This is a genomic window from Streptomyces sp. NPDC058650 (genome assembly GCF_042717315.1).
GTDB lineage: Bacteria > Actinomycetota > Actinomycetes > Streptomycetales > Streptomycetaceae > Streptomyces.
On the sequence record NZ_JBHXRL010000006.1, the window covers coordinates 281,701 to 339,173 of the forward strand.

The window sequence follows — 57,473 nt, forward strand, 5'->3', positions numbered from 1 at the left end:
GTACGGCCGCCAGGCGTCGGCGAAGGTGGCCCTGGACGGCGAGCCCGAGGCGATCGAGCGGCTGCGGGAGGCGAAGCAGCTGGGGATCTAGTTCCGGGCTGGCTCCGGGCTGGTTCCGGGCTGGTTCCGGGCTGGTTCGGGGCTACTTCGGTGGCGCTTCCGGGCTGCCGCGGTGGCGCTTCCGGGCTACTTCGGCAGTTCCGCGCGGCGGAGCGCCTTCACCGAGAGGCCGTAGATCCCGCCGAGGGCGCAGACGGCGGCGCTGGCGGTGAAGACCGGGGCGGGGCCCCATGTCCCGACGGCCGCGCCGGTGAGCGGGAAGCTCAGCGGGGCGATGCCGAGGCTGAAGAAGGTGGACACCGAGGTGACCCGGCCCAGGTAGGCGGGGTCGCACTCGGTCTGGGTGAGTGCTCCGCACAGGGCGCCGCTGAGGCCGGCGAGCAGGCCGACCGCGACGGACACCGCGACGGCCACCGGCAGCTGCGGTACGTACGCGAGGGCGGCGATCGACACCGCGCCGAGGGCGATGGTCCAGGAGAGGACGAACCCGGCGCGCGGGACGCGGCCCCGGACCGTCAGGAGCAGGGACGCGGCCCCCGCGCCCGTACCGAAGCCGGCGAGGATCCAGCCGATGCCGGCGGCGCCCCAGCCGCGCAGGTCGGAGAGGAGCGCGAGACCGACGTTGAGGGGGCCGACGAAGCCGAGGTCGCTGAGGGCGACGACGATCATCAGCGGGCCGAGGACGCGGTGGCGGCGGAGGTAGCGCAGTCCGTCGGCCAGGTCGTGCAGGGCGGTGGTCTGCTCGCGGGCCTCCTCGTCGGTCGGCAGCGGCCTGAGGCGGAGCGTCAGGAGCAGGGGCAGCGAGAAGGCGAAGAGCAGCCCGGCGGCGCCGAACGCGGCGGCCGACCCGCCGAGGGCGACCGCGAGTCCGCCGAGCGGGGCGCCGACGAGGACGGAGATCCGGTAGGCGAGGCCCCGCATCCCCTGGACCCTGCCGAGCTGTCCGGAGGCGGCGATCCGGGGCGGCAGGGCGCCGACGGCGGGCATGAACAGGGCGTCCACGGCTCCGAAGACGAGCGCGACGGCGGCGAGGACCCAGAGGCCGGGGGTCGCGAGGGCCAGTGTCGCGGCGACGCCGAGGACGACGACACAGCGGACGGCGTCGGAGGATATGACCACGCGCCAGGGCCCGAAGCGGTCGGCGACCACTCCCCCGCCGAGCATGAGCAGGGCGCGCATCACGGCGCTGAGGGCGAGGACGATCCCGGCCTGCGCGGGGGTGCCGCTCTGTACGGCGGCCCAGGAGAGGGCCAGGTGGTAGACCATGTCGCCGGTGGCGGACGCGGTGTACGCGCCGAGCCAGCGCAGGACGTTGGGGTCGCGGTAGGCGGGGCGCTCGACGGGGGCGAGCTGGGTGGCCGTCACGAGTGGTAGGGGAACGCGTGGAGGTGGACGGCGACGTTCTCGCGGCCCTCGGTCTCGCCGGCCGCCTCGGCGGCGCGGGCCTTCTGGTCGTACTTCTCCAAGACGGCTTCGAGCTCCTCGCTGAGGGAGGTGAGCTCGGCGGCGGTGAGCCGGGGCAGCCACTCGGAGCTGATGGAGGCGGAGCGCCATGCGTCGGACCAGGTCAGACGCTCGTCGAGGAAGCGCCGGTGGAGTTCGGTGCGCTGTTCGTTGATGGTGCGGCCGATGGCGTCGCTCGCGGCGGCCAGCTCGGGCGTGCCCCGGACGTCCTCGTCGCGGATGGAGACGCCGTACGAGCTGGGCTGCCACCAGCGCTCGCGGCCGTCCGCCGACCGGGTCTCGGCCTCCTCGATGAGGCCGTGGTCGGCGAGCTTGCGCAGGTGGTAGCTGACGAGCGAGACGGCCTCGTCGACCTGGTCGGCGAGCTGGGAGGCGGTGGCGGTGCGGGCCACGAAGAGGGCGCGGTAGAGGCGCATCCGCAGCGGGTGCGAGATGGCCTTGAGGGTGCCGAGGTCGGTGATCCGACGGTTCTCCTGCGAGGTCATGACACCGACCCTAGATGCGCAAGAAAACTTGCACAACAGAAATTGCACAAATAATCCTGCGCATCTGGGGGAGAAGAAGGGCCCCAAGGGGCCCTTCTTGACGACCGCTCAGCGGACCGGGTGGCCCGCCTCCCGCAGCGCGTCCTTGACCTGCGAGATCCGCAGGTCGCCGAAGTGGAAGACGGAGGCGGCGAGCACCGCGTCCGCGCCCGCCGCGACGGCCGGCGGGAAGTCGGAGAGCTTGCCGGCGCCGCCGGAGGCGATCACCGGGACCGTGACGTGCTTGCGCACGGCCGCGATCATCTCGGTGTCGTAGCCGTCCTTGGTGCCGTCCGCGTCCATCGAGTTGAGCAGGATCTCGCCCGCGCCCAGCTCCGCGGCCCGGTGCGCCCACTCGACGGCGTCGATGCCGGTGCCCCGGCGTCCGCCGTGGGTGGTGACCTCGAAGGAGCCCGAATCGGTGCGGCGCGCGTCCACGGAGAGGACGAGCACCTGGCGGCCGAAGCGCTCCGCGATCTCCTGGATCAGCTCGGGGCGCTCGATGGCGGCGGTGTTGACGCCCACCTTGTCGGCCCCGGCCCGCAGCAGCTTGTCGACGTCCTGGGCCGCGCGGACCCCGCCGCCCACGGTGAGCGGGATGAAGACCTGCTCGGCGGTGCGGCGCACCACGTCGTAGGTGGTCTCCCGGTTCCCGGAGGAGGCGGTGATGTCGAGGAAGGTCAGCTCGTCGGCGCCCTCGGCGTCGTACAGCTTGGCCATCTCGACGGGGTCGCCCGCGTCGCGCAGGTTCTGGAAGTTGACGCCCTTGACGACCCGGCCGTTGTCCACGTCCAGGCAGGGGATCACGCGTACGGCGAGGCTCATTCCGCGCTGCCCTTCTGTCCCTCTGGGCGGACCGCCTCGACCTCGACCTCGACGACCAGGCTCGGGTCGACGAAGCCGGAGACGATGATCATCGACGCGGCCGGACGGACGGTGCCGAAGAGCTCCTTGTGGGCGCGGCCGACCTCGTCCACGTCCCGGGCGTGCGTGATGTACATCCGGGTCCGTACGACGTGCTCCGCACCCAGGTCCAGCTGCTTCAGCGCGTCGAGGGCCACGTTGAAGGAGTTGACCGTCTGCTCGTAGGGGCCTCCCCCGGCGATCTGACCGCCGACCACCGACGTGCAGCCGGAGACCAGGACCAGGCCGTTCGGCAGCTCCACCGCGCGGGAGTAGCCGAACTGCTCCTCCCAGGGGGCACCGGTCACCACCTTGCGCACGGAATCGGTCATACGGAAGCCACCGCCTCCAGCGCCTCTTCCAGGGTGAACGCCTTGGCGTAGAGCGCCTTGCCGACGATCGCGCCCTCGACGCCCAGCGGGACGAGGCCGGACAGGGCCCGCAGGTCGTCCAGGGAGGAGACGCCGCCGGAGGCGACGACGGGCTTGTCGGTGGCCGCGCAGACGTTCCTCAGGAGCTCCAGGTTGGGGCCCTGGAGCGTGCCGTCCTTGGCGATGTCGGTGACGACGTAGCGGGCGCAGCCCTCGGCGTCGAGGCGGGCCATCGTCTCGTACAGGTCGCCGCCGTCACGGGTCCAGCCGCGGCCGCGCAGGGTCGTGCCGCGCACGTCGAGGCCGACGGCGATCTTGTCGCCGAACTCGGCGATGACCTTGGCGACCCACTCGGGGGTCTCCAGGGCCGCGGTGCCGAGGTTGACGCGGGTGCAGCCGGTGGCGAGCGCCGCCGCGAGCGAGGCGTCGTCGCGGATGCCGCCGGAGAGCTCCACCTTGATGTCCATGGCCTGCGCGACCTCGGCGATCAGCGCGCGGTTGTCGCCGGTGCCGAAGGCGGCGTCGAGGTCGACCAGGTGCAGCCACTCGGCGCCCGCGCTCTGCCAGGCGAGGGCCGCCTCCAGCGGGGAGCCGTAGGAGGTCTCGCTGCCGGACTCGCCGTGCACGAGACGGACCGCCTGGCCGTCGCGGACGTCGACGGCGGGGAGGAGTTCGAGCAGGTTCCTGGAAGACACAGTCACAGGGTTCCGATCCAGTTGGTGAGGAGCTGGGCTCCGGCGTCGCCGGACTTCTCGGGGTGGAACTGGGTCGCCCAGAGGGCGCCGTTCTCGACGGCCGCGACGAACGGCTCGCCGTGGGTGGCCCAGGTGACCTTGGGGGCGCGCATGTTGGGGTTGCCGACCTCGAGGCTCCACTCGCGCACCGCGTAGGAGTGCACGAAGTAGAACCGGGCGTCGGCGTCGAGGCCCGCGAACTGCTCGCTGCCCTCGGGCGCGTCCACCGTGTTCCAGCCCATGTGCGGTACGACGGGGGCGTTCAACGGCTCGACCGTACCGGGCCACTCGTCGAGGCCCTCGCTCTCCACGCCGTGCTCGATGCCGCGGGCGAAGAGGATCTGCATGCCGACGCAGATGCCCATGACGGGGCGGCCGCCGGAGAGCCTGCGGCCGACGATCCAGTCGCCGCGGGCCTCCTTGAGGCCGTCCATGCAGGCGGAGAAGGCGCCGACGCCGGGGACGAGGAGTCCGTCGGCGTTCATCGCCTTGTCGTAGTCGCGGGTGATCTCGACGTCGGCGCCGACCCGGGCGAGCGCGCGCTCGGCGGAGCGGACGTTGCCGAAGCCGTAGTCGAAGACGACGACCTTCTTGGGGCTGCCGGTCACGCTCATGACCACACGTCCAGCCGCAGCACGCCGGCGGAGATGCACATCGCGGCGCCGAGGGCGACGAGCACGACGAGGCCCTTGGGCATCTGCTGCTTCACGAAGGAGTAGATGCCGCCGAGCAGGAAGAGCCCGATGACGATGAGGATGGTGGAGAGGCCGTTCACGGTTAGAGCGCGCCCTTCGTGGAGGGGAGGATTCCGGCGGCGCGCGGGTCGCGCTCCGAGGCGTAGCGCAGGGCGCGGGCGAAGGCCTTGAACTGGCACTCCACGATGTGGTGGGCGTTGCGCCCGTACGGGACGTGGATGTGCAGCGCGATCTGGGCCTGCGCGACGAACGACTCGAAGATGTGCCGGGTCATCGTCGTGTCGTACGACCCGATCATCGGCGCCATGTTCTCGGGCTCGGTGTGCACGAGGTACGGACGGCCGGAGAGGTCGACGGTCACCTGGGCGAGCGACTCGTCCAGCGGGACGGTGCAGTTGCCGAAGCGGTAGATGCCGACCTTGTCGCCGAGGGCCTGCTTGAAGGCGGCGCCGAGGGCGAGGGCGGTGTCCTCGATGGTGTGGTGCGAGTCGATGTGCAGATCGCCGTCGGTCTTGACGGTGAGGTCGAACAGACCGTGCCGGCCGAGCTGGTCGAGCATGTGGTCGTAGAAGCCGACCCCGGTCGACACGTCGACCTTCCCGGTGCCGTCGAGGTCGATCTCGACGACGACGGAGGTCTCCTTGGTGGTGCGCTCAACGCGGCCTACGCGGCTCATCGCTTCTGCTCCTTCATCAGTTCACGGACCGCGTCGAGGAACGCGTCGTTCTCTTCGGGGGTGCCCGCGGTGACCCGCAGCCAGCCCGGTACGCCGTTGTCCCGGACCAGGACGCCCCGGTCGAGGATCCGCTGCCAGGCCGCGTGCGAGTCGGCGAACGTGCCGAACTGCACGAAGTTGGCGTCGGACTCGGTGACCTCGTAGCCGAGGGCACGCAGTTCGGTGACGAGCCGGTCGCGCTCCACCTTGAGCTGCTCGACGTACCCGAGAAGGGTGTCGGTGTGCTCCAGGGCGGCGAGCGCGGTGGCCTGGGTGACGGCGGAGAGGTGGTACGGCAGGCGGACCAGCTGGACGGCGTCGACCACCGCCGGGTGCGCGGCGAGGTAGCCGAGGCGCAGCCCGGCGGCGCCGAAGGCCTTGGACATGGTCCGGGAGACCACCAGGTTCGGCCGGCCCTCGATGAGGGGCAGCAGCGAGTCGCGGTGGCTGAACTCCACGTACGCCTCGTCGACGACCACCATGGAGGGCTTGGCCGCCTGCGCCGCCTCGTACAGGGCGAGGACGGTCTCGGCGTCGACGGCGGTACCGGTGGGGTTGTTGGGCGAGGTGATGAAGACGACGTCCGGGCGGTGCTCGGCGATCGCCTTCTCCGCCGCGACCAGGTCGATCGTGAAGTCGTCGGCGCGCGGGCCCGAGATCCAGCCGGTGCCGGTGCCGCGGGCGATCAGGGCGTGCATCGAGTACGAGGGCTCGAAGCCGATCGCGGTACGGCCCGGGCCGCCGAAGGTCTGCAGCAACTGCTGGAGGACCTCGTTGGAGCCGTTGGCCGCCCAGACGTTCTCGACGGAGACCGGGTGCTTCCCGGTGCGGGAGAGGTAGCGGGCGAGCTCGGTGCGCAGCTCGATCGCGTCCCGGTCGGGGTAGCGGTTGAGGCTCCGGGCGGCGTCGGCGACGCGCTCCGCGATCCGGGCGACGAGCACCTCGGGCAGCGGGTAGGGGTTCTCGTTGGTGTTCAGCTGGACGGGGACGTCGAGCTGGGGCGCGCCGTACGGGGACTTGCCGCGCAGCTCGTCCCGGACGGGCAGCTCGTCCCAGGGGGATCGGTCGGGGTCGCGGATCTCGGTCACTGCTGGGGCACCTTCCACCCGAACCGGGCCTTGATCGCGGCGCCGTGGGCCGGGAGGTCCTCGGCCTCGGCGAGGGTCACCACGTGGTGGGCGACCTCGGCGAGCGCGTCCCGCGTGTAGTCCACGATGTGCACGCCGCGCAGGAAGGACTGCACGGAGAGGCCCGAGGAGTGGCAGGCGCAGCCGCCGGTGGGCAGGACGTGGTTGGAGCCGGCGCAGTAGTCGCCGAGCGAGACCGGGGCCCAGGCGCCGACGAAGATCGCGCCCGCGTTGCGGACCCGGTCGGCGACGGCGGCGGCGTCGGCGGTCTGGATCTCCAGGTGCTCGGCGCCGTACGCGTCGACGACCTTGAGGCCGTCGGCGAGGTCGCGGACGAGGACGATCGCGGACTGGCGGCCGGCCAGGGCCGGGGCGATCCGGTCGTCGACGTGCTTGGAGGCGGCGACCTGGGTCTTCAGCTCGGCCTCGGTGGCGGCGGCCAGCTCCTCCGAGTCGGTGACGAGGACGGAGGCGGCCATCGGGTCGTGCTCGGCCTGGCTGATGAGGTCGGCGGCGACGTGCACGGGGTCGGCGGTGGAGTCCGCGAGGATCGCGATCTCCGTCGGGCCGGCCTCGGCGTCGATGCCGATACGGCCCTTGAGGAGGCGCTTGGCGGCGGCCACGTAGATGTTGCCGGGGCCGGTCACCAGGTTGACGGGGGCGCAGCCGGGCTCGTCTGCGCTGCCTTCGGTGCCGTACGCGAACATGGCGATGGCCTGGGCGCCGCCGGCGGCGTACACCTCGTCGACGCCGAGCAGGGCGCAGGCGGCGAGGATCGTCGGGTGCGGCAGTCCGCCGAACTCCTTCTGCGGGGGCGAGGCGACGGCCAGGCCCTCGACGCCGGCCTCCTGGGCCGGGACGACGTTCATCACGACGGAGGACGGGTAGACGGCGCGGCCGCCCGGCACGTACAGGCCGACGCGCTCGACCGGGATCCACTTCTCGGTGACCGTGCCGCCGGGGACGACCTGGGTGGTGTGCGTGGTGCGGCGCTGCTCGCGGTGGACGAGGCGGGTGCGCCGGATGGACTCCTCGAGGGCGGCCCGGACGGCCGGGTCGAGCTCTTCGAGGGCGCGGCTGATCGCCTCGGCGGGCACGCGGAGGCTCGGGACCCGCACGTGGTCGAATTTCTCGCCATAGTCGATCACTGCCGCCGCGCCATGATGCCGGACGTCCTCGCAGATCGGCCGCACCGTTTCCAGGGCGGCTTCCACGTCGAACTCGGCACGGGGCAGCAGGTCGCGCAGGGCGGCACCCTCGGGGAGGGCTTCGTCGCGCAGATCGATTCGAGAGATCACGGGTCAATTCTCGCAGACGGCACCACGGCTCCGGACGCCTGTATCACTGGCTGATACACGCGCTGATACCCGCCACAGTGGCGTCTTGTCGCCACACCTGACCGTTAGCGTTCAGCCCGTCACACAGCGGGAAGAACGGCTGTGCGAATCCATCAACGGCATGGACGGATTCACGGGGAAAGCGAGGGGGCGGCGTGACCGAGCCGCACGAGGACGGGATGCCCGACGGGCTGACGGGCCCGGAGCGGGCCGTGTGGCGGGCGTTCCGGATCGGCAGGACCTGCGATCTGACGGACGGGATCGCCGAGCGGGACGACCCGTTCGGGGCGCGGGAGTGGGGCCCGGAGCGGAGCGTCCGCGCCGACGTGGTGGCCCTGCTGCTGCTCGACGGGCCGCAGGCCCGGTCGGGACGGGTGGCCGCGCTGAAGCTGCGCGGGGTGCGGATCACCGGCGTGCTGAATCTGGCGGGCGGGACGATAGGGCCGTACGTGGAGCTGCACGGCTGCCGCTTCGACGGCGAGGTCGTGCTCCCCGAGGCCCAGTTCGGCACCTTGCGGATGGTCGCCTGCGCCATCCCGCGGCTGGAGGCGGCGCGGCTGCACACGACGGGCGATCTGCATCTCCCGCGCTGCCGGGTGGGGCGCGGCATCCGGCTCACGGACGCGCAGATCGGCACGGACCTGCTCATCAACCAGATCCAGGTGTGGCCGGACCGGCGCGGGCGGGCCATCACCGCCGACGGGATGGTGGTGGCCCAGGACCTCCAGGCCGAGCTGATCGAGACGCACGGCGAGCTGAGCCTGCGCGGGGCGAAGGTCGGCGTCTCGCTCAGCCTGCGGGGCAGCGTGCTGCGCGGGGCGCAGCAGCGCCGGGCGCTCAACGCCCCGCAGCTCACGGTGGAGCGCTCGCTCTACCTGAACGCGGCGTGGGTGTACGAGGACCCGGAGACCTCGGGGAACGCGGAGACGTCAGGGAACTCCGGGAACTACGGGAACACGGGCCAGTCGATGGCCACCCCGCCGTACGGCGTGACGCCCGCCCACGGCGCCCGGCGCAAGCCCGTGGAGTGCCACGGCGGCGTCCGGCTCGACGACGGCCGGTTCGGCGACGCGGTGGACCTGAACCACGCCCGCTTCCTGCTGAACGGCTCGCGCCGTGAGGAGGTGTCGCTGCGCCGGATCGTCACCCCGGAGCTGCGGTTCAACGGGGAGCGCCCGGAGGAGGGGCGCGTGGTGCTCAACGGCGCCAGGATCGTCACGCTGATCGACCTCTCCACCAGCTGGCCGGGGCCCGGCGGTCTGGCGATGGGCGGGTTCGTCTACGAGAACCTCGTGCCGTACGGACACTTCCCGCTGGCCCGGCGCCTGGAGTGGGTGGCGGCGGCCACCCCGGAGTACGCCCCCGAGCCGTACGAACGCCTGGCGACGGTCCTGCGCAACAGCGGGGAGGACGCGGACGCGCGCGAGGTGCTGCTCGCCAAGCAGCGGCGCCGGCGGGAGACGCTGCCCCTGGCGGGGAAGCTGTGGGGGTTCGTCCAGGACTGGACGGTGGCGTACGGCTACCGGCCCGGCCGGGCGGCGCTGTGGATGGCGATCCTGTGGGCGGCGGGCACGGTGGCCTTCTCGCGGTACCCCCCGATACCGCTCAAGAAGGACGAGGCTCCGGAGTGGAACGGGACGCTGTACGCGCTGGACCTGCTGCTGCCCGTGATCAACCTCGGGCAGGAAGGCTACTGGCGTCTGGAGGGCGTCTGGCAGTGGGCGGCGGCGGCGCTGATACTGCTCGGCTGGATCCTGGCGACGACGGTGGCGGCGGGCGCGACGCGTCTCCTGCGCCGCGGCTGACCGGGCGGGCCGGGTGGGCCGGGCGGGCCGGGCGGGCCGCGGGCCGCGGGCCGCGACGAGACGGGGCGGCGGGACGCGCGAGGAGGCGGGCCGCGGGACGCGAGGAGGCGGCGATGTGAGGGGGCCCGGTGAGGTGGGGGTGAAAGGGCTGGGCAGATGGGCGCGAAACAGCACGACCCGGTGGGAAAATACGTCGCACCATGTCCTTCCTCCGCGCCCTGATCGGCGCCGTCCGTTCGGCCCGGCACACCCCGCGGCTCGCCGCCGTGCTCGTGCCGGACGACGACGTGCTGCTCGACGCCCCGGACGCACGGCTCGCCCCCGCCCTGGTCGCCGCCGCCCTGGCCGACCCGGAACCCGCGGCGAAGCTGCTCGCCACCACCCGGGACGCCGCCGAGTGGGAGGACCGCGACCGGTACGTCACCCGGCTCGCCACCTTCGCGTACAACAGGGGCGACTGGCTGGCCCACTGGCTCTCCGCCGCACCCCGCGACCCCGACGCCCTCCTCGTCTCGGCCCAGCTCGCCGTCCGCCGGGCCTGGGAGTCCCCCGCCCGGGCCGAACGGCTGCGCGAGCTCGACCCGCTGATCCGCACGATCACCGAGGAGGCGCCCGACGATCCGGTGCCGTGGCGGCTGGCCCTGGACCACGCGCGCGGGGTGCATGCCGGGCACGCCGTCTTCGAGACATTGTGGGAGCAGGCCGTGCGCCGCTCCCCACACCACTACGGCAGCCATGTCGCGGCGCTCAAGTACCTCTCCGCGCAGTGGTACGGCTCACATCGGGCCGCCTTCGACTTCGCCGAGCAGGCCGCCGACGACGCCGCGCCGGATTCGCTCGTGCGGGCACTCCCGGTCCGCGCGGCCTACGACCGGCTCCGGGCGCTGCCCAGGCCGGACCGTTCCGCGGCCGCGACGCGGCTCGACCGGGCGGCCGACCGGGCCCTCGTGCTGTCGGCCGCCTTCCCGGCGGGCGACCCGTGGCCCGCCGAGGTCCGCAATCTGCTCGCGTACGTGCTGGTGGAGCGGGCGCGGTGGGACGAGGCACTGGACGAGTTCCGCCGGATCGGCCCCCACGCGACCTCCTTCCCGTGGGGTGCGCCACGGGGCGCCGTACAGGAGGATCCGCTGCGCCGGTTCCTGGCCGTCCGGGACGCCGTACGGGCCGAGTCGGCCGGCCGGACGCCCCTGTGGAGGCCCGGAGACGGACGGGCCGGACGGGGCGGGCGCGGCGGCCATTAGGCTTGGCCGCTGTGACCACCGCTCGCCTGCCTCTCTTCCCGCTCAACGCGGTGCTGTTCCCTGGCCTCGTGCTGCCGCTGAACGTCTTCGAGGAGCGTTATCGCGCCATGATGCGGGAGTTGCTCACGATCGACGACACGGAGCCGCGCCGCTTCGCCGTCGTCGCCATCCGGGACGGGCGCGAGGTCGCGCCGACCGCTCCCGGGATGCCGGACCCGACGGCGCTGCCGGAGAAGGGCCCCGCGGCCGGCTTCGGCGCGGACCCCATCCAGGCCTTCCACCGGGTCGGCTGTATCGCCGACGCGGCGAGCATCCGCGAGCGCACCAACGGCAGCTTCGAGGTCATGGCGACCGGGACGACCCGGGTGAAGCTCCTCTCGGTCGACGCGAGCGGGCCGTTCCTGGTCGCCGAGGTCGAGGAGATCCCGGAAGAACGGGGCGAGGACGCGGGCACCCTCTCCGAGGGGGTGCTGCGGGCCTTCCGGAACTACCAGAAGCGGCTGGCGGGGGCGCGGGAGCGGTCGCTGACGACGAGCGAGCTGCCGGACGACCCGTCGGTGGTGTCGTATCTGGTCGCGGCGGCGGCGGTGCTCGACACCCCGTCGAAGCAGCGGCTGCTCCAGGCCCCGGACACGGCGACGCGGCTGCGCGAGGAGCTGGCGTTGCTGCGCGCGGAGACGGCGGTGCTGCGGCATCTGCCCTCGCTGCCGGCGGTCGACCTGACGCAGGGTCCGACGAACCCGAACTGAGCCGACCTCGGTCACGATCCCAGGAAGAGCGCGTGGCGAAGAAGCAGAAGAAGAACAGCGGGGGCACCCCGGCGACGGTCGCGCTGACCACGGCCGGGACCCCGTTCACCCTGCACGCGTACGAGCACGACCCGGCCTCCCCCTCGTACGGCGAGGAGGCGGCGGAGGCACTCGGCGTCTCCCCCGACCGGGTCTTCAAGACGCTGGTGGCGGACGTCGACGGCGAGCTGACGGTCGCGGTGGTCCCGGTCGCGGGGCAGCTGGACCTGAAGGCGCTGGCCTCGGCGGTCGGCGGGAAGCGCGCGGCGATGGCGGACCCGGCGGCGGCGGAGCGCACGACGGGGTACGTCCGGGGCGGCATCTCGCCCCTGGGCCAACGCAAGCGCCTGCGTACGGTCCTCGACGCCTCGGCCTCGGACCACGCGACGATCTGCATCTCGGCGGGCCGCCGCGGCCTGGAGGTCGAGCTCTCCCCCGCGGACCTGGCCGCCCTCACCTCGGCGGTCGTGGCGCCGATCGGCCGCGGCTGACCCGGGGGCGGCTCCGGCCGCGCCCGGGGCTCAGAGCGACTTCTGCTCGCGCTGCGGCTGCGGCGCCGGCTGCAACGGCCCCCAGTACTCCGGTTCCGGGTCGCGGGGGCCGAACAGGGCCGTGAGCGCCAGGTGGGCGATCATCGCGGCGAGCGGCCAGGCCAGCATCGCCGCGGCCGCCATGTCGAGTTCGAGGGGTGCCTCGAAGACGACGTTGGGACCGACCGACTTCGCGTGGGCGACCACGTCCCGCGCCGGGCCGAAGTACGTCCCCACGCCCCAGGCGAGCAGCGATCCGAGGACGCCGCCGAGCGCCAGGCCGAGCACCAGCGGCACCCCGCCCTCGCGGCGCAGCAGGAAGACGACGAGCGCGGCGACCGCCCCGAAGGCCAGGGCGAGGAGCACGAACGTCCCGTCCGCGCCGATCGCCGACTCGCCCTCGGAGTCGCGGAGGTAGACCCCCTTGCCGTCCGAGATCAGCAGGACGCGCGGCGCCAGCCACAGCCACAGCACTCCGAGCAGCGCACCCGCGACCGCCGAGACGGCGGTCACGACGACACCCCGCAGGACCTCGGCCGCCGTGATCGGGTCCCCGGCGGGGTCGAGCGGCGGAGGCGGCGGGGGCCAGTCGGGGTCGTGCGGAGGCTGGTGAGGCGGAGTCAGGGGTGCGGTCACCCCGCCATCGTGCCAGGTGTGTCTGTGGCCCGCCTCAGCGGACGGCCGCCCGCCGGTAGGCCCAGGTGGCGACCGCCAGGGACACCACGCCGACCGCCCCGCAGATGGCGAGGTCGAGGCCGACGGCCACCCAGTCCGGGTGCGGGTCGAAGGTACGGGCCAGGGCCTCCACGCCGTACGTCGACGGCAGCAGGTCCCGCGCCCAGCCGATCGGCTCCGGCAGCCGCTCGGCCGGGAGCACGCCGAGGAGCAGCGCCGCCGACATGCCGAGCTGGCCGAGCAGCGTGGCGAGCTCCTGCCGGGGAGCGAGGAGTCCGAGCGCGGCGCCGAGGCCGGCGAGGGCGGCCCCGGCGAGCGGGACGACGGCGCCGAGGATCCACAGCTGGCCGAGGGGCAGCCCGAAGAGCACGGACCCGGCGACGGCCGTGACGACGGTCCCGGGCACGGTGAAGGAGGCGTACGCGCCGGCCGCGCCGAGCACGACGGCCGCCGGCGGCACGGGCAGGGTGGCGTAGTGGTCGAGGCCGCCGCTCGCCCGCAGCTGCCCGAAGTACTGGGCGAGCAGGTTGAGCGCGACGAAGGCGACGACGAGGACGGTGGAACCGGCCACGACGGCCCGCGCCTCGGAGCCGCCGTCGACGACCCCGCGCATCAGGACCATGATCCCGATCGACTGGAAGGTGGCCACGAAGAGCAGCGGGATGCGGGCCACACGGGCGCGCGAGAGCTGCGCGCGGTAGACGGCGGCCATCGCGGGCAGCAGCCGGGCGCGCGGGGCGAGGGGCGCCGCTCCGTCCTCCGCGTCGTGCGACCGGACGGGGAGCGCGCCGGTCGGCAGGGCCTCGGTGGGCACGGTGCTCACGGCGTACAGCTCCTGACGGTCACGTACGGAACGAGGGGGCCCGGGGACACGAGGGGGCCCGGGGATACAAGGGGGCCCGGGGACACGAGGGGACCGCGGGGCCCCGGGGAAGGAGGAACGCGGCTCACGCCTTCACCAGTCCCTCGGTCGCGCCGCCCAGCGCCAGGTACACGTCCTCCAGGCTGGGCGTGGCCACGGTGAAGTCGTCGAGCGCGGCGAAGGCGGGTCCGCCGGTCACCGTGGCGACGGCCGCGCGGGCCGCGTCGGGGGCGAGCCGGAGGATCCAGCGCCGTCCCGTCTCCTGGGCGAGTTCGCGCAGGGCGGCGACCTCGGGCAGCTGGAGCGGCGGTGCCTCGCGCCACACCAGCTCGACGCGGACCTCGTCCGCGACGCGTTCCTTGAGTCCGGCCGGGGTGTCGCAGGCGATGACCCGGCCGCGGTCGAGGACGGCGACGCGGTCGAGGACGGTCTCGGCCTCGATGACGTTGTGGGTGACGAGCAGCACGGTGGTGCCGTGCTCGGCGCGCCGCCGGTCGACGGCGGCCCAGACGGCCCGCCGGGCGACGGGGTCCATGCCGGTGGTGGGTTCGTCGAGGACGAGGACGGACCGTCGGCCGACCAGTGCGGTGGCGAGGCAGGCGAGCCGCCGCTGGCCGCCGGAGAGCTTCTTGAGGGGCCGGCCGGCGAGCGCGGTGAGGCCGAGCTCCTCCAGGACGGCGTCGCGCTCGGCGCGCGCGTCGTGGGCGCCGAGCCCGCGCAGGCGTGCGGTGGTGTCGGCGGCGAGGGCGACGGTCAGCTCGTCGAGGGCGGTGGACTCCTGGCCGAGGTAGGCGAGGAGCCGGGCCGCCCGCTCGGGGTGGCGTACGAGGTCGTGGCCGAGGAGCTCGACGGAGCCGGAGTCGGGGCGCATGAGCCCGGTCAGCTGGCGGACCAGGGTGGACTTGCCCGCTCCGTTGGGTCCGAGCAGGCCGAAGATCTCGCCGCCGCGCACGTCGAGGCTGATCCCGTCGGTGGCGCGCACCTCGGGTGTCGCGGGCGCACCGCGCCTGCCGCGCGTGGCGGGGTACGTCTTGACCAGATCCCGCACCACGCACACCGTACTCACGGGGGAAGAGCCTACGGGGTCGCCGGGCCGGCTCCGGGCGCGGGGGCGTGTTCGGCGGCGGCACGGACGTCGATCTCGCGCCAGAAGCCGGCCCGGATGGCGTACCGGTCGTGCTCGTCGATCTGGTCGTCCTTGTGGGCGAGGAGACCGAACCGTGCGGCGTAGCGGAGGAGTTCGCCGTCGATGCGGTGCGGGATGCGCGGGTAGAGGGTGGAGAGCTTCTGGACGTGGCTCTGTTCGGGGAGCCGCTCCATCCAGCGGCGGGCGAACACCTGCCCGACCTCGAACGGATCGCCGCCGACGGTGGTGATGTCCTCCTCGCGGTCCGCCCAGCGCTGCTCGGCGCTGGTGAGCAGGGCGAGGGTGGGCAGGGACGCGGTCTCCGCCGGCTCGCCGAGGGAGGAGGTGGCCGGGCGGTCGATCCACCCCCGGTCGGAGGACCAGCGGAGCGCGCTCGCGCCCTGCGGCACCGGGGCGAGCGGCCCGCCCGAGCCGTTGGGGCCGCGCAGGCCCGCCAGGTCCTTGGGCGTGGGGACTCCTTTGCCCGCGGCGGCGCCGGGGCCACCGTGGGCGTGCCCGTTGGAAGCGGCGGGCGCCTCGGCGGAGTCCGGTCCCCTCCCGTTCCGCGCCGAGGCCGCCGCGGCCTCGGCGGCCCGTTCGGCGGAGGCCGCGAGGGCGGCCTCGGGCAGCGGGGCCGAGAGAATGGCGGCGATCTCGGGGCGTGGGGCGGGCGGGGGCGCGCAGATGCCGGTGAGGTCCCTGGCGCGGACGGCCCGGGTGATCCAGGTCCGGTCGAGGACCCGCCGCTCGTCGGCCTCGGCCACCAGGTCCTCGGACTGGTTGTAGTCGCCGTCGGCGGCCTGGACGGCCCACAGGTGGACGGCGACGCCGTGCTCCTTGGCGGACATGAGGCCGGGCAGCAGGTCGCCGTCGCCGGTGACGAGCACGATGTCGGAACAGGCCCTGTTGCGGGCGAGCTCGGTCAGCTCGGTGTGCATGGCCGCGTCGACGCCCTTCTGCGCCCAGCGCCCGTCGCTCCTGGTCAGGGCGCCGAGCCGGACGGTGACCCGGGGCATCACGCGCAGTCTGCGGTGCTCGGGCTGGGGCACTCGGTCGGGTGCGCCGTCGAACCAGTAGATCCGCAGGAGGGGCAGCGCGGTCTCGTCCTCGGCGCGTTCTCGCAGCTGTTGGATGAGCGCGGCGTGGTCGACGGCGATCCTGGAGCGGGCCGGTTCCCCGGCGAGGAGACTGGCGGCGGCGCCCAGCAGGTAGCCGGCGTCCACCAGGACGACGCAGCGGTCCACGTGTTCCACCCTCTTTCGGGAACCTCGGGGTCGGACTCGGGGGTCGGAAGGTGCTCCGTATCTTCTTCGTTCTCTTCGAGTCTGCCCGACGGCCGGGAGCTTGACGGTCGGAACTGGATCATCGGCGTGGCGGATATCACGTTCACCCGGCCGTTACGTTCCGTAATGATCCAAAATGCGGCCGATTCGCCCGTGTGTGAGTCTGACAGCGGCCCTGGCCCCTAGGTCCCTTTGAGGAGGCATCATCCCCATGGCCAAGAACCGCAAGCAGGACCGTATGCAGCAGAAGTCGTCGGCAGCGGAACGCGGCACCCAGCAGGCGCAGCAGTCCGCGATGGAGTCGCAGGCCGACCAGCGCGCCAGCCAGGTGACCCCGGGTGACATGGCCCGCAAGGGCCGCCAGAAGCGCTTCGGTCACAACTGACACGCAGGTACCGGAAGGGGCGCGCCCGTGACGACGGGCGCGCCCCTTCCGGTGTGATGGGCCGTACGGAGGCCGACCCTAGCCGGCCAGGCAGGACGGGCCGAGCAGCACCTTCAGGTCGCCGAAGAGGGCCGGGTCGGCCGTCACCCGGTGCCGGTCGAGGCGGAGCACGGTCGTGGTCCGGGGCCCCTGGAGCTTGATCCGCACCTCGGTGTTGCCCTTGTGGTGCTTGAGGATCTCGCCGAGCCTGCTGACCATCGGCGGGGTCACCTTCACCGTCGGGATGGTGAGGATCACCGGCGCGTTGGTCCCGGCGTTCGACAGGTCGGGGACCATCAGCTCCATGGCGACCAGCCGGGGCACGTCCTCGCGCTTGTCGAGCCGTCCCTTGACGAAGACGACCGTGTCCTCGACGAGCTGGGTGGAGACCAGCTGGTACGTGGCCGGGAAGAACATGCACTCGATGGAGCCGGCCAGGTCCTCGACGGTGGCGATCGCCCAGGCGTTGCCCTGCTTGGTCATCTTGCGCTGGAGGCCCGAGATGATGCCGCCGATGGTGACGACCGCGCCGTCGCTGTGCTCACCGCCGGTGAGCTGCGAGATCGCCGCGTCGGTCTTGTCGGACAGGACGTGCTCGATGCCGAAGAGCGGATGGTCGGAGACGTAGAGGCCGAGCATCTCGCGCTCCTGGGCGAGCAGGTACGACTTCTCCCACTCGACGTCGGAGAACTCGACGTCCAGACCGAAGCCGGGCTCGTCGCTCGTCTCCTCGCCCATGCCGCCGAAGAGGTCGAACTGTCCCTCGGCCTCCTTGCGCTTGACCGCCACCACGTTGTCGATCATCGGTTCGTGGTGGGCGACCATGCCCTTGCGGGTGTGGCCCATCTCGTCGAAGGCGCCGGCCTTGATCAGCGATTCGATGGTCCGCTTGTTGCAGACGACGGCCTCGACCTTGTCGAGGAAGTCGGGGAAGGTGCTGTACTTCCCCTTCGCCTTGCGCGACTTGATGATCGACTCGACGACGTTGGTGCCGACGTTCCGCACGGCGGAGAGGCCGAAGAGGATCACGTCGTCGCCCTGGGCGGCGAAGTTCGACTCGGACTCGTTCACGTTCGGCGGGAGCACCTTGATGCCCATGCGGCGGCACTCGTTGAGGTAGACGGCGGACTTGTCCTTGTCGTCCTTGACCGAGGTGAGCAGACCGGCCATGTACTCGGCGGGGTAGTTCGCCTTGAGGTAGGCGGTCCAGTAGGAGACGAGGCCGTACGCGGCGGAGTGCGCCTTGTTGAAGGCGTAGCCGGCGAAGGGGACCAGGACGTCCCAGAGGGCCTGGATCGCCTTGTCGCTGTAGCCGTTCTTCTTCGCGCCCTCCTGGAAGATGACGAAGTTCTTCGCCAGCTCCTCGGGCTTCTTCTTGCCCATCACGCGGCGCAGGATGTCGGCCTCGCCGAGCGAGTACCCGGCGATGATCTGGGCGGCCTTCTGTACCTGCTCCTGGTAGACGATCAGGCCGTAGGTGACCGCGAGCACCTCTTCGAGCGGCTTCTCCAGCTCGGGGTGGATCGGGGTGATCTCCTGCTGCTTGTTCTTGCGCAGGGCGTAGTTCGTGTGCGAGTTCATGCCCATCGGGCCCGGCCGGTACAAGGCCGAGACGGCGGAGATGTCTTCGAAGTTGTCGGGCTTCATCAGCCGCAGCAGCGAGCGCATGGGGCCGCCGTCGAACTGGAAGACACCGAGCGTGTCACCGCGGCAGAGCAGTTCGTACGTCTTGGGGTCGTCCAGCGGGAGGGCGAGCAGGTCGAGCTCGATGCCCTTGTTGGCCTTCACCATCTTGACGGCGTCGTCCATGATCGTGAGGTTCCTGAGGCCCAGGAAGTCCATCTTGATCAGGCCGAGCGACTCGCACTGGGGGTAGTCCCACTGCGTGATGGTCACGCCGTCCGTGTGCCGCACCCAGATCGGGGCGTGGTCGACGATCGGCTCGCTGGACATGATCACGCCGGCCGCGTGCACGCCCATCTGCCGGACCAGGCCCTCGACGCCCCGGGCGGTGTCGATGACCTTCTTGACGTCCGGCTCGTTCTCGTACATCGCGCGGATCTCGCCGGCCTCGCCGTACCGCGGGTGCGAGGGATCGGTGATGCCGTTGAGGTCGATGCCCTTGCCGAGGACGTCGGCGGGCATCGCCTTGGTGAGCCGGTCGCCCATGGCGTAGGGGTAGCCGAGGACGCGCGCGGAGTCCTTGATGGCGTTCTTCGCCTTGATCTTGCCGTACGTGCCGATCATGGCGACCTTGTCGGAGCCGTACTTCTCCGTCACGTACCGGATCACCTCGACGCGCCGACGCTCGTCGAAGTCGATGTCGACATCGGGCATGGAGACGCGCTCGGGGTTGAGGAAGCGCTCGAAGATCAGTCCGTGCGGGATCGGGTCGAGGTCGGTGATGCCCATGGCGTACGCGACGATCGAGCCGGCCGCGGAGCCTCGGCCGGGGCCCACGGCGATGCCCTGCTTCTTCGCCCACATGATGAAGTCGGCGACGACGAGGAAGTAGCCGGGGAAGCCCATCGAGATGATCGTGTCCATCTCGTACTCGACCTGCTTCATGCGGTCCTCGGGGATGCCCCCGGGGAAGCGGCGGTGCATGCCCCGCATGGTCTCCTCACGGAACCAGGTCGTGTCGGTGTACCCCTCCGGGATGTCGAACTTCGGCATGAGGTTCTTCTCGACGAACATGCCGTCGGTGCTGATCTGCTCGGCGACCAGGAGGGTGTTGCGGCAGCCCTCCTGCCAGGCGTCCGACGAGTCGATGGCGTACATCTCGTCCGTGGACTTGAGGTAGTAGCCGGTGCCGTCGAAGCGGAAGCGGTCCGGGTCGGAGAGGTTCTTGCCGGTCTGGATGCACAGCAGGGCGTCGTGCGCGGTCGACTCGTGCGCGTACGTGTAGTGCGAGTCGTTGGTGACGAGCGGCGGGATGCCGAGCTTCTTGCCGACCTCCAGGAGTCCGTCGCGGACCCGGCGCTCGATCTCGATGCCGTGGTCCATCAGCTCCAGGAAGTACCGGTCCTTGCCGAAGATGTCCTGGTACTCGGAGGCGGCCTTCAGGGCCTCGTCGAACTGACCGAGACGGAGCCGGGTCTGCAGCTCGCCGGAGGGGCAGCCGGTGGAGGCGATGAGCCCCTCCGACCACTTGGAGATGGTCTCCTTGTCCATCCGGGGCCACTTCTGCAGCCAGCCCTCGGCGTACGCGTCGGAGGAGAGCTTGAAGAGGTTGTGCAGTCCGGTGGCGTTGGCCGCCCAGATCGTCTTGTGGGTGTAACCGCCGGAACCGGAGACGTCGTCCCGCTTCTGGTGCGGCTGGCCCCACTGGATCTTGCGCTTGTTGCGCCGGGACTCGGGGGCGACGTAGGCCTCGATGCCGATGATCGGCGTCACCCCGGCCTTCTTCGCGGAGTGGAAGAAGTCGTACGCCCCGTGCAGGTTGCCGTGATCGGACATGGCGATATGGGTCATGCCCATCTCGTTGCACGCGTTGAACATGTCCTTGAGCCGCGCGGCACCGTCCAGCAGCGAGTACTGGGTATGGACGTGGAGGTGCGTGAAAGGCGGCTTGGTCACGGCGGGAGGCCTCCGAAAAACACTGAGCGACAGGCTGCGGACAGTCTGGGGGGACAGCGTGGAAGTCTACGTCTCCGCGCTGACAGACGTCGGGCACTCGAAGCCAGGGTCACCCGTTGAGAGACAGAGAACACCCTCCCCTCACGAGCTGGGGGGACCCCGATTTCTCATGACCAGTCCGGCTGTACGTCCGGTACCAGGAGGCACCTCGAATGTCGGTCCCCCAGCCCACCGTCGCGGAGCGCGGTGAGCACATCCTCGCCGTCTTCGAGACCGCCTTCGGCGAGCTCCTCGCCGCCGACCCCGCGGCCTTCCGCGTCAAGTTCCGGAAGATGGCCGGCTCCGCATTCGCCTTCTACCGGGGAACGGCCTGCCTCTTCTACGCGGACCTGGAGAAGGAGTCCCAGGGCGGCCCCTACCTGGACGACCGCACCGGCCGGGTCTGGATCCACGGCGATCTGCACGCCGAGAACTTCGGCACGTACATGGACGCCAACGGCCGGCTGGTCTTCAACGTCAACGACTTCGACGAGGCCTGTGTGGGGCCCTTCACCTGGGACCTGAAGCGGCTCGCCGCCTCGCTCGCCCTGGTCGGCTACGCGAAGGCGCTCAGTGACGAGCAGATCACCCAGGGGGTCAGGATCTGCGCCGCCGCCTACCGCGAGCGGATCCACGCCCTCGCGACCGGCGCCGGCGAGGGCGAGGTGCCGCCCTTCACCCTGGAGACCGCCGACGGCGCGCTGCTCGGCGCCCTGCGCGTCGCCCGGGCGCAGACCCGCTTCGGGCTGCTCGACTCGATGACGGAGATCCGCGACTTCGAGCGCCGCTTCGCGGCCGGCGGGGGCGCGATCGACCTGGACGCGGCCACCCGGTACAAGGTCCTGGCCGCCTTCGACGGCTACCTGGAGACCCTGCCGGAGGCCAGCCTGGTCCGCCCCGACTCGTACCGGGTCAAGGACGTCGTCGGCCGGCGCGGGATCGGCATCGGCTCGGCCGGCCTCCCCTCGTACAACATCCTCCTGGAGGGCCACAGCGACGCCCTGGAGAACGACGTCGTGATCTACATGAAGCAGGCGCAGACCCCGGCGGTCTCCCGCCACGTCACGGACCCGGCGGTACGGAAGTACTTCCGGCACGAGGGCCACCGCACCGTGATCTCGCAGCGGGCGCTCCAGGCGCACGCCGACCCCTGGCTCGGCTGGGCGGAGCTCGACGGCGCCGGGCAGCTGGTCGCCGAGGTCTCGCCGTACGCGGTGGACCTGGACTGGTCGGACATCGACGACCTCGACGAGATCGCGGCGACCGTCGCGGACCTGGGCCGGGCGACGGCGACCATGCACGCGGCGGCGGACGAGTCCAGCGGGCAGTCCCTGGTGCCGTTCTCGACGGAGCGGGCCATCGACGCGGCCATCGCCGCCGACGAGGAGGGCTTCGCCGATCTCCTCGTGGACTTCGCGCACGCGTACGGGGCCCGGGCGCGGGCCGACCACCAGATCTTCGTGGACCTCTTCCGCAACGGCCGGATCCCCGGGCTGTAGCCGGAAGAGGCCGGTGGGGCGGTTCACAGCCTTCCTTTAGGGACCTCTTACGGCACGGCATGGGACACTCCACGACGATGGACATGGCAGGGACGCAGCTGAGAGCGCTGCGGGCGGCGTTCTTCACGGCACTGGTCGTGACGCTGTCCGTGGCGTCCCACGTGCTGCTCTCCGGCGTGCCGCTGCCGCTGGGGACGGTCGTCCCGGTCGCGGCCGGCGTCTTCGCCGTCGCGTACGCGCTGGCCGGCCGTGAGCGCGGCTTCGGACCCATCGCCGGGCTCCTCGTCCCGCTGGAGCTGGCGGCCGACACCCTCTTCACCACCGGTCAGGCGGTCTGTTACGGCGCCGCCGGGGGCCCGGTCGCCGGTTCGCTGCGCGCGGTCGGCGTGGACGTCTTCTGCGGCGGCGCGGTGGGCGCGCCGCTGCCCGGCGTGGCCGCCCCCGAGAGCGGGACCGCGGCGGCCCTGCTCGACTCCCCCGACCCGGCGCTGCCGTGGCTGCTGCTCCTGGCGCACGTCGGCGTCGGGCTCGCGGCGGCGTGCTGGCTGCGCGGCGGGGAGCGGGCGCTCGCCCGGCTGCTCGGCTCGGTGTCGGCCTTCGCGTTCCGGCCGCTCCTGCTCATGGCGGCCTTCTTCGTCGGCGGCGGTACGGCTCCGCGCCGGGCCGCCCGGCCCACGGTTCGGCCCCGGTCCTCCCGTATCCGTCTCCTCGTGCACTCCGTAGGGCGGCGGGGGCCGCCGTTCCCGGGCTTCGCTCTCGTCTGAGCGACGTCGGCACGGCGGTTCCCCCTTGTCTTATTCACACCCCTCACGGAGATCACGATCATGAGTGCACGCAACAGCCAGTCCAACAAGGCCGCCGCCCGCGAGCGGCTGCGCGTCGAGCGCGAGCGCCAGGCGAAGAAGGACCGGGCGCGCCGGCAGCTCGTCGTCGGCGTCTCGGCCGTGGCCGTCCTGGCCGCCGCCGGCGGCATCGGCTACGCGGTCGTGCAGGCCAACAAGCCCACCCAGTGGGAGGCGGCGGCGGACGCGAAGACCGTGACGGCCCCGAAGAACACCTCGGGCACGAACGGCACGACGGTCGTCATCGGCAAGCCGTCCGCGAAGAAGACCCTGGAGCTGTACGAGGACTCGCGCTGCCCCGTCTGCGCGACCTTCGAGCAGGGCGTGGGCTCCAGGATCGAGAAGGACGTCGAGTCCGGCAAGTACAAGATCAAGTACGTCGGCGCCACCTTCATCGACGACGGCGTCCCGGGCGAGGGTTCGAAGAACGCCCTCTCGGCCCTGGGCGCGGCCCTGAACGTGAGCCCCGAGGCCTTCCTGACGTACAAGGCAGCGCTGTACTCGGAGAAGTTCCACCCGGAGGAGAACCAGGACAAGTTCGCCAAGGACTCGTACCTCCTGGAGGTCGCGGACACGGTCCCGGCCCTCAAGAGCAACGCCGAGTTCAAGAAGAACGTCGAGAACGGCACCTTCGACGCCTGGGCGATGAAGATGTCCAAGGCGTTCGACGCGAGCGGTGTGACGGGTACGCCGACGCTGAAGATGGACGGCAAGCCGGTCACGGCGGAGGGCTCCGACAGCCCGCCGATGACGGCCGATCAGTTCGCCACGGCGATCGACGCGGCCCTCAAGGGCTGACGTCCACGCCCCGGCTCACGAGCCGGCCCGACCCGGCCCCGGACCTCTGAGGTCCGGGGCCGGGTCGGTTGCGCGACACGACGCACGGGCGACAAGTCGACGAACTTCCGGAATTCGCCTGCCCAACGGGCCTACCCGTCAGTAATCTGACTGGCCGTGACCAGTCAGTTCATATCTCCTGCCCCCAGCCGTCGCACGGTCGTCAAGGCCGCCGCCGTCACCGCTGTCGCCGCGCCCGCCCTCCTGGGCGCCGCCTCCCCCGCCCTCGCGGGCTCCGGGGCCCCCGCTTTCCTCCACGGTGTCGCCTCCGGCGACCCGCTGCCCGACGGCGTCCTCCTCTGGACGCGCGTCACCCCTTCCGCCGAGGCCGTGCCCGGATCCGGGCTCGGCCCGGACGTCACGGTCGACTGGGAGCTCGCCGAGGACCGCGGCTTCACCCGGATCGCCGCCGCCGGTTCGACCACGGCGAGCGCGTCCGCCGACCACACCGTGAAGGCCGACGTGCGGGGCCTGCGCCCGGCGACCGCCTACTGGTTCCGCTTCACCGCGGGCGACGCCGTGTCGCCGGCCGCCCGCACCCGGACCGCGCCGGCCGTCGACGCCGCCGCCCCCGGGGTCCGCTTCGGCGTGGTCTCCTGCGCGAACTGGGAGTCCGGCCACTTCTCCGCGTACCGCCACCTCGCCGGCCGCGCCGACCTGGACGCCGTCCTCCATCTCGGCGACTACGTCTACGAGTACGCGAGCGGCGCCTACCCGGAGGCGAAGGACACCGTCCGCACGCACGAGCCGCGCCACGAGATCGTCTCGCTCGCCGACTACCGCACCCGGCACGGGCACTACAAGACGGACCCCGACCTCCAGGCGCTGCACGCCGCCCACCCGGTGATCGCCATCTGGGACGACCACGAGTTGGCCAACGACGCCTGGACGGGCGGGGCCGAGAACCACACCCCGGGCGCCGAGGGAGAGTGGGCGGCCCGGGTGGCCGCCGCCAAGCAGGCGTACTTCGAGTGGATGCCCGTCCGCGCCTCCACGGAGGGCACGGTCTTCCGGCGGCTGCGCTTCGGCAGGCTGGCCGATCTACACCTGCTCGACCTGCGCACCTTCCGCTCCGCCCCGGCGAAGACCGGCAGCGGCACGGTCGACGACCCGGAGCGGACGATCACCGGCCGCGCCCAACTGGACTGGCTGAAGGCCGGTCTCGCCGGCTCGGACGCGACCTGGCAACTCGTAGGCACCTCGGTGATGATGTCGCCGATCGCCTTCGGCGCCCTGCCCGCCCACCTCCTGGAGCCGCTCGCCGAGCTGATGGGCCTGCCGAAGGAGGGGCTCGCGGTCAACGTCGACCAGTGGGACGGGTTCACCGACGACCGCCGGGAACTGATCGCGCACCTGACCTCCCGGGCGATCCGGAACACGGTCTTCCTGACCGGCGACATCCACATGGCCTGGGCCAACGACGTACCGGTGAAGGCGGCGACGTACCCGCTGTCGGCCTCGGCCGCCACCGAGTTCGTCGTCACCTCGGTGACCTCGGACAACCTGGACGACATGCTGAACGTGGCCCCGGGGACGCTCTCGGTCGTGGCCGCCGGCGCCGTGAAGGCCGCCAACCGCCATGTGAAGTGGGTGGACATGGACCACCACGGCTACGGCGTGCTCGACGTGACCTCCGAGCGCTCGCAGATGGACTACTACACGGTCTCCGACAAGACGGACCCGGCCGCGACGACCGCCTGGGCGCGCTCGTACCGGACGAAGAACGGAACCCAACATGTCGAGCGGGTGTACCAGCCGGTTCGCTGACGAGGTCTTAACGGCGATTTTCAGCCATGATCTCTTCTGTTAACGGGAGATCACATCGCTACGGCGGGTGGCCAGTTTTGGAGATCGAATCCGGACACACCACCCGCCTCCGTCACCCCACTCGTTACGTCGACGTCTCAAACTCCGGAATCGGCGCAAGAATTTCTTCCCGATGGACCGAATTGCCCCATGAATGATTGGGCTTGATCACTCCTCAACAGTGGCTGACATGGACGCGTAATCTCCGGGCCGTGGCGAGGAAGTTCCTCCCCACGGCCCCCCACGAGGAGTCACCGTGCGTGCTCTTGCCCGTATATCCCCGCGTATGTCACGTCGCATTCTCGGTACGGCCGTCATGGCCGGAACCCTGGCCATTGCCCCGCTGTCCGCCCCCGTCGCCACCGGCGCGGCCACCGCCACCCTGGCCGGTGCCTCCGCCGAGGAATGCGTCGACGGCCACGACGACGCCGGCGTCTCCAGCGCCCGCAAGGCGCGCGGCGCCGACAGCCACGCCGCCGAGCCCAACGAGGTCACGGCCGCCAAGGCGAAGGCCATGGACGACGACCTGAAGAAGAAGCTGGCCGCTGCCGCCGCCGAGGGGCGCCTCAGCGCCTCCGCGGAGGCCGCCGCGGTGGTCAACATCCCCGTCTACTTCCACGTCATCCACAGCGGCACGACGGGCAAGCTCTCCGCCACCGCCATCAACAACCAGCTGAACGTCCTGAACGCGGCCTACGCCGGCCAGGGCACCGGCAACGTGAACACCAACTTCCAGTTCACGCTGGCCAGTACCGACTACACGGACAACGCGTCCTGGTACAACCTCGCCTCCGGCTCCACCGCCGAGAAGACGATGAAGCAGACCCTCCGCAAGGGCGGCGCCGGCGCGCTGAACTTCTACACCGCCAACCTGAGCGGCGGCCTCCTCGGCTGGGCGACCTTCCCGTCCTCGTACGCCTCGAACCCGTCCATGGACGGTGTCGTCGTCCTGGACTCCTCGCTGCCGGGCGGCTCCGCGGCCAACTACAACGAGGGCGACACCGCGACCCACGAGGTCGGCCACTGGATGGGCCTCTACCACACGTTCCAGGGCGGCTGCAACGGCGCCGGTGACTCCGTCGCCGACACCCCGGCCGAGAAGAGCCCGGCGTACGAGTGCCCGACCGGCCGTGACTCCTGCGCCTCCAAGGCCGGTGTGGACCCGATCCACAACTTCATGGACTACACGTACGACGCCTGCATGTACCAGTTCACTTCCGGCCAGGTGACCCGGATGAACCAGTTCTGGACCTCGTACCGCGCGGGCTGAACCACCCCGTAACGGACCGAGGGCGCGGCGGGAGCAGACTCCCGCCGCGCCCTCGGGCGTCCGTACCGATAACCCCTACAGGCTGTCCAGGAAGGACATCGCCACCGACCAGGTCCGCTCGGCCGCCTCCGCGTCCCAGTCGGGCAGCTCCGGGTCCGTGTAGACGTGCCCCGCGCCCCGGTAGCGGTAGATCTCCACGTCCGCCCCGGCCTTGCGCATCTGGAGGTACCAGGCGGACAGCCAGTCGTCCGTCTCGAAGGGGTCGGGCTCCGCCACGTGCAGCTGTACGGGGAGCTCGTCCACCGACACGTTGGGTGCCAGGTCCGAGGTGCCGTGGAGCAGCAGCAGCCCGCGCGCCTTCTCGTCGCCGAGGGCCAGGGTCTGCGCGACCGAGGCGCCGAAGGAGAAGCCCGCGTAGACCAGACCGCGCTCGGAGTACGGGGCGGCGGCCAGGATCGCGCGCTTCAGCAGCTCGTCCTTGCCGATCGCGTCCCGCTTCGCCATGCCCTCCTCCACCGACTCGGTGGTCCAGCCGTCGAAGAGGTCCGGCACCCACACCCGGTGCCCGGCGGCCCGCAGCCGCTCGGCCGCGTCCTCGACGGCCGGGCGCAGTCCGTGGACCGAGTGGAAAAGCATGATGTCCATGCGGGCCATCCTGCCACCCGCCACCGACAGTCACCGAAAGCCCCGACGCGGCCCGGACCGGCTCGGCGCCGCCGTCAGGGCCACGACCACGGCCATGGCCACGCCCACGCCCCACGCCCGCGCCCCACGGCCACCGCCACCCGCCACCCGCCACCGTCAGCGCATGCTGCGCACGTCCAGCTGCCGCAGCACCCGGTCCACCACCTCCGGGTCGGCCCCCGGCTCGCTGCGCGCCGCGAGGACCTCGTGCCGGGCGGCGGACATCAGCTCCCGCTGGATCCGCTGCACCGCCTTGAGCCGTTCCGTCCGCGCGGCGAAGGCGGCCCTCCGCTCCTCGTCGACCATGTCCGGGCTGATCCGGGCGCCGATGTCGTACGCGCCGCGCAGCAGTCGTTCCTGGACGTCCTCGGGCAGCTCCTCGACCTCCTCGATCTCCTTGAGCCTGCGCTTGGCGGCCTTCGCCGCGCGGACCGCGAGGTCGCGCTCCAGGACGCGCTCGGCGTCCGTGTCGGCCCGCACCCCCAGCCGCTTGACCAGCCACGGCAGGGTGAGCCCCTGGAAGACGAGGGTGGCGATGATCACACAGAAGGCGATGAAGATGATCTCGTCGCGGCCGGGGAAGGGCGAGCCGTCGTCGGTTTCGAGGGGGATGGCGAGGGCGAGGGCCACCGAGGCCACGCCGCGCATCCCCGACCACCACATGACGATGGTCTCCCGCCAGCTCGTCGGGATCTCCTCGTCGACGTCCCGGCCGGTGTGCATGCGCTTCGCCAGCCAGGTCGCGGGCAGCAGCCACAGCAGCCGGACCCCGACGACCACCCCGACCACGGCGGCGCCCCAGCCGAGCATCTCCCAGCCGCGCCCTTCGGCTACTCCGAAGACATGGATGAGCTCCAGGCCGATGAGGCCGAAGGCGACGCCGGTGACGAGGGTGTCGACGATCTGCCAGAAGGTCTGTCCGGCGAGCCGGCCCATGACGTCGTCGGCGTCGACGGCGTGCTCGGCGAGGAAGAGCGCGGTGACCAGGACGGCGAGGACGCCGGAGCCGTGCAGCTCCTCGGCGAGGACGTAGCTCACGAAGGGCACGAGGAGGGTCAGCCCGGTCTGGAGGGTGACGTCCCCGAGGAAGCCGATCAGCTTGTTCGTGAGCCACCCGAGACCCATGCCCACGACGACGGCGACCACGGCCGAGAGCACGAGCTCGCCGACCGCCTCGGGCCAGGAGAAGGAGCCGCTGACGACGGCGCCGATGGCCACGTGGTAGAGCACGATGGCGGTGACGTCGTTGAAGAGCCCCTCGCCCTCCAGGATCGAGACCAGTCGGCGGGGCAGGCCGAGCGAGCCGGCGACGGCGGTGGCCGCGACCGGGTCGGGCGGGGCGACGAGCGCGCCGAGCGCGAGGGCGGCGGCCAGCGGAAGGCCGGGCACGAGCGTGTCGGCGACGGCTCCGACGGCGGCCGTGGTCACGAAGACGAGGGCGACGGCGAGCAGGAAGATGGGCCGCTTGTTGGCCCAGAACTGCCGCCAGGACGTCCGCTGCACGGAGGCGTACAGCAGGGGCGGCAGCACCAGCGGGAGGATCAGCTCCGGCGGGACCTCGACGTTCGGTACGAACGGCAGGACGGCCAGCACGATCCCGAAGAGGGTCATCAGGACGGGCGCGGGCAGTCCGAGCCGCTCACCGAGGGGGACGGTGAGCAGGGCGCCGAGGAGCAGCAAGAACAACAGGGCCAATTGATCCACGGGCCCACCCTGCCATGAACGTCCGCTTTGCCCGCGATGGCCCCCTCAGGCGGCAGTCAGGAAATATGCCCAGCCGATCCCCCGCCGGGCCCCCGCTGATCCCCGCCGGACCCCCGCCTAGAGAACCCTGCGCATCGCCCGGTGCGGGATGCCCGCGTCCGGGAACTCCGGCCCGTACGCCTCGTAGCCGAGCCGCTCGTAGAAGCCCAGCGCGTGCGTCTGGGCGTGCAGGTCGACGGCGGCGAGGCCGCGCTCGCGCGCCGCGTCCTCGATGCCCCGCACGAGCGCCGCGCCGACCCCGAGCCCGCGGGCCGCCTTGGCGACCGCGAGCCGGCCGAGCGAGCCCACCGAGGCGTCGCCGCCGGTCTTGCCGAGGGCGTCCGCCCCGTGCAGGAGCCGTCCGGTGCCCAGCGGCAGCCCGTCCTCGCGCACGGCGAGGACGTGGACAGCGGTCTCGTCGTACGTGTCGTACTCCAGCTCCTGCGGAACGCCCTGCTCCTCGACGAACACCTCGCGGCGGACCGTGAAGCAGGCCTCCCGGTCGTCACCGACCGCCTCGCGGACGGTGTACGCGTCGGTCACTGGCTTTCCGAGGCGATCCGGTCGAGGGCCTTCTGGAGGTCCTCGGGGTAGGTGCTGGCGAACTCGACCCACGAGCCGTCGCCCGGGTGCTCGAAGCCGAGGCGGACGGCGTGCAGCCACTGCCGCGTGAGGCCGAGGCGCTTGGCGAGCGTCGGGTCGGCGCCGTAGGTGAGGTCGCCGACGCAGGGGTGGCGGTGGGCGGACATGTGCACCCGGATCTGGTGGGTGCGGCCCGTCTCCAGCTTGATGTCGAGCAGCGAGGCCGACCGGTACGCCTCGATGAGGTCGTAGTGGGTGACGGAGGGCTTGCCCTCGGCGGTGATCGCCCACTTGTAGTCGTGGTTCGGGTGCCGGCCGATCGGCGCGTCGATGGTGCCGCTCATCGGGTCGGGGTGGCCCTGGACGAGCGCGTGGTAGCGCTTGTCGACCACGCGCTCCTTGAACTGGCGCTTGAGCGAGGTGTACGCGTACTCGGACTTGGCGACCACCATCAGACCGGAGGTGCCGACGTCGAGGCGGTGCACGATGCCCTGGCGCTCGGCGGCGCCGGAGGTGGAGATGCGGTACCCGGCGGCGGCGAGGCCGCCGATGACCGTGGTGCCGGTCCAGCCGGGGCTGGGGTGCGCGGCGACGCCGACCGGCTTCATGATCACGACGATGTCGTCGTCGTCATGGACGATCTCCATGCCCTCGACGGGCTCGGCGACGATCTGGACGGGCGCGGGCGCGCCCGGCATCTCGACCTCGAGCCACGCGCCGCCGCTCACCCGCTCGGACTTGCCGACGACGGAGCCGTCGACCTGGACCTTCCCTGCGGCGGCCAGCTCGGCCGCCTTCGTACGGGAGAACCCGAACATACGGGCGATGGCGGCGTCGACGCGCTCGCCCTCCAGGCCATCGGGAACGGGCAGCGTGCGGATCTCGGGACTCGTACTCACCCGTCGAGTATGCCTTGCGCGGAAGGTGCTCCGCCCCGGCTCAGTCCTTGTGGACGGTGCCGTCGGGGTCGATGCCCCGGAATGACAGGAACACGATGAGGATGCCGCCGCAGACGATCGCCGAGTCGGCGAGGTTGAAGACGGCGAAGTGCGCGGGGGCGATGAAGTCCACGACCGCGCCCTCGAAGACGCCGGGCGAGCGGAAGATCCGGTCCGTGAGGTTGCCGAGCGCGCCGCCGAGCAGCAGACCGAGGGCGATGGCCCAGGGCAGGCTGTAGAGCTTCCGCGCCAGCCGGACGATCACGATGATCACGACGGCCGCGATGCAGGTGAAGACGATCGTGAAGGCCTCGCCCATGCCGAAGGCGGCGCCCGGGTTCCGGATGGCGTCGAGGCGGAGCAGATCGCCGATCAGCGGGATCGCCTCGCGGCCCTCCAGCTTGGCGACCACCAGCATCTTGCTGCCCAGGTCGAGCAGGTAGGCCACGACGGCCACCACGAGCAGCGCGACGATCCTGCGCCTGCCCTTCGGCCGCTCCCCGGGAGCGGCCGTGCCGTCGTCGGAGGCGGCCGACTCGTCGGCCCCTGCTGAATCCGGCGTACCGATGATGCGCTCCGCCTCTGCCACGTGAGTGAGTCCCTCGACCTCGATGCCTGACCGTGCCCCGAGGGTACGGCACAGGCGTACGAGACCGTCAGCCGCGCCGCTCCTGCCGCTGCTTGTCCTCGACGCAGAGCGTGGCCCGGGGGAAGGCCTGCATCCGCGCCTTGCCGATCGGCTTCCCGCACACCTCGCAGAGGCCGTACGTGCCCGCGTCGAGCCGCTCCAGGGCGTGCTCGCTCTGCTCCAGCATCTCCCGGGCGTTGGCGGCGAGCGCGAGCTCGTGTTCGCGGGTGATGTTCTTGGTGCCGGTGTCGGCCTGGTCGTCGCCCGCGCCGTCGCCCGAGTCCCGCATCAGGCCGGTGAGCTCCTCCTTCGAGTGGACGAGCTCGCTGCGCAACCGCAGGACCTCCGCCTGGAGCGAGCTGCGGGCCTCGTCGACCTCCTCCGGCGTCCAGGGGTCCTCGCCGGGGCGCACCGCGAGCTCGCCGGTACGGGCCGGGGGAACCGCGGCCTCGTCTTCCACGGTCGTCACGCCACCCGCGGTCTTCTTCGCTGCCACCGTCCTGGCTCCTGTCTGCTTCTTCGCGGCGGTCGCCTTCCTGGCGGCCGTCTTCCTCGCCGCGGCCTTCTTGGCCGGGGCGTGCGCGGCGGGGGTCTCCTCGGCGGCCTCCGCGGCCGGGGCCGCCGTCTTGTGGGCAGGGGCCGCCGCGTCCGCCTTCTTCGCCGTGGCCTTCTTGCCGACCGCCTTCTTGGCGGCCGGCTTGCCGGCGGCCGCCTTGCCCGCGGCCGTCGACTTCTTCCCGGCCACGTCCTTGCCGTCCAGGGCCGCCGCACCGGTGGAAACGGCGGTCGAGGACTTCTTCGCGGCGGTCTTCTTCGCCACCATGTCGCGGCCCCTTCACATTTTGTGATCTTGCTCGCGAATCGTGCTGGGACGATAAATCGGCCCAAGGCCCGCGGCAACGGGGGCACGCCGCCGTTCCCACCCGCCCCCGCTCCCCGCGGGGCGGGCCTGCCTCCGTTGTGCCCAGCTCCCCGCCGGGTTATCCGCCCCGCGACTCCCCCACATGGCCGTAACCGAACTCCGCCCCTCTTCGTATGGCCATTCGGGTGGCCGTCCGGGGCTCGGGAAATCGGGTCGGCCTCCCCCCGCCGCGGCCCGTACACTGGCCACAGCGAAAGGCTTGGATGGGGACGAGTAGCGTCGTACGCAGCCATGAGCGACCCGGGGACGGTGAGAGCCCGGGGGCGAGCCCGATGTGAAGCATCACCCCGGAGCCGTCGGAAGAAAGCCGCACGAGAGCGCGGTGACTAGACCCGGCGTCGCGACCCCAATGAGGGGGCTCAGGGCACGTGCCCGCCCGGAGCCAAGGAGGGTGGTACCGCGGGAGCAGCGCTCTCGTCCCTCCGACGGAACGACGACAGTCCGCCGGAGGAATCTCGATGACACCGCCGCAGTACCGCCAGGTGCCCGCCCAGGTCGACCTGCCCGCGCTGGAGCACGACGTGCTCGACTTCTGGCGCGACAGCAAGGTCTTCGCGAAGACCCTTGAGCAGTCCGAGGGACGCCCCGAGTGGGTGTTCTACGAGGGCCCGCCGACCGCGAACGGCATGCCCGGCGCGCACCACATCGAGGCCCGCGTCTTCAAGGACGTCTTCCCCCGCTTCCGGACCATGCGCGGCTACCACGTGGCCCGCAAGGCCGGCTGGGACTGCCACGGCCTGCCGGTCGAGCTCGCCGTCGAGAAGGAGCTCGGCTTCGCCGGCAAGAAGGACATCGAGGCGTACGGCATCGCCGAGTTCAACGCCAAGTGCCGCGAGTCGGTGACCCGCCACACCGATGCCTTCGCCGAGCTGACGACCCGCATGGGCTACTGGGTCGACCTGGACGACGCGTACCGGACCATGGACCCCTCGTACATCGAGTCGGTCTGGTGGTCGCTGAAGCAGATCTTCGACAAGGACCTGCTGGTCCAGGACCACCGGGTCGCCCCCTGGTGCCCGCGCTGCGGCACCGGCCTCTCCGACCACGAGCTGGCGCAGGGCTACGAGACGGTCGTCGACCCGTCCGTCTACGTCCGCTTCCCGCTGACCTCCGGCCCGCTGGCCGGCAAGGCGGCGCTCCTCGTCTGGACGACGACCCCCTGGACCCTGGTGTCGAACACGGCGGTCGCCGCGCACCCCGAGGTCACCTACGTGGTCGCGACCGACGGCGACGAGCGGGTCGTCGTCGCGCAGCCGCTGCTCGAGAAGGCGCTCGGCGAGGGCTGGGTCACCACGGGCGAGTCCTTCACAGGCACGGAGATGGAGCGCTGGACCTACCAGCGCCCGTTCGAGCTCGTCGAGTTCCCCGAGCCGGCGCACTACGTCGTCAACGCCGAGTACGTGACGACCGAGGACGGTACGGGTCTGGTCCACCAGTCCCCCGCCTTCGGTGAGGACGACCTCAAGGTCTGCAAGGCGTACGGCCTGCCGGTCGTGAACCCGGTCCGTCCCGACGGCACCTTCGAGGAGAACGTGCCGCTGGTCGGCGGCGTCTTCTTCAAGAAGGCCGACGAGGCGCTCACCGCCGACCTGGACGCGCGCGGTCTGCTCTTCCGCCACATCCCGTACGAGCACAGCTACCCGCACTGCTGGCGCTGCCACACGGCCCTGCTCTACTACGCGCAGCCGTCCTGGTACATCCGTACGACCGCGGTCAAGGACCGCATGCTCGAAGAGAACGAGAAGACGAACTGGTTCCCGGACTCGGTCAAGCACGGCCGCTTCGGCGACTGGCTCACCAACAACGTCGACTGGGCGCTCTCCCGGAACCGCTACTGGGGCACCCCGCTGCCGATCTGGCGCTGCGAGGACGACCACCTCACCTGTGTCGGCTCCCGCGCCGAGCTCGGCGAGCTGACGGGCACCGACCAGTCGGAGCTCGACCCGCACCGCCCGTACATCGACGCGGTCACCTTCCCCTGCCCGAGCTGCTCGAAGACGGCGACCCGTGTGCCGGAGGTCATCGACGCCTGGTACGACTCGGGCTCGATGCCGTTCGCGCAGTACGGCTACCCGTACGAGAACAAGGAACTGTTCGAGTCCCGCTACCCGGCGCAGTTCATCTCCGAGGCGATCGACCAGACGCGCGGCTGGTTCTACACGCTCATGGCCGTCGGCACCCTGGTCTTCGACAAGTCGTCCTACGAGAACGTGGTCTGCCTGGGCCACATCCTCGCCGAGGACGGCCGGAAGATGTCCAAGCACCTGGGCAACATCCTCCAGCCGATCCCGCTGATGGACCAGCACGGCGCCGACGCGGTCCGCTGGTTCATGGCGGCCGGCGGCTCGCCGTGGGCGGCCCGCCGCGTGGGCCACGGCACGATCCAGGAGGTCGTCCGCAAGACCCTCCTGACGTACTGGAACACGGTCGCCTTCCAGGCGCTGTACGCCCGTACGTCCGGCTGGGCGCCGAGCGCCGCGGACCCGGCCCCGGCCGACCGCTCCGTCCTCGACCGCTGGCTCCTCTCCGAGCTGAACGCACTCGTGGCCGAGGTCACCGAGGCGATGGAGTCGTACGACACCCAGCGCACCGGCAAGCTGATCTCGTCCTTCGTCGACGACCTCTCGAACTGGTACGTGCGCCGCTCGCGCCGCCGCTTCTGGCAGGGCGACGCGTCCGCGCTCCGCACCCTGCACGACGTGATCGAGACGGTCACGCGCCTGATGGCGCCGCTGACGCCGTTCATCACGGAGCGGGTCTGGCAGGACCTGGTGGTCCCGGTCACCCCGGACGCCCCGGAATCCGTCCACCTGGCCACCTGGCCGGCGGCGGACACCGACCTGATCGACAAGACCCTCTCCGAGCAGATGCTCCTGGTCCGCCGGCTGGTGGAGCTGGGCCGGGCGACGCGCGCGGAGTCGGGCGTGAAGACCCGTCAGCCGCTCTCGCGCGCGCTGGTGGCGGCGACGGGCTTCGCCGCCCTCTCCCCCGCCCTCCAGGCCCAGATCACGGAGGAGCTGAACGTCTCCTCCCTGGCCTCCCTCTCGGAGGTCGGCGGCTCGCTCGTCGACACGACGGCCAAGGCCAACTTCCGGGCCCTGGGCAAGCGTTTCGGCAAGGGCGTCCAGGACGTGGCGAAGGCGGTGGCCGCGGCCGACGCGGCGGCCCTCTCGCTGGCGCTCCGCTCCGGTGAGGCGACGCTCACGGTGAACGGCGAGGAGATCACCGTCACCCCCGAAGAGGTCATCATCACGGAGACCCCGCGGGAAGGCTGGTCGGTCGCCTCGGACTCGGGCGCGACGGTCGCCCTGGACCTGGAGATCACCCCGGAGCTCCGGAAGGCCGGCCTCGCCCGCGACGCGATCCGCCTGATCCAGGAGGCCCGCAAGAACAGCGGCCTGGACGTCGCGGACCGGATCGCCCTGCGCTGGACGTCCACCTCCCCGGAGACGACGGAGGCCCTCACGGCCCACGCCGCCCTCATCTCGGACGAGGTCCTCGCGACGGACCACGCCGAAGGCGAGGCGGACGCCACCTACGGCACCCCGTTCACGGACGAATCCCTCGCCCTGACGTTCCGCCTCCGCAAGGCGTAACGCACCCGCGGAAAGGCCCGGCACCCACGGGGTGCCGGGCCTTTCCGTTCTCCCACCCCGCGCCTTCCCCAAACCCTGCCGGGGGCGGGCGGGGAGCGCAGCCTCCCCCGGGAGCCGAGCCGGTGCGGGGCGGGGCGGTACCGCCGTGTCTCGTGAGCCAAGGCGGTGGGGCCCGGGGCAGCCGCCCCGGTCTCGTTCTCGGGGCCCAGGGCGGAGCCCGGGTCCCTCCCTCGGGGTCCGGGGCAGAGCCCCGGCTTCGGGGAGGGGCGGGGTGGGGGAAGGCCTGTCGCGGGCGCCCCCGATCACCCGCACCGCCCAACCCGCCACGCCCAGGGTCCCGCCCGGGTACGGCAAAGGGCCGGGACCCGGTGTTACCCGGGGCCCGGCCCTCGCAGCCTGCCGACGGCTACGCGCTCATCGCGCGACCGCCCGCCGTCAGTTGTCGTCCTCGTCGATCAGGAAGCCCCGCATCGGCGCCGGCGCCTGCTGCATCGGCTGGGGAGCCTGCGGCCGGACCGGAGCCATCGGCTGCGTCATCGCCGGGGACATCTGCTGCTGGCCGCCGTAGGAGGGGGCGCCACCCATGGACGGCGCACCGCCCATCGCGCCGTTGCCGTAGGACGGGGCGCTCGCGCCGGCCGAGGCCATCGAGGGCGCCGGCGGCAGCGAAGCCGTCGCCGGGGTCCGCGGCGGAGCCAGCGAGTCGTCGGCCTGGGTCTCCAGCTGACGCAGCTGCGACTCCAGGTACGACTTCAGGCGCGTGCGGTACTCGCGCTCGAAGCCGCGCAGGTCCTCGACCTTGCGCTCCAGCGTGGCGCGGGCGGACTCCAGGGAGCCCATCGCGACGCGGTGCTTCTCCTGGGCGTCCCGCTCAAGAGCGTCCGCCTTGGCGCGGGCGTCCCGCTCCAGGCCCTCCGCGCGCGAGCGCGCCTCGCCGACGATCTTGTTCGCCTCGGAGCGGGCCTCGGCGATCGCCTGGTCGGCGGTCTGCTGGGCCAGCGAGAGGACGCGCGCGGCGCTGTCGCCGCCCGGGGCCTGCGCCTGCACGGGCTGCTGCTGCTGCATCTGCTGCTGCTGCGGGTGACCCATCGGGCCGCCCTGCATCGGGCCGGGACCCATCGGTCCGCCCTGCATGGGGCCACCCTGCATCGGGCCGGGACCCATGGGCCCACCCTGCATGGGGCCGCCCTGCATGGGGCCGGCGGGAAGCTGCGGGGCACCGGAAGGCAGCTGCGGCGGGCCCATCTGCGGCTGCTGCTGCTGGACCGGCGGTCCGGATATGGCCGCGGGCACGGGCGCGCCGGGACCGACGGGACGATCCTGCGGCTCCGGGGGCTTGCGCATACCCTGCTGCTGCTGCTGCTGGTTCTGCGCGGCGGCACGGGTCGCGGCGGCCAGCTTGGCGCGCAGGTCCTCGTTCTCGCGGAGCAGGCGGGTCAGCTCGGCCTCGACCTCGTCGAGGAAGGCATCGACCTCGTCCTCGTCATAGCCTTCTCGAAGGCGGACGGTCGTGAACTGCTTGTTCCGCACGTCCTCGGGGGTCAGCGGCATCTCTTCTTCACCTCTACGTAGTCGTCGGCAGTCGGCAAGACCGTATCGTCCACAGTTCTCTCCACTGTCACCTCGCGAAGCTGCTCACGATGGAGATCAGGATGTAAACGATGATCATCAGAACGAAGAAGGACAGGTCGAGTGCCACGCCCCCGAGACGCAGCGGCGGGATGAGTCGCCGCAGAAGCTTGAGCGGTGGATCGGTGACAGTGTAAGTGGCCTCCAGAACGACCACCATCGCCTTACCGGGTTGCCATGAACGCGCGAACTGGAAGACGTAGTCCATGACCAGCCGGACGATCAGGAGGACGAGGAAGCACATCAGCACGATGTAGACCACCTGTAGTGCGACGCCCATCCCGCGTTTCCCTCTCCCCTGGCTTACGTGCTCTCACTTGTTCCGGCCGCGTCGCGACCGGTCCGTCCGGTTCCGTTGTTCTCAGCTCTGGTTGAAGAATCCGCCCTCTGCGATCCGGGCCTTGTCCTCCGCCGTGACATCGACGTTAGCAGGCGACAACAGGAACACCTTCTGCGTCACGCGCTCAATGCTGCCATGGAGCCCGAAGACGAGTCCGGCGGCAAAGTCGACAAGTCGCTTCGCATCCGTGTCGTCCATCTCCGTGAGATTCATGATCACCGGGGTGCCCTCACGGAAGTGTTCCCCGATGGTACGGGCCTCGTTGTAGGTCCGGGGGTGCAACGTGGTGATGCGGTAGGGCTCCCGCTCGGACACGACCTTGGGCATGATCACCGGTGCGTTCTTCTCCAGGCTCGGGCGTTCGGGTGTGATGGATGCCACGGGGGCAATTCGGGCCGGACGTCCGCTTTCGGCGAGTACCGGGACAGAATGAGCGATCGGTTCCCGGGGCGCCGGGGGCTGCACCACGCGCACCGGTTCCTCGCGCTCCATCTGTCGCGGAGGGGTGTGGCGCCGTTCGCGCTCGGGCTCCGGCTCCAGCTCGGGTTCGAAGTCGTCGTCGGGGTCGAAACCCCGGCCGTCGTACCCATCGTCCTCCACGAGGCCGAGGTAGACCGCCATCTTGCGCATCGCGCCGGCCATTCTCTGAGTCCTCCGCTCTGTGGTGGATCGGCCTCGTCACCAAGTGCCGGCGATCCACGAGCCACCCCGCCGTTCTGCGGAATGACCATATTTTCTGCTGTGGTCCGACTTGCTTCGCGACGTTACCCGAGCTTCGGGCGGACACCGAGTACCGCCGTACCGACGCGTACGTGTGTCGCCCCGGCAGCGACGGCCTCCTCGAGGTCCGCACTCATCCCTGCTGACACCATGTTCGCAGTCGGACGGGTCGCGCGCAGGGCAGTCGACAAATCCATCAACCGGTCGAAGGCGGCGCGTTGTCTGCCCGCGTACGGGCCGGAGAGCGGGGCGACGGTCATCAGGCCGTCGAGCCGCAGTCCGGGAGCGGCGTCCACCGCGGCGGCCAACTCCTCGACAGCTTCCGGTGAGACGCCGCCACGGGCGCCGCGCTCCCCGGACTCGGCGTCGAGCGCGACCTGGAGCAGGCAGCCGAGTTCCCGCCCCTCCTTCTCCGCGGCCGCGGAGAGAGAGGAAACGAGCTTCAATCGGTCGACAGACTGCACCACATCGGCATAACCCACCACGGAACGGACCTTGTTGGTCTGCAGTTGGCCCACGAAGTGCCAGGTCAGATCAAGGTCGGCGCACGCGGCGGCCTTGGGGGCGGCGTCCTGGTCCCGGTTCTCGGCGACGTGCCGCACGCCCAGTTCGTGCAGCATGCGCACATCGCTCGCGGGGTAGGTCTTGGTGACCACGATGAGGGTCACCTCCTCCCGCGCGCGCCCGGCGGCGGCGCAGGCGGCTGCGATGCGCTCCTCCACCCGGGCCAGATTCTCGGCGAGTTGCGACTTCCGGTCCGTCATGTCTCTTCCTGGGTCAACCAGACATATCCCGCGAGTCGCCCGGTGGTGCGGTCGCGGCGGTACGAGTAGTGGTCGCCGGATTCCCGGGTGCAGACCGCACTGGCCTGCCGGTCCGTGACGCCGAGCCGTTCGAGCTGGGCGAGCACCCCGGCGGTGACGTCGACGGCCGGGGTGCCCCAGCTCGTCTCGGCCCAGGCGGCGGGCTCGGTCTCCGCGACCTCGGCGCGCATCGCCTCCGGCACCTCGTAGCACCGCCCGCACACGGCGGGGCCGGTGCGGGCGACGATCCGGGCGGGGTCGGCGCCGAGGCCGATCATGGCTTCGACGGCGGCGGGGACGACCCCGGCGACCATTCCGGGCCGCCCGGCGTGGGCGGCGGACACGATCCCGGCGACGGGGTCGGCGAGCAGGACCGGGACGCAGTCGGCGGTGAGGACGGCGAGGGCGAGTCCGCGGGCCGCGGTCACCAGGCCGTCGACCGCCGGGACGGCCTCCTCGGTCCACGGGCCCGCGACCTCGGCGACATCCGCGCCGTGCACCTGGTTCATCCAGACGACCCGTGCCGGGTCGAGCCCGAGGGCGCCGGCGGCCAGCGCCCTGTTGGTCCGGACGGCCCCGGGGTCGTCCCCGACCGCGCCGCCGAGGTTGAGCTCCTCGTACGGAACGGCGCTCACCCCGCCCCACCTGTCGGTGAAGGCGAAGTGCGCGCCGTTCGCGTCGAAGTACTTCCCTATCACTTCAGGAAGTCCGGGACGTCCAGCTCTTCGGCCTGGGAGTCCGCGTACGGACGGGCCGGCGGGACGACCGGCGGGGCCGGCGTCAGCGGGGTCTCGTTGACGGCCGGGGCCGGCTCGACCGGGACGGAGACCGGCTCTTCGCGGGGGGCCACCGTGCCCAGGCCGCCCATGGGGCGGGAGGGCTCGCTGACGCGGGGCGCCGGAGCCGGCTCCTCGCGCTTGGCCGCGACCGAGCCGATGATGTTGTCCCGGCGGGCCGGCGGCTGGCCGCCGTCGAAGCCGGCCGCGATGACCGTGACCCGGACCTCGTCGCCGAGGGCGTCGTCGATGACGGCGCCGAAGATGATGTTGGCCTCGGGGTGGGCGGCCTCGCTGACCAGCTGCGCGGCCTCGTTGATCTCGAAGAGACCGAGGTCGCTGCCGCCGGAGATGGAGAGCAGCACGCCACGGGCGCCGTCGATGGAGGCCTCCAGGAGCGGCGAGGAGATCGCCATCTCCGCGGCGGCCACCGCGCGGTCGTCGCCACGGGCGGAGCCGATGCCCATGAGGGCGGATCCGGCCTCGGACATGACCGACTTGACGTCGGCGAAGTCGAGGTTGATCAGACCCGGGGTGGTGATGAGGTCCGTGATGCCCTGGACGCCGCTCAGCAGCACCTGGTCGGCCGACTTGAACGCGTCGAGCACGGAGACCTGACGGTCCGAGATCGAGAGCAGTCGGTCGTTCGGGATGACGATGAGGGTGTCGACCTCTTCGCGGAGCTCGGCGATGCCGTCCTCCGCCTGGTTGGCGCGACGCCGGCCCTCGAAGGTGAAGGGTCGGGTGACCACACCGATCGTCAGGGCGCCCAGCGAGCGCGCGATGTTGGCGACGACGGGTGCGCCGCCGGTGCCGGTGCCGCCGCCTTCGCCGGCGGTGACGAAGACCATGTCGGCCCCCTTGAGGACCTCCTCGATCTCCTCACGGTGGTCCTCTGCCGCCTTGCGACCGACGGCCGGGTTCGCCCCGGCGCCCAGGCCGCGGGTGAGTTCACGACCGACGTCGAGCTTGACGTCGGCGTCGCTCATCAACAGCGCTTGCGCGTCGGTGTTGATCGCGATGAACTCGACGCCCTTGAGGCCGACCTCGATCATTCGGTTGATGGCATTGACACCACCGCCGCCGACACCGATGACCTTGATGACTGCGAGGTAGTTCTGCGGTGCTGCCACGTCGAAGGCCTCTCGCCTCGAGTTACGTGTCGCCTGCTACGCGGTGGTTGGTCGCGCTGCGACGACGGATGCCGATTGGGGCGGTCCGGAACGCCGACCCGAACCCTAACGTTGAAGTTTAGGGTTACCAGTGTCTCTGTTCGCTGGACTCTTCCGAACAGGACACTAAGTCGACAAGCGGCGCACGTTCAACGAACACGCCGAACCTCCCGTTTTTCTTTTCACCCTATGTGATCACCCGGAGCGCTGGCCAACCAGGGTGCTGGCCAGCGGCGATGTCCGTCAACTCCCGGACGACGCGGGTGCCGTGGGGGCACTTACATCGAAGTGCCCCGCTTTGGGCGACGCCTTCATGAGAGCGGTGAGCACCCTGGCTTTCACCGGGCCGTGCTCGGCGCTCCCCCAGAAGACGGTGCGCCCCCTGGTCAGTTCCAGAGTGACGGAGTCGTACGAGGTGATGCGGACGACACGAGCGTTCCGGGCGATTTCCTCCGGGAGTTCACCCCGGACGCGGACCGCCTCGCCCAACAGCCGGTCCGCGTCGAAACGGCGCAGGCTGGGCGAGGAGGCGGTGTCGAGGACGAGCCGGGGAATGCCCCGGGGGGCGGTGTCGACGGTGGCGAACCGGACGCCGGTCGCGTCCACTTCGATGAACTTCGTGCCCTTTTCCAGCAGGAGTACGGGCTTCCGTTCCGTCACTTTCAGACCGATTCCGTGCGGCCAGGACCGTACGACGTCGACCGACGCGATGCGCGGGAGCTCCTGCCGGAGCCGCGCCTCGATCGCCTCGGTGTCGACGGAGACGAGCGGGGCACCCGTCGGAACGGCGGCGACCGCCTCGACCTCACGCGGGGTCAGAACCCCGGTGCCGGAAGTCTTCACACGTTCCACACGAAACCAGGTCGATCCGTAGAGCGCCCAGATCACGCCGGCCGTGAGCACGACGACGCCGAGCACGACGAGGAGCACCCGGGGGGCGGGCACCCGGAATCGCTGATTCCGGGCGCCCGTGCGGGACGGCCGCTCCGACGACCCCTTCGGCTGCTTCGCGCCGCTCTTCTCGGCGGTCGTCGATCCGGCTGCCACGCTTCCGCCTTTCGCCGCCGCTACGCCTGTCGGCGGGCGGCGATCGCCTCGTACACCATGCCGACGAGCAGGTCGTCGGCGTCCCGGCGGCCGAACTCGGCGGCGGCGCGGGACATCTCGTACAACCGGTGCGGATCGGCCAGTACGGGCAGGACGTTGCCCTGCACCCACTGCGGCGACAGCTCCGCGTCGTCGACGAGGAGCCCGCCGCCGGCCTTGACCACCGGCTGGGCGTTGAGCCGCTGTTCGCCGTTGCCGATGGGCAGCGGGACGTACGCGGCCGGCAGCCCGACGGCGGAGAGCTCGGCGACGGTCATCGCGCCCGCGCGGCAGAGCATCATGTCGGCCGCGGCGTACGCGAGATCCATTCGGTCCACGTACGGTACCGGCACGTACGGCGGCATACCGGGCATGTTGTCGACGCGCGGCATTTCGTTCTTCGGGCCGACCGCGTGCAGGATCTGGATGCCCGAGCGCTGGAGCACCGGGGCGATCTGCTGGACGACCTCGTTGAGCCGCCGGGCGCCCTGCGAGCCGCCCGAGACGAGCAGCGTCGGCAGGTTCGGGTCGAGCCCGAAGGCGGCGCGCGCCTCGGGACGCACCCGCGCCCGGTCGAGGGTCGCGATGGAGTGCCGCAGCGGGATGCCGATGTAGCGGGCGTTGCGGAGCTTGCTGTCCGGGGTGGCGACGGCGACCCCGGCCGCGTACCGCGAGCCGATCTTGTTGGCCAGGCCGGGCCGGGCGTTGGCCTCGTGGACCACGATCGGCACCCCGAGCCGCTTGGCCGCGAGATAGCCGGGCAGCGCCACGTAGCCGCCGAAGCCGACCACGCAGTCGGCCTTCGTGCGCTCCAGGATCTGCTCGGCGGCCTTGATCGTGCCGCGGAGCCGCCCGGGGACCGTGATCAGCTCGGGGGTGGGCTTACGGGGCAGCGGTACGGCGGGGATGAGCGCCAACTCGTAGCCCCGCTCGGGCACGAGTCGGGTCTCCAGACCCTTTTCCGTGCCCAGCGCTGTGATCCCCACGCTGGGGTCCTGCCTGCGCAGGGCATCCGCGAGGGCCAGCGCGGGCTCGATGTGGCCGGCGGTCCCCCCGCCGGCGAGTACGACATGCACCGAAATTCACCGCTCTCCGGACGGGCGCTTCTTGACGCGCCGTCGCATCGACTTCCATCTCACCCCGGCCCGCTTACCCCAACCGGGGCGGCGCATGGCCAGGGCCGCTTTCGCGGCGGGTTCCTGTCGCGCGAAGGCGATGAGGAGCCCGACGGCGAACATGGTCGGCAGCAGGGCCGACCCCCCGTACGAGAACAGCGGGAGCGGGACTCCGGCGATCGGCAGCAAGCCGAGCACCGCACCGATGTTGATCACGGCCTGCGCCGTGATCCAGGTGGTCACGCCTCCCGCGGCGTACCTCACGAAGGGGTCCTCCGTGCGTCCGGCCACGCGGATACCCGCATAGCCTAGAGCCGCGAACAGGGCGACTACCGACAGCGTCCCCGCGAGACCCAGTTCCTCACCGGTGACCGCGAAGATGAAGTCGGTGTGAGCTTCGGGTAGTTGGCCCCATTTCTCCACACTGGCACCGAGCCCGGAACCGAACCATCCGCCCGAGGCCAGAGCATAGATTCCGTGCGCGGCCTGGAGACAGGGAGCTCCCTCGCCGCCGGGATCGGTCGCGCCGATGCAGTCGAAGCGCTTCATCCGGTTGTCACTCGTCTTGATCAGCAGCACACCGATCGCGCCGGCGACGGAGAGCACTCCGACGAAGAGCCGGGTGGGCGCGCCGGCCGTCCACAGCAGACCGAAGAGGATCGCGGCGAGGATGATCGAGGTGCCCATGTCGCCGCCGAGCATGATCAGTCCGAGCAGCATGAAGGCCACGGGGACCAGCGGGACGAGGATGTGCTTCCACTGGGACAGCAGCCGCATGTCCTGCTTGCGGGCGAGCAGGTCGGCCCCCCACAGGATCAGCGCCAGCTTGCCGAACTCGCTGGGCTGGAGCTGGAAGGGGCCGCCGAGCGAGATCCAGTTCTGGTTGCCGTTGACCGAGTGCCCTATCCCGGGGATCTGCACGAGCACCATCAGGAAGACCGCGCCGACCAGGATCGGGTAGGCGAGCGCCCGGTGCAGCTTCACCGGCATCCGGGAGGCGGCCAGGAGCAGTCCGGTGCCGAGGAGCGCGGCGAAGAACTGCTTCCGGAAGAAGTAGGAAGGCACCAGGTCGTAGCGGAGGGCCGTGATCATCGAGGCGGAGAAGACCATCACCAGGCCGAGCATGGTGATGAGCAGCGCCGCGCCGATGATCACGTAGTACGCGGTGAGGGGCCGGTCCCAGGCCTTCAGCGCCCGCTCGTGGAGCCGCCGTACGCCCCCGCCGCGGGTCCGCCGCGGGGTCGCTGGGGCCCGCCCTCCGCCGCGTACGGCGGAAGGCCGGCGTGTCCCGGCGATCTTGCTCGGCATGGTCGCTGCCCCCTCCGGTCGTGCCCGGTCCGGCCGGACCCTCCCACTGGTCGGGTCAGGCGTCCCCGGTGGCGGCGAGGGCGCGGACAGCGTCCGCGAAGGCCTCGCCCCGCTTGTTGTAGTTGGTGAACATGTCCATCGAGGCGCAGGCCGGGGCGAGGAGCACCGTGTCCCCCGGGCGGGCCAGCCGGGCCGCCTCCCGGACCGCCTCGGACATCGCCCCAGTGTCGGTCCGGTCGAGGTCGACCACCGGGACTTCCGGGGCGTGTCGCGCCAGGGCTTCGCGGATCAGCGCGCGGTCGGCGCCGATCAGGACGGCCCCGCGCAAGCGCTTCGCCGACTTCTGTACGAGCTCGTCGAAGGTCGCGCCCTTGGCGAGGCCGCCGGCGATCCAGACGATCGGGTCGTAGGCCGCCAACGAGGCTTCCGCGGCGTGCGTGTTGGTGGCCTTGGAGTCGTCGACGTACGTGACGCCCTCGATCTCCTCGACCAGTTCGATGCGGTGCGGGTCCGGCCGGAAGGCCTTCAGCCCGTCCCGTACGGCCGTCGCGTCGACGCCGAAGGCGCGGGCGAGGGCGGCCGCGGCGAGGGCGTTGGCGATGTTGTGCGGGGCCGGAGGCTGGACGTCGTCGACCTCGGCCAGCTCCTGGGCGTTCTTCTGCCGGTTCTCGACGAAGGCCCGGTCGACGAGGATGCCCTCGACGACGCCCAGTTCGGACGGGCCGGGGGTGCCGAGCGTGAAGCCGATGGCCCGGCAGCCCTCCTCGACGTCGGCCTCGACGACCAGGTCCTCGGTCGCCTTGTCGGCGACGTTGTAGACGCAGGCGACCTGGTTGCCCTCGTAGATCCGGCCCTTGTCGGCGGCGTACGCCTCCATCGAGCCGTGCCAGTCGAGGTGGTCGGGCGCCAGGTTGAGCACGGCGGCCGAGTGGACGCGGACGGACGGCGCCCAGTGGAGCTGGTAGCTGGAGAGCTCGACGGCGAGCACGTCGTACGGTTCCTCGCCGAGGACTGCGTCGAGGAGCGAGACCCCGATGTTGCCGACGGCGGCGGTCCGCAGACCGGCCGCCTCCAGGATCGAGGCGAGCATCCGCACGGTCGTGGTCTTGCCGTTGGTGCCGGTGACCGCGAGCCAGGGAGCCGGAGTTCTTCCCGACGGGGACTCACGCAGGCGCCAGGCCAGCTCGACGTCGCCCCAGACCTCCACGCCCGCCTCGGCGGCGGCCGCGAAGAGCGGCTTGTCGGGCCGCCAGCCGGGGGTGGTGACGATCAGCTCGGTGCCGGACGGCAGGGTGGCCCCGTCGCCGAGGCGGACGGTGATGCCCTCCGCCTCCAGGTCGGCGGCCTGCGCCCGGGAGCGCTCGTCGTCGCCGTCGTTGACGACGGTCACGACCGCGCCCAGGCCGTGCAGGACCCGGGCGGCCGGGATCCCGGAGACCCCGAGCCCCGCGACGGTGACCTTCTTGCCGTTCCAGTCGAGCTGTTCTGTCACTTCTCCGATGCCCATCCCGCGTAGAAGAGGCCCAGGCCCACGATCACGCACATGCCCTGGATGATCCAGAACCGGACGACGACCAGGACCTCCGACCACCCCTTGAGTTCGAAGTGGTGCTGGAGTGGGGCCATCCGGAAGACGCGCTTGCCGGTCATCTTGAACGAGCCGACCTGGATGACCACGGACATCGTGATCAGCACGAACAGGCCGCCGAGCAGGGCCAGCAGGAGCTCCGTACGGGAGCAGATGGCGAGACCGGCCAGTGCGCCGCCGAGGGCCAGCGAGCCGGTGTCGCCCATGAAGATCTTGGCGGGCGAGGTGTTCCACCACAGGAAGCCGAAGCAGGCGCCCATCAGCGCGGAGGCGACGACCGCGAGGTCGAGCGGGTCGCGCACCTCGAAGCAGGCGTTGGGGTTGGTCAGCGTCACCGCGTTGGCACAGGACTCCTGGAACTGCCAGAGCCCGATGAAGGTGTACGCGCCGAAGACCATCACCGAGGCGCCGGTGGCCAGACCGTCCAGACCGTCCGTCAGGTTCACCCCGTTGGACATGGCCAGGATCATGAAGAGCGCCCAGACCACGAACAGCACCGGGCCGATGGTCCAGCCGAAGTCCGTGATGAAGGAGAGCTTCTCGGAGGCGGGCGTGAGCCCGCGCAGGTCCGCGAACTGCAGCGACAGCACGGCGAAGGCGATGCCGACGATCAGCTGGCCGGCCATCTTCGCCTTGGCCCGCAGGCCCAGCGAACGCTGCTTGACGATCTTGATGTAGTCGTCGAGGAAGCCGACCAGGCCCATGCCGGCCATGAGGAACAGCACCAGGATGCCCGAGTACGTCGGGTCCTCGCCGGTGATGACCTTGGCCAGGGCGTACGCGATGAGCGTGGCCAGGATGAAGGAGATACCGCCCATGGTGGGCGTGCCCTTCTTCCCGGCGTGGCCGCGCGGGCCGTCGTCCCGGATGAACTGCCCGTACCCCTTGCGGGCAAGGAGCTTGATCAGCAGCGGGGTGCCGATCAGGGTCAGGAAGAGGCCGATGGCCCCCGCGAAGAGGATCTGCCTCATCGTCCGGCGACCTCGCCCTCGGTGTCGAGGAGGGCCAGCGCGACCCGTTCGAGACCGACCGACCTGGAAGCCTTCACAAGGACGACGTCCCCCGGGCGCAGCTCACTGCGCAACAGGTCGACAGCCGCCTGCGCGTCGGACACGTGCACCGACTCCTCACCCCACGAACCCTCGTTATATGCGCCCAGTCGCAGCCAGGACGCTTCCCTGTCCCCGACCGCGACGAGCTTGCTGACGTTGAGCCGGACGGCGAGCCGTCCGACCGCGTCGTGCTCGACGAGCGATGCGTCACCGAGCTCGGCCATCTTGCCGAGCACCGCCCACGTACGAGCCCCTCGGGCCTGTGCGGCCCGGCCCATGGACGCGAGCGCGCGCAGGGCGGCTCGCATGGACTCGGGGTTCGCGTTGTAGGCGTCGTTGACGATCGTCACGCCGTCCGGACGCTCGGTGACCTCCATGCGCCAGCGCGACAGGGTGCCGGCCTCGGAGAGCGCGGTGGCGATCTCTTCGACAGGCATGCCCAGCTCGTGCGCGACGGCGGCCGCTGCGAGCGCGTTCGACACGTGGTGCTCACCGTACAGGCGCAAGGTCACGTCGCTGCACCCGGTGGGTGTGTGAAGCCTGAAAGAAGGCTGTCCGTTCTCTGTGAGGAGGACGTTCTCGGCCCGTACGGCCGCTTCGTCCGCTTCGCCGAAGAGGATCACGCGCGCCTTGGTACGGCTCGCCATCGCGCGGACGAGCGGGTCGTCGGCGTTGAGGACCGCCACTCCGCCCTCCTCGGCGGACGGCAGCGCCTCGACGAGCTCGCCCTTGGCCTCGGCGATCTGCTCCCGGCCGCCGAACTCGCCGATGTGGGCGGTGCCCACGTTGAGGACGAGGCCGATACGGGGCGGGGTGAGGCCGGTGAGGTAGCGGATGTGCCCGATGCCGCGGGCGCCCATCTCCAGGACCAGGTGCCGGGTCTCGTCGCCCGCGCGGAGCGCCGTGAGCGGCAGGCCGATCTCGTTGTTCAGCGAGCCGGGTGTCCACACGGTGGGCGCGTGCCGGTCGAGGACCTGGGCGATCAGGTCCTTCGTGGAGGTCTTTCCGGCCGAGCCGGTGAGGGCGACGACGTCGGTGCCGAGCCGCTCGACGACCGCGCGGGCGAGGGCCCCCAGCGCGGTCTGCACGTCGTCCACGACGATCGCGGGGACGCCGACGGGACGGGCGGCGAGCACGGCCGCCGCACCCGCCTCGACGGCGCGCTCCGCGTAGTCGTGGCCGTCGACGCGCTCACCGGCGAACGCGACGAAGAGGCTGCCGGGCCGCACCTCGCGGGAGTCGATGACGACGGGCCCGGCGACCAGGGCGGCCGGATCCGGTATGTCGTGCTTCTGCCCGCCGACGATTGCGGCGATCTCGGCGAGGGAGAGGGCGATCACTGCTTCATCCCTGACTGTTCTGGTGGCTGGCTGTGTCCTTGCCGCCCCCCAGGGCGACCCGGCCGTTCTGTTCGAGGATCGCCGCGCGCAGGACCTGGCGGTCGTCGAAGGGGCGTACGACCCCGGCGATCTCCTGGCCCTGCTCGTGGCCCTTGCCCGCGACCAGGACGGTGTCGCCCGGCTGCGCGCGGGCCACGGCGGCGGCGATGGCGGCGGCGCGGTCGGCGAGGACGATGACCTCGCCGCGCTCCTCCGCGGGAACCTCGGCGGCGCCCGCGAGCATGGCGGAGAGGATCACGAGCGGATCCTCGGAGCGGGGGTTGTCGGAGGTCAGGACGGCGGTGTCGGAGAGCCGGGCCGTGGCGGCGCCCATCGGGCCGCGCTTGGTGGTGTCCCGGTCGCCGCCGCAGCCGATGACCACGTGCAGCTTGCCCTCGGTGACCTCGCGCAGCGAGCGCAGGACCGATTCGACGGCGTCCGTCTTGTGGGCGTAGTCGACGACCGCGAGGTACGGCTGGCCGGCCTCGACCCGCTCCAGGCGGCCCGGTACGCCGGGGACGGCGGCGATGCCGTCGGCGGCGCTCTTCGCTTCGAGGCCCGCGGTGGCGAGGGTGGCGATCGCGGCGAGGGTGTTGGCGACGTTGAACGGGCCGGGCAGCGGGGCGGTGGCGGAGATCCGCTCGCCCTGCGGGCCGACGGCGGTGAACGTCGAGTCGTGGGAGCCGAGGACGAGGTCCTCGGCGCGCCAGTCGGCGTCGGCGCGGCCCTCGGCGGAGAAGGTGACGACCGGGACGGTCGCCTCCTTCGCGAGCCTGCGGCCGTACGCGTCGTCGAGGTTCACGACGCCGATCCTGCTGCGCTCGGGCGTGAAGAGCGCGGCCTTGGCCCGGAAGTAGTCCTCCATGTCGGAGTGGAACTCCATGTGCTCCGGGCTGAGGTTGTTGAAGACGGCGACGTCGAAGACGCAGCCGTCGACCCGGCCGAGCACGAGGGCGTGGCTGGAGACCTCCATGGCGACCGCCTCGACGCCCCGCTCGCGCATGACGGCGAAGAGCGCCTGGAGGTCGGTGGCCTCGGGGGTGGTCCGTTCCGACTTGATGCGCTCGTCGCCGATACGCATCTCGACGGTGCCGACGAGACCGGTGGACCGTCCGGCACCGCGCAGGCCGCCCTCGACGAGGTAGGCCGTGGTGGTCTTGCCGGACGTGCCGGTGATGCCGATCTGGAGGAGGCCGGCACCGGGCCGTCCGTAGATCTCGGCGGCGAGCTCGCCCATCCGGCCGCGCGGGTTCTCGACGACGAGGACCGGCAGGCCGGTCGCGGCGGCGCGCTCGGCGCCCGCCGGGTCGGTGAGGACCGCGGCGGCTCCGAGTCCGGCGGCCTGGGCGACGAAGTCGGCGCCGTGCGCGCGGGCTCCGGGCAGGGCCGCGTACACGTCCCCGGGGCGTACGGCCCGGGAGTCGTGCGTGATGCCCGTGATGGCGACGGGACCGGGGCCGGCGCCGGTGGTGTCGACGCCCAGCTGTGCGGCCAGGTCGCCCAGGGGTGTCGGGCGGGCCTGCTCCGGTCGGGGCGGGGTGGTTCGGTACTGATCAGCGTGTGGCACGGCGGTGAGCGTACCGGGCGCACCCTGTGCGGGGCCAAAAGAGCCCGGGGCGTCGCCGCAGTTCGATTTCCGGTTCCCGGAATGGGGGGTGATCGTTGTCACTGGTGCTCCCGGAGGGTCACGGGGTGCGGTCGGAGAAGACCGGCAGTCGGGCGGGCGCGCTGCCCGTGGGGGCGACGTGGAGGGTCTTGAGGGCGAACTCCATGACCTTCTTGTAGATGGGTCCGCAGATCTGGCCGCCGAAGTAGCTGCCCTTGGTGGGGTTCTGGATGGCGCAGTAGACGGTGATCTGCGGGTCGTCGGCGGGGGCGAAGCCGGCGAAGGAGGCGGTGTACCCCTTGTAGCGGCCGAGTTCGGGGTCGACGCGGTTGGCGGTGCCGGTCTTGCCCGCGACGCGGTAGCCGGGGATCGCGGCCTTGGTGCCGGTGCCCTCCCGGTCGTCGACGACGGACTCCAGCATCTGGGCGAGAATCTTGGCGGTCTTCTCGCTGACGACCCGGGACTCCTTGGGCGCGGGGGCGGCGGCGAAGCGCCCGTCGGGCCCCGTGGTGCCGCGTACGAGGGTCGGTTCGATCCGTACGCCTCCGTTCGCGATGGTCGAGTACACGGAGGCGGCCTGCATCGCGCTGACGGAGAGGCCCTGGCCGAAGGGGATCGTGTACTGCTGCGAGGTGGACCAGTCCTCGGGCTTGGCGAGGATGCCGGGGGTCTCGCCCGGGAAGTTCAGGCCGGTGGGGCTGCCCATCCCGAACTTGCGCAGATAGGCGTGGAGGACCCGGTTGGCCTCGGCCTGGGTGTCACCGAGGCGGCCGGTGGCGAGGATGGTGCCGATGTTGCTGGACTTGGCGAGGACACCGTTGAGGGTCAGGTACCAGGTCTTGTGGTCGATGTCGTCCTTGAAGAGCCGGTCGCCGCGGTGGAGCCGGTTGGGGACGGTGACGTGGGTGTCGGGGGTCGCCTTGCCCTCCTCCAGGACGGCGGCCATGGACATGACCTTGCTGGTGGAGCCGGGCTCGTAGGCGTCCTGGAGGGCGGCGTTGCCCATGGAGGCCGCGTTGGCGGCGGAGAGGTCGTTGGGGTCGAAGCCGGGGGCGTTGGCCATGGCGAGGACCTCGCCCGTCTTGGTGTTCTGCACGACGACGTACCCGCGGTCGGCCTTGGACTTCTTCACCTGCTCGGTGATGGCCTGCTGGGCGGCCCACTGGATGTCCCGGTCGATCGTGAGCTCGATGTCGGAGCCGGGGACGGCGGGGGTGCCCTGGGAGCCCGCGGTGGGCACCTGGCGGCCGCCGGACTCGGTGAAGCGGACCTTGCCGTCCTTGCCGGCGAGCTCCGGGTCGAGCATGGACTCCACGCCGCCGGCTCCCTTGCCCTCGGCGTTGACGTAGCCCAGTATCCCGGCGGCGAGCTCGCCGTTCGGGTACACGCGCTTGGTGCTGGGCTCGCTGAGGATGCCGCCGAGCAGATTGACGCCGGTGCCGCCCTTGGCGCGGGCCTTCTCCCCGTAGACCTTCCTGAGGTCCTTGATCTGGTTCCAGACCTGCGGGGTCTGCTTGCGCGCGAGCAGGGTGTAGCGGGACTTGGGGGTACGGAGCTTCTTCGCGAGCTCGGCGGGTTCCTTGCCCAGGATCGGGGCGAGGAGGGCCGCGGCCTGCTCGGGCGCGTCGGGGACCTTGGACTCCTCGGGCGTGAAGAGCTTGGGGTCGGCGGTGATGTCGTACGCGTCGACGCTGGCGGCGAGCGCGATGCCGTTGCGGTCGGTGATCTCGCCCCGCTCGGCGGAGAGCGTGTGGTCCTGGAAGCGGTACTTGTCGGCCTTGGCGGCGTACGCGCTGGCGTCGACGGCCTGGACCTGGAGCAGCCGGACCACGAAGACCAGCATGACGAGGGTCAGGCCGAGGGAGATCAGCCGGAGCCGGGGCCGGGGGCTGCCGAGCCGGATGGTGCGGGGCTGCTGCCGGGGCGCGGGCCGGGGCGCGGGGCGCTTCGCGGCCGGTCGCGGGGCGGGGCGTGAGGCGGCGGGCCGGGACGGGCGGGCTCCGGCGGAGGCGGGCCGGGGACGTGCGGGCCGGGCGGGTCCGGGGACGCGGCGGCGGGGGGGCTCCTTGGAGGGCACTGCTCGGTCACCTGCCGGAGGTAGTAGTGGAGGCGGGTGCGGGCACTGTCCGTACGGGGCTGGACCCGGTGGCGCCCGGACTGGTGGGACTTCCGCCGGTGGGAGTGGTGCCCGTGGAGCCTGGGCCGGTGTTCGCCTGGGCCGTGCCGGTGGGGTTTCCGCCAGTGGGGGACGTGGCCGTGTTCGGCTGCGGGTTCGAGGAGACGGGCGGGGTCGGCTTCGCGCTCGGGCTCGGCTTCGGGGCGACGGCGGTCGAGGGCTCGCCGAGCACCTTGCCGTCCGGGCCGAGGAAGGCGGGGCTGCCGCCCGGGACCATGCCCAGCTCGCGGGCCCGCCGCTCCAGGGCGTCGGGGGCCGCGTAGTCGTCGACGTCCCGCTGGAGCGCCTGCTCCTCGTCGGTGAGCTCGGTGGTCCTGTCCTTGAGCTCGCGCAGCTTGAAGGAGCCCTGGTTGAGGGCCGAGTTCAGCAGGAGCAGGGTGATGAGCCCGCCGCCGAGGAGCACGAAGACGAGCAGGACGAAGGGGGTGCGGGCGGCCGAGCTGGGCCCCGACGGCATGAGCCGTCCGAGCCGCGCGGCCCGCCCTTTGAGGGGCCCCTTCGCCGTGCTCACAGCACGTCCTCCCGGATGCGCTGCGCGCCGCGGAGCCGGGCGGGCGCGGCGCGCCGGTTCTCGGCGACCTCTTCCTCGGTGGGGAGTTCGGCGCCCCGGGTGAGCAGCTGGAGGCGCGGCTGGTACTTCTCCGGGACGATCGGGAGTCCTGGCGGGGCGGTGGTCGTGGCGCCGGCCGCGAAGACCTGCTTGACGATGCGGTCCTCCAGCGACTGGTAGGAGAGGACGACGACCCGGCCGCCGACGGCGAGGGCCTTCACGGCCGCCGGGATCGCCTTCTCGACGCTTTCGAGTTCACGGTTGACCTCGATGCGCAGGGCCTGGAAGGTCCGCTTGGCCGGGTTGCCGCCGGTGCGCTTGGCCGCCTGGGGCAGGGAGTCGCGGATGAGCTCGACGAGCCGGGCGCTGTTGGTGAAGGGCTCCTTCTCGCGCTCGCGCACGACCGCGGAGACGATGCGCTTGGCCTGCTTCTCCTCGCCGTACGCCCGCAGGATGCGGACCAGTTCGCCGGCCGGGTAGGTGTTGAGGACCTCCGCCGCGCTGATGCCGGTCGTCTGGTCCATGCGCATGTCGAGCGGGGCGTCCTGCGCGTAGGCGAAGCCGCGGTCGGCCTCGTCCAGCTGCATGGAGGAGACGCCCAGGTCGAAGAGGACGCCGTCCACCGTGGGGATGCCGAGCCGGTCGAGGACCTCGGGCAGCTCGTCGTACACGGCGTGGACGAGCGTGGCGCGCTCTCCGAAGGGGGCGAGGCGCTCGCCGGAGAGGCGCAGCGCCTCCTTGTCCCGGTCGAGGGCGACGAGCCGCACCTCGGGGAAGCGCCGGAGCAGTGCCTCGCTGTGGCCGCCGAGGCCCAGGGTGCAGTCGACGACGACCGCGCCGGGGCGCTCCAGTGCGGGGGCCAACATGTCCAGGCACCGCTGGAGCATCACCGGGACGTGTCGGTCGTTGCTCAATGCGCCCTCTCAGATCCGGCGCGGTGGTACGTACCGCCGGGCTCCCGCGCCCCGCACCGGCTGCCGCGCGAGCGGGAGGAGCGTCAGCGGGAGGGAGTCGAACCGTAGGTACCGCCGCACACACGGGGGAGAAACCGCGGAAATCGCTCGATGTCTCCGTGAACTTCGCGTCACTTTAGTCCACGTGACCCGCCGGTCAATCAACCGGCTGGCGCGTCGCACGGAGCCGGCGGACCCGTGGGACATTCCGGACGCCTCACTCGTTCGGAGCCTGCCTTCCCCACCTGTGGGTTAGCTCACAACAAGCCTCATTGACGTTCTTTGTCCCCTCTCACAGCAGGCCTGGCGGCCTTGTGCCCGTTAACGTCGGAACCATGTCGACATCCGCGCACCCCTCTGCCGACGCCGTACGCACCGCCGACACGGTCACCGACCGCCTCGTCGAGGCGAACGAGCGCTACGCCGCCGACTTCACCGACCCCGGAATGGACGCCCGGCCCGTGCTGCGCGTCGCCGTCGTCGCCTGTATGGACGCCCGCCTCGACCTGCACGCGGCCCTGGGTCTCCAACTCGGCGACTGCCACACCATCCGCAACGCGGGCGGCGTGGTCACCGACGACGTGATCCGGTCCCTCACGATCAGCCAGCGGGCGCTCGGTACGCGCAGCGTCATGCTGGTCCACCACACGGGCTGCGGTCTCGAATCGCTCACCGAGGACTTCCGGCACGAGCTGGAGGACGAGGTCGGCCAGCGGCCGGCGTGGGCGGTCGAGGCCTTCCGTGACGTGGACCAGGACGTCCGGCAGTCGATGCAGCGGGTGCGGACCTCCCCGTTCCTGCTGCACAACGACGACGTCCGGGGCTTCGTCTTCGACGTGACGACCGGTCTTCTGCGCGAGATCGACCCGGCTTAGTCGTCTCCGTACGGCAACAGTCGACCCGGCACGCCGGGGCAAACCCCGGCATTCCCCCCGCACTTGTCCACAGGCGAGTGACACGACACGCCCACGGCAACAAGAATGCTCGGGTGACACCCCCCGAAACATGTCCCCGGGGGCAGGTGTCCGTGTTCCGGAAGGCCGAGGAGGGCCGGGTGACGACCTATGACGATCGAGCGAGCCTCACTGATCTGACCACGACCGCGGAGCGTGTCCGCAGGTCGGTGGAGAGTGTGATCGAGGGCAAGCCCGAGGTCGTACGGCTTTCTCTGACCGTGCTGCTCGCCGAGGGGCACCTCCTCATCGAGGATGTCCCCGGCGTCGGCAAGACCATGCTCGCCAAGACCCTGGCGCGGTCCATCGACTGCTCGGTGCGCCGCATCCAGTTCACCCCCGACCTGCTGCCCTCGGACATCACGGGCGTGTCGATCTTCGACCAGCAGCGACGGGAGTTCGAGTTCAAGCCGGGCGCGATCTTCGCGCAGATCGTGATCGGCGACGAGATCAACCGCGCGTCGCCGAAGACCCAGTCCGCGCTCCTGGAGTCCATGGAGGAGCGGCAGGTCACCGTCGACGGCCAGACGTACGAGCTGCCCGGCCCGTTCATGGTCGTCGCCACCCAGAACCCGGTGGAGATGGAGGGCACCTACCCGCTGCCCGAGGCCCAGCGCGACCGCTTCATGGCCCGGGTCTCCATCGGCTACCCGAGCGCCGAGGCCGAGCTCCGGATGCTCGACACGCACGGCTCGGTGTCCCCGCTGGACGACCTCCAGCCGGTCGCCCACGCCCACGACATCGTGAAGCTGATCGACGCGGTGCGCGCGGTGCACGTCGCCGACGCCGTCCGCCGGTACGCGGTCGACATCGTCGCCGCCACCCGCACCCACGCCGACCTGCGGCTCGGCGCCTCCCCCCGGGCCACGCTCCACCTGCTGCGGGCCGCCAAGGCGTCCGCCGCGCTCAGCGGCCGCGAGTACGTCCTGCCGGACGACCTCCAGGCCCTCGCCGCGCCCGTCCTCGCCCACCGGCTGATGCCGACGGCGCAGGCCCAGCTGAACCGGCGCACCGCCGAGCAGGTCGTCCAGGACATCCTCCAGCGCACCCCCGTCCCGGCCACGGCCCCGCCCGCCGGACCGCTCTACGGCCAGCAGCAGCCCGGCGCCCGGCGGCTGTGATGACGACCGCTGCCGTACCGGACGGGCAGCGGGGCGAAGACGACCGGGGCGGGCTGCGGGCCGCTTTCGGCGGTCTCACGACCCGCGGCCGGTCCTTCCTCGCCGCCGGGGTGGCCGCCGCCATCTGCGCGTACGTCCTCGGCCAGGCCGATCTGCTGCGCGTCGGGCTGCTCCTCGCCGCCCTGCCGCTGATCTGTGTCCTCGTGCTGCACCGCACGCGCTACCGGGTCGCGGCCTCCCGCCGCCTCACCCCGCAGCGGGTGGAGGCGGGCTCCGAGGCCCGGGTCCAGCTCCGGATGGAGAACGTCTCCAAGCTCCCCACCGGGCTGCTGATGCTCCAGGACCACGTGCCGTACATGCTGGGACCCCGCCCCCGCTTCGTCCTCGACCGGGTCGAGGCGGGCGGCCGGCGCGAGGTCTCCTACCGGGTCCGCTCCGACCTGCGCGGACGCTTCCCGCTGGGCCCGCTCCAGCTCCGGCTCAACGACCCCTTCGGGATGTGCGAGCTGACCCGTGCCTTCAGCGCGTACGACACGCTCACCGTCGTCCCGCGCACGGAGGCACTGCCCCCGGTGAAGCTCGCCGGCGAGGCCGCGGGGTACGGCGACGGGCAGCAGCGCTCCCTCGCGCTCGCCGGCGACGACGACGTCATCCCGCGCGCCTACCGGCACGGCGACGACCTGCGCCGGGTGCACTGGCGCTCCACCGCCCGGTACGGCGAGCTGATGGTCCGGCGCGAGGAGCAGCCGCAGCGGGCCCGCTGCACGGTGCTCCTCGACACCCGCCGGGTCGCCTACCAGGGCACCGGCCCCGACTCCGCCTTCGAGTGGGCGGTCTCCGGCGCCGCCTCCTCCCTGGTGCACATGCTGGAGCGCGGCTACGCGGTCCGGCTGCTCACCGACACCGGCAGCGCGGTGCCCGAGGGCTCCGACGGCTTCGTCGGCTCGACGCAGGACTCGGCCGACACGGCCGGTCTGATGATGGACACCCTCGCGATCGTCGACCACTCCGAAGGGGCCGGGCTCTCCCGCGCCTCCGACGTGCTGCGCGGCGGCAACGAAGGACTGCTCATCGCCTTCCTCGGCGACCTGGACGAGGAGCAGGCGGCCCTGACCGCCCGGATGCGCGGGCGGACCGGCGCGGCCGTCGCCTTCGTCCTGGACTCGGGCACCTGGCTGACGGGCGGGGCGGTCAGCGGGGCGGTCGAGAAGCGTGTACGGCAGCTGCGTGAGGCGGGCTGGACGGCACTGGCCGTGCCGCCCGGGGCGCGGATCGCCGACGTGTGGCAGCAGGCGACCGGAGCCCGTACGGAATCCGCCGCCGACACCTACGGAGGTTGGTCATGAGCGGCCGCGCACGGCTGACCCTCGCCTCCTGGGGCGCCACCCTGATGGCGGCCGGGGCGCTGCTCCCGCTGGTGAAGCCGGCGACCTGGATCTTCACGGCGGCCTTCGTCCTCGCTCTGGTGAGCGGCGTGGGCACGCTGGCCCGGCGGGTGCCGCTGGCCCGGCCACTGA

Annotated in this window: 53 protein-coding genes (2 of these 53 only partly in view); 16 read left to right on the forward strand and 37 right to left on the reverse strand. The window is 71.6% G+C overall.

The window, feature by feature from the left end:
• Positions 1-91, forward strand: the 3' portion of a protein-coding gene (locus ACFWWU_RS13505) for a TIGR03085 family metal-binding protein (RefSeq protein ID WP_384143585.1). Its footprint begins 545 nt before the window's first position; 91 of the gene's 636 nt are visible here — the last part of the coding sequence; its start codon lies beyond the left edge, outside the window; it ends in the stop codon at positions 89-91.
• 95 nt (positions 92-186) lie between these two features.
• Here the strand turns inward: ACFWWU_RS13505 and ACFWWU_RS13510 are convergent, their stop codons facing one another.
• The 10 genes from ACFWWU_RS13510 to hisD form a co-directional block, all read right to left on the reverse strand.
• Positions 187-1,425 (reverse strand): MFS transporter, encoded by a 1,239-nt coding sequence (locus tag ACFWWU_RS13510; protein WP_384143589.1) that lies wholly within the window; start codon positions 1,423-1,425, stop codon positions 187-189.
• Complete coding sequence (locus ACFWWU_RS13515) at positions 1,422-2,009, reverse strand: ArsR/SmtB family transcription factor (protein WP_384143592.1); 588 nt, start codon at positions 2,007-2,009, stop codon at positions 1,422-1,424. The genes ACFWWU_RS13510 and ACFWWU_RS13515 overlap by 4 nt, the downstream gene beginning before the upstream one ends.
• 108 nt (positions 2,010-2,117) lie before the next feature.
• Positions 2,118-2,873 (reverse strand): imidazole glycerol phosphate synthase subunit HisF, encoded by a 756-nt coding sequence (hisF, locus tag ACFWWU_RS13520; protein WP_384143595.1) that lies wholly within the window; start codon positions 2,871-2,873, stop codon positions 2,118-2,120.
• On the reverse strand, positions 2,870-3,283 hold the full coding sequence (locus ACFWWU_RS13525) for a RidA family protein (RefSeq protein WP_384143598.1): 414 nt from the start codon (positions 3,281-3,283) through the stop codon (positions 2,870-2,872). Before ACFWWU_RS13525 ends, hisF begins: the two co-directional genes overlap by 4 nt.
• On the reverse strand, positions 3,280-4,017 hold the full coding sequence (gene priA / locus ACFWWU_RS13530; protein ID WP_384143601.1) for a bifunctional 1-(5-phosphoribosyl)-5-((5-phosphoribosylamino)methylideneamino)imidazole-4-carboxamide isomerase/phosphoribosylanthranilate isomerase PriA: 738 nt from the start codon (positions 4,015-4,017) through the stop codon (positions 3,280-3,282). Before priA ends, ACFWWU_RS13525 begins: the two co-directional genes overlap by 4 nt.
• Before the next feature lie 2 nt (positions 4,018-4,019).
• On the reverse strand, positions 4,020-4,670 hold the full coding sequence (hisH, locus tag ACFWWU_RS13535) for an imidazole glycerol phosphate synthase subunit HisH (protein WP_384143604.1): 651 nt from the start codon (positions 4,668-4,670) through the stop codon (positions 4,020-4,022).
• Complete coding sequence (locus ACFWWU_RS13540) at positions 4,667-4,831, reverse strand: hypothetical protein (RefSeq protein WP_384143607.1); 165 nt, start codon at positions 4,829-4,831, stop codon at positions 4,667-4,669. The genes hisH and ACFWWU_RS13540 overlap by 4 nt, the downstream gene beginning before the upstream one ends.
• Before the next feature lie 2 nt (positions 4,832-4,833).
• The gene (gene hisB, locus ACFWWU_RS13545) at positions 4,834-5,427 is read right to left on the reverse strand and encodes an imidazoleglycerol-phosphate dehydratase HisB (RefSeq protein ID WP_015032911.1); all 594 of its coding nucleotides are present in this window, start codon (positions 5,425-5,427) and stop codon (positions 4,834-4,836) included.
• Positions 5,424-6,554 (reverse strand): histidinol-phosphate transaminase, encoded by a 1,131-nt coding sequence (locus tag ACFWWU_RS13550; RefSeq protein ID WP_384143611.1) that lies wholly within the window; start codon positions 6,552-6,554, stop codon positions 5,424-5,426. The genes hisB and ACFWWU_RS13550 overlap by 4 nt, the downstream gene beginning before the upstream one ends.
• Positions 6,551-7,891: a histidinol dehydrogenase gene (hisD, locus tag ACFWWU_RS13555; RefSeq protein WP_384143614.1), complete on the reverse strand. Its 1,341-nt coding sequence runs from the start codon at positions 7,889-7,891 to the stop codon at positions 6,551-6,553. The genes ACFWWU_RS13550 and hisD overlap by 4 nt, the downstream gene beginning before the upstream one ends.
• A 194-nt stretch (positions 7,892-8,085) precedes the next feature.
• On the opposite strand from hisD, the gene ACFWWU_RS13560 reads away from it, so the two are divergent.
• From ACFWWU_RS13560 to ybaK, 4 genes are all read left to right on the forward strand, one after another.
• Positions 8,086-9,735 (forward strand): oxidoreductase, encoded by a 1,650-nt coding sequence (locus ACFWWU_RS13560; RefSeq protein WP_384143616.1) that lies wholly within the window; start codon positions 8,086-8,088, stop codon positions 9,733-9,735.
• Positions 9,736-9,935: 200 nt separating this feature from the next.
• Complete coding sequence (locus tag ACFWWU_RS13565; RefSeq protein ID WP_384143619.1) at positions 9,936-10,976, forward strand: hypothetical protein; 1,041 nt, start codon at positions 9,936-9,938, stop codon at positions 10,974-10,976.
• Between the two features lie 11 nt (positions 10,977-10,987).
• On the forward strand, positions 10,988-11,725 hold the full coding sequence (locus ACFWWU_RS13570) for an LON peptidase substrate-binding domain-containing protein (protein WP_384143622.1): 738 nt from the start codon (positions 10,988-10,990) through the stop codon (positions 11,723-11,725).
• Between the two features lie 32 nt (positions 11,726-11,757).
• Entirely contained in the window at positions 11,758-12,255 is a 498-nt protein-coding gene (ybaK, locus tag ACFWWU_RS13575; protein WP_024757923.1) for a Cys-tRNA(Pro) deacylase, read from the forward strand.
• A gap of 30 nt (positions 12,256-12,285) precedes the next feature.
• Here the strand turns inward: ybaK and ACFWWU_RS13580 are convergent, their stop codons facing one another.
• From ACFWWU_RS13580 to ACFWWU_RS13595, 4 genes are all read right to left on the reverse strand, one after another.
• On the reverse strand, positions 12,286-12,930 hold the full coding sequence (locus ACFWWU_RS13580) for a DUF2567 domain-containing protein (protein ID WP_384143625.1): 645 nt from the start codon (positions 12,928-12,930) through the stop codon (positions 12,286-12,288).
• A 34-nt stretch (positions 12,931-12,964) separates the two neighbouring features.
• Positions 12,965-13,792, reverse strand: coding sequence for an ABC transporter permease (locus ACFWWU_RS13585; RefSeq protein WP_384143628.1), 828 nt, complete (start codon positions 13,790-13,792; stop codon positions 12,965-12,967).
• 124 nt (positions 13,793-13,916) lie between these two features.
• Positions 13,917-14,888 carry an ABC transporter ATP-binding protein gene (locus ACFWWU_RS13590; protein WP_384143941.1) on the reverse strand — a complete coding sequence of 324 codons (972 nt, stop codon included), beginning with the start codon at positions 14,886-14,888 and terminating at the stop codon, positions 13,917-13,919.
• A gap of 20 nt (positions 14,889-14,908) precedes the next feature.
• Positions 14,909-16,210, reverse strand: coding sequence for an NYN domain-containing protein (locus tag ACFWWU_RS13595; protein ID WP_384143631.1), 1,302 nt, complete (start codon positions 16,208-16,210; stop codon positions 14,909-14,911).
• 241 nt (positions 16,211-16,451) lie between these two features.
• Between ACFWWU_RS13595 and ACFWWU_RS13600 the strand changes: the two genes are divergently transcribed.
• A complete protein-coding gene (locus ACFWWU_RS13600) occupies positions 16,452-16,625 on the forward strand; it encodes a hypothetical protein (protein WP_384143634.1) in 174 nt (57 codons plus the stop codon).
• A gap of 78 nt (positions 16,626-16,703) precedes the next feature.
• Here ACFWWU_RS13600 and dnaE read toward each other — a convergent pair whose 3' ends face one another.
• Complete coding sequence (gene dnaE, locus ACFWWU_RS13605) at positions 16,704-20,243, reverse strand: DNA polymerase III subunit alpha (protein WP_384143637.1); 3,540 nt, start codon at positions 20,241-20,243, stop codon at positions 16,704-16,706.
• A 212-nt stretch (positions 20,244-20,455) separates the two neighbouring features.
• Between dnaE and ACFWWU_RS13610 the strand changes: the two genes are divergently transcribed.
• The 5 genes from ACFWWU_RS13610 to ACFWWU_RS13630 all read left to right on the forward strand — a co-directional run bounded on the left by ACFWWU_RS13610 (position 20,456) and on the right by ACFWWU_RS13630 (position 26,536).
• A complete protein-coding gene (locus ACFWWU_RS13610; protein WP_384143640.1) occupies positions 20,456-21,781 on the forward strand; it encodes a DUF2252 domain-containing protein in 1,326 nt (441 codons plus the stop codon).
• A gap of 77 nt (positions 21,782-21,858) precedes the next feature.
• Positions 21,859-22,545 (forward strand): hypothetical protein, encoded by a 687-nt coding sequence (locus ACFWWU_RS13615; protein ID WP_384143643.1) that lies wholly within the window; start codon positions 21,859-21,861, stop codon positions 22,543-22,545.
• 60 nt (positions 22,546-22,605) lie between these two features.
• Positions 22,606-23,421: a DsbA family protein gene (locus tag ACFWWU_RS13620; RefSeq protein WP_384143646.1), complete on the forward strand. Its 816-nt coding sequence runs from the start codon at positions 22,606-22,608 to the stop codon at positions 23,419-23,421.
• 156 nt (positions 23,422-23,577) lie between these two features.
• On the forward strand, positions 23,578-25,227 hold the full coding sequence (locus ACFWWU_RS13625; protein ID WP_384143649.1) for an alkaline phosphatase D family protein: 1,650 nt from the start codon (positions 23,578-23,580) through the stop codon (positions 25,225-25,227).
• 325 nt (positions 25,228-25,552) lie between these two features.
• The gene (locus ACFWWU_RS13630; RefSeq protein ID WP_384143652.1) at positions 25,553-26,536 is read left to right on the forward strand and encodes a zinc metalloprotease; all 984 of its coding nucleotides are present in this window, start codon (positions 25,553-25,555) and stop codon (positions 26,534-26,536) included.
• A 75-nt stretch (positions 26,537-26,611) separates the two neighbouring features.
• On the opposite strand, the gene ACFWWU_RS13635 is transcribed toward ACFWWU_RS13630, so the two are convergent.
• From ACFWWU_RS13635 to ACFWWU_RS13660, 6 genes are all read right to left on the reverse strand, one after another.
• A complete protein-coding gene (locus ACFWWU_RS13635; RefSeq protein ID WP_384143655.1) occupies positions 26,612-27,181 on the reverse strand; it encodes a dienelactone hydrolase family protein in 570 nt (189 codons plus the stop codon).
• 156 nt (positions 27,182-27,337) lie between these two features.
• The gene (locus ACFWWU_RS13640) at positions 27,338-28,924 is read right to left on the reverse strand and encodes a Na+/H+ antiporter (RefSeq protein ID WP_384143658.1); all 1,587 of its coding nucleotides are present in this window, start codon (positions 28,922-28,924) and stop codon (positions 27,338-27,340) included.
• Between the two features lie 117 nt (positions 28,925-29,041).
• Complete coding sequence (locus tag ACFWWU_RS13645) at positions 29,042-29,506, reverse strand: GNAT family N-acetyltransferase (protein ID WP_384143661.1); 465 nt, start codon at positions 29,504-29,506, stop codon at positions 29,042-29,044.
• The gene (locus ACFWWU_RS13650) at positions 29,503-30,444 is read right to left on the reverse strand and encodes an RluA family pseudouridine synthase (protein ID WP_384143664.1); all 942 of its coding nucleotides are present in this window, start codon (positions 30,442-30,444) and stop codon (positions 29,503-29,505) included. The genes ACFWWU_RS13645 and ACFWWU_RS13650 overlap by 4 nt, the downstream gene beginning before the upstream one ends.
• Before the next feature lie 40 nt (positions 30,445-30,484).
• Positions 30,485-31,072, reverse strand: coding sequence for a signal peptidase II (gene lspA / locus ACFWWU_RS13655; protein WP_384143667.1), 588 nt, complete (start codon positions 31,070-31,072; stop codon positions 30,485-30,487).
• Between the two features lie 67 nt (positions 31,073-31,139).
• Positions 31,140-31,934 carry a TraR/DksA family transcriptional regulator gene (locus tag ACFWWU_RS13660; RefSeq protein ID WP_384143670.1) on the reverse strand — a complete coding sequence of 265 codons (795 nt, stop codon included), beginning with the start codon at positions 31,932-31,934 and terminating at the stop codon, positions 31,140-31,142.
• Between the two features lie 557 nt (positions 31,935-32,491).
• On the opposite strand from ACFWWU_RS13660, the gene ileS reads away from it, so the two are divergent.
• The gene (ileS, locus tag ACFWWU_RS13665) at positions 32,492-35,629 is read left to right on the forward strand and encodes an isoleucine--tRNA ligase (RefSeq protein WP_384143673.1); all 3,138 of its coding nucleotides are present in this window, start codon (positions 32,492-32,494) and stop codon (positions 35,627-35,629) included.
• A 435-nt stretch (positions 35,630-36,064) separates the two neighbouring features.
• Here the strand turns inward: ileS and ACFWWU_RS13670 are convergent, their stop codons facing one another.
• The 16 genes from ACFWWU_RS13670 to rsmH form a co-directional block, all read right to left on the reverse strand.
• On the reverse strand, positions 36,065-37,180 hold the full coding sequence (locus ACFWWU_RS13670; protein WP_384143676.1) for a DivIVA domain-containing protein: 1,116 nt from the start codon (positions 37,178-37,180) through the stop codon (positions 36,065-36,067).
• 67 nt (positions 37,181-37,247) lie between these two features.
• A complete protein-coding gene (locus ACFWWU_RS13675; protein WP_017238790.1) occupies positions 37,248-37,538 on the reverse strand; it encodes a YggT family protein in 291 nt (96 codons plus the stop codon).
• A gap of 81 nt (positions 37,539-37,619) precedes the next feature.
• Entirely contained in the window at positions 37,620-38,240 is a 621-nt protein-coding gene (locus ACFWWU_RS13680) for a cell division protein SepF (RefSeq protein ID WP_317594302.1), read from the reverse strand.
• Between the two features lie 122 nt (positions 38,241-38,362).
• Positions 38,363-39,082, reverse strand: a complete 720-nt coding sequence (locus ACFWWU_RS13685; protein ID WP_384143680.1) for a YggS family pyridoxal phosphate-dependent enzyme — start codon at positions 39,080-39,082, stop codon at positions 38,363-38,365.
• Positions 39,079-39,819 (reverse strand): peptidoglycan editing factor PgeF, encoded by a 741-nt coding sequence (gene pgeF, locus ACFWWU_RS13690; RefSeq protein WP_384143683.1) that lies wholly within the window; start codon positions 39,817-39,819, stop codon positions 39,079-39,081. The genes ACFWWU_RS13685 and pgeF overlap by 4 nt, the downstream gene beginning before the upstream one ends.
• Positions 39,816-41,030 carry a cell division protein FtsZ gene (ftsZ, locus tag ACFWWU_RS13695; RefSeq protein WP_384143686.1) on the reverse strand — a complete coding sequence of 405 codons (1,215 nt, stop codon included), beginning with the start codon at positions 41,028-41,030 and terminating at the stop codon, positions 39,816-39,818. The genes pgeF and ftsZ overlap by 4 nt, the downstream gene beginning before the upstream one ends.
• Before the next feature lie 282 nt (positions 41,031-41,312).
• Positions 41,313-42,116, reverse strand: a complete 804-nt coding sequence (locus ACFWWU_RS13700; protein ID WP_384143690.1) for a cell division protein FtsQ/DivIB — start codon at positions 42,114-42,116, stop codon at positions 41,313-41,315.
• A 20-nt stretch (positions 42,117-42,136) separates the two neighbouring features.
• Positions 42,137-43,231 carry an undecaprenyldiphospho-muramoylpentapeptide beta-N-acetylglucosaminyltransferase gene (gene murG, locus ACFWWU_RS13705; protein ID WP_384143693.1) on the reverse strand — a complete coding sequence of 365 codons (1,095 nt, stop codon included), beginning with the start codon at positions 43,229-43,231 and terminating at the stop codon, positions 42,137-42,139.
• A gap of 6 nt (positions 43,232-43,237) precedes the next feature.
• Complete coding sequence (ftsW, locus tag ACFWWU_RS13710; RefSeq protein ID WP_384143696.1) at positions 43,238-44,578, reverse strand: putative lipid II flippase FtsW; 1,341 nt, start codon at positions 44,576-44,578, stop codon at positions 43,238-43,240.
• Between the two features lie 55 nt (positions 44,579-44,633).
• Entirely contained in the window at positions 44,634-46,085 is a 1,452-nt protein-coding gene (murD, locus tag ACFWWU_RS13715; RefSeq protein WP_384143699.1) for a UDP-N-acetylmuramoyl-L-alanine--D-glutamate ligase, read from the reverse strand.
• Positions 46,067-47,137 (reverse strand): phospho-N-acetylmuramoyl-pentapeptide-transferase, encoded by a 1,071-nt coding sequence (mraY, locus tag ACFWWU_RS13720; protein ID WP_384143702.1) that lies wholly within the window; start codon positions 47,135-47,137, stop codon positions 46,067-46,069. The genes murD and mraY overlap by 19 nt, the downstream gene beginning before the upstream one ends.
• Positions 47,134-48,558, reverse strand: a complete 1,425-nt coding sequence (gene murF, locus ACFWWU_RS13725; protein ID WP_384143705.1) for a UDP-N-acetylmuramoyl-tripeptide--D-alanyl-D-alanine ligase — start codon at positions 48,556-48,558, stop codon at positions 47,134-47,136. Before murF ends, mraY begins: the two co-directional genes overlap by 4 nt.
• Positions 48,559-48,562: 4 nt before the next feature.
• Complete coding sequence (locus tag ACFWWU_RS13730; RefSeq protein WP_384143708.1) at positions 48,563-50,266, reverse strand: UDP-N-acetylmuramoyl-L-alanyl-D-glutamate--2,6-diaminopimelate ligase; 1,704 nt, start codon at positions 50,264-50,266, stop codon at positions 48,563-48,565.
• Between the two features lie 16 nt (positions 50,267-50,282).
• The gene (locus tag ACFWWU_RS13735; protein WP_384143711.1) at positions 50,283-52,280 is read right to left on the reverse strand and encodes a peptidoglycan D,D-transpeptidase FtsI family protein; all 1,998 of its coding nucleotides are present in this window, start codon (positions 52,278-52,280) and stop codon (positions 50,283-50,285) included.
• Positions 52,281-52,287: 7 nt separating this feature from the next.
• The gene (locus tag ACFWWU_RS13740) at positions 52,288-52,890 is read right to left on the reverse strand and encodes a septum formation initiator family protein (protein WP_384143714.1); all 603 of its coding nucleotides are present in this window, start codon (positions 52,888-52,890) and stop codon (positions 52,288-52,290) included.
• Positions 52,887-53,843, reverse strand: coding sequence for a 16S rRNA (cytosine(1402)-N(4))-methyltransferase RsmH (gene rsmH / locus ACFWWU_RS13745; protein WP_384143717.1), 957 nt, complete (start codon positions 53,841-53,843; stop codon positions 52,887-52,889). The genes ACFWWU_RS13740 and rsmH overlap by 4 nt, the downstream gene beginning before the upstream one ends.
• A 374-nt stretch (positions 53,844-54,217) precedes the next feature.
• Here rsmH and ACFWWU_RS13750 point away from each other — a divergent pair, with 374 nt between their 5' ends.
• The 4 genes from ACFWWU_RS13750 to ACFWWU_RS13765 form a co-directional block, all read left to right on the forward strand.
• On the forward strand, positions 54,218-54,757 hold the full coding sequence (locus ACFWWU_RS13750; protein ID WP_384143720.1) for a beta-class carbonic anhydrase: 540 nt from the start codon (positions 54,218-54,220) through the stop codon (positions 54,755-54,757).
• A 179-nt stretch (positions 54,758-54,936) separates the two neighbouring features.
• Positions 54,937-55,956: an AAA family ATPase gene (locus ACFWWU_RS13755; protein WP_384143723.1), complete on the forward strand. Its 1,020-nt coding sequence runs from the start codon at positions 54,937-54,939 to the stop codon at positions 55,954-55,956.
• Positions 55,956-57,302, forward strand: a complete 1,347-nt coding sequence (locus tag ACFWWU_RS13760) for a DUF58 domain-containing protein (protein ID WP_384143726.1) — start codon at positions 55,956-55,958, stop codon at positions 57,300-57,302. The genes ACFWWU_RS13755 and ACFWWU_RS13760 overlap by 1 nt, the downstream gene beginning before the upstream one ends.
• Positions 57,299-57,473, forward strand: the 5' portion of a protein-coding gene (locus ACFWWU_RS13765) for a DUF3488 and DUF4129 domain-containing transglutaminase family protein (protein WP_384143729.1). It continues 2,252 nt past the right edge of the window; the window shows 175 of its 2,427 coding nt (coding positions 1-175); it begins with the start codon at positions 57,299-57,301; its stop codon lies off the right edge, out of view. The genes ACFWWU_RS13760 and ACFWWU_RS13765 overlap by 4 nt, the downstream gene beginning before the upstream one ends.

Coding starts and splice junctions, on each gene's coding strand:
- ACFWWU_RS13685 (WP_384143680.1), bottom strand. CDS start 39,082: ATGACGGACCGGAAGTCGCAACTCGCCGAGAATCTGGCCCGGGTGGAG.
- ACFWWU_RS13670 (WP_384143676.1), bottom strand. CDS start 37,180: ATGCCGCTGACCCCCGAGGACGTGCGGAACAAGCAGTTCACGACCGTC.
- ACFWWU_RS13565 (WP_384143619.1), top strand. CDS start 9,936: ATGTCCTTCCTCCGCGCCCTGATCGGCGCCGTCCGTTCGGCCCGGCAC.
- ACFWWU_RS13620 (WP_384143646.1), top strand. CDS start 22,606: ATGAGTGCACGCAACAGCCAGTCCAACAAGGCCGCCGCCCGCGAGCGG.
- ACFWWU_RS13515 (WP_384143592.1), bottom strand. CDS start 2,009: ATGACCTCGCAGGAGAACCGTCGGATCACCGACCTCGGCACCCTCAAG.
- ACFWWU_RS13760 (WP_384143726.1), top strand. CDS start 55,956: ATGACGACCGCTGCCGTACCGGACGGGCAGCGGGGCGAAGACGACCGG.
- ACFWWU_RS13680 (WP_317594302.1), bottom strand. CDS start 38,240: ATGGCCGGCGCGATGCGCAAGATGGCGGTCTACCTCGGCCTCGTGGAG.
- hisH (WP_384143604.1), bottom strand. CDS start 4,670: ATGAGCGTGACCGGCAGCCCCAAGAAGGTCGTCGTCTTCGACTACGGC.
- ACFWWU_RS13525 (WP_384143598.1), bottom strand. CDS start 3,283: ATGACCGATTCCGTGCGCAAGGTGGTGACCGGTGCCCCCTGGGAGGAG.
- ACFWWU_RS13660 (WP_384143670.1), bottom strand. CDS start 31,934: ATGGTGGCGAAGAAGACCGCCGCGAAGAAGTCCTCGACCGCCGTTTCC.
- hisB (WP_015032911.1), bottom strand. CDS start 5,427: ATGAGCCGCGTAGGCCGCGTTGAGCGCACCACCAAGGAGACCTCCGTC.
- ACFWWU_RS13630 (WP_384143652.1), top strand. CDS start 25,553: ATGTCACGTCGCATTCTCGGTACGGCCGTCATGGCCGGAACCCTGGCC.
- hisF (WP_384143595.1), bottom strand. CDS start 2,873: ATGAGCCTCGCCGTACGCGTGATCCCCTGCCTGGACGTGGACAACGGC.
- ACFWWU_RS13615 (WP_384143643.1), top strand. CDS start 21,859: ATGGACATGGCAGGGACGCAGCTGAGAGCGCTGCGGGCGGCGTTCTTC.
- ACFWWU_RS13610 (WP_384143640.1), top strand. CDS start 20,456: ATGTCGGTCCCCCAGCCCACCGTCGCGGAGCGCGGTGAGCACATCCTC.
- ftsW (WP_384143696.1), bottom strand. CDS start 44,578: ATGCCGAGCAAGATCGCCGGGACACGCCGGCCTTCCGCCGTACGCGGC.
- ACFWWU_RS13675 (WP_017238790.1), bottom strand. CDS start 37,538: ATGGGCGTCGCACTACAGGTGGTCTACATCGTGCTGATGTGCTTCCTC.
- ACFWWU_RS13750 (WP_384143720.1), top strand. CDS start 54,218: ATGTCGACATCCGCGCACCCCTCTGCCGACGCCGTACGCACCGCCGAC.
- ileS (WP_384143673.1), top strand. CDS start 32,492: ATGACACCGCCGCAGTACCGCCAGGTGCCCGCCCAGGTCGACCTGCCC.
- ACFWWU_RS13600 (WP_384143634.1), top strand. CDS start 16,452: ATGGCCAAGAACCGCAAGCAGGACCGTATGCAGCAGAAGTCGTCGGCA.
- murD (WP_384143699.1), bottom strand. CDS start 46,085: ATGGGCATCGGAGAAGTGACAGAACAGCTCGACTGGAACGGCAAGAAG.
- mraY (WP_384143702.1), bottom strand. CDS start 47,137: ATGAGGCAGATCCTCTTCGCGGGGGCCATCGGCCTCTTCCTGACCCTG.
- ACFWWU_RS13635 (WP_384143655.1), bottom strand. CDS start 27,181: ATGGACATCATGCTTTTCCACTCGGTCCACGGACTGCGCCCGGCCGTC.